Genomic DNA, 56326 nt, shown 5'->3' on the forward strand with positions numbered 1-56326 from the left:
TACGGGGACTCTCGCATATCGGGCAGCCGGGGAGCCGATCGTCGGTGTGCCGGGCATCAGGCTTACCCTGACGGGGTGGGGAAGCGATACCGGATAGGCGCGGGCTCGGTGACGGGCTCCGCGTTTTCGAGCTTGGTTGCCGCTGTCCTCGTCGTCGTATCCACAGTGTTGGCGCCGACCGCGTCGGCTGATGTGAACGTGGTCCTGCCGCCGCAGAAGCAGACCATGAAAATGGGCGACGGCACCGTCGTCACCATTTCGCGCACCGGCGAGCGGGCCACGATCAACCCGTCGATGGGCGGCACGCCGCTGCACCGCAACGCCTGGGTATCGGCCAAATACCGGGTGGACATCTCCAAGCCGACCCGCTATCTCCTGGTGCGGCCGGGCTATCTCGTGGGGTGCCAGGTCAACCTCGGTGGCGGCCGCGTGGGCGGCCGTGACGGTTCGCTTCGACTGAGCGACGGGACCATCGACGACTATGACCTCTACGGTGGCGCCCGCAACACGCTGTCGCTGGGCCCGGGCGAGGTGGCCCGGTTCTTCGTCTACGACGAGGAGATGCCCGACCTCTTCGGTGCCGATAGCCATCAGCGGGGTCTCATCTCCGCCGGCGAGAAGTCGGTTCGCGCGAGCTACGTGAACTCGCAGATCGGCCTGCGGGGTTGTGCCGGATATGCGCAGGCGCGTTCGTGGCTGCTCGTTATCGTCGAGACGGAGTTCGCGCAGGAGTCGTTCAACTTCTATGGCCGGCCGTTCTCCCTGGGCTGACCGTTAGCCGCTGGGTGCGCGGCGGGTACCTGGTGCCTGGCCGGGCATCCGATTCGGCGGCACCGGGAACGGGGCGCCCATCTCTACGGTGCCCAACGCCATGTTGGGCCCGCACTGGGCGATCGCCGCCTCCATCTTGGGGCGCGGATCGGGCAGTTTCGGCCAGCCCGCCCGCGGCCGTCGGGCAAAGTCGAAGGTCGATGTCATGTCACCCGTCGTCGCACGCCGCCAAGCAGTCAGGTTCGGTACCTCCACGCCGAAGCGTCGCTCGATGAGTTGCAACTGCGAGGTGTGGTCGAAGACCTCCGACGCGACAAGGCCGCCGCGGCTGTACGGCGAGATCACCAACCCCGGAACCCGGTATCCCAGGCCGATGGGCCCACGAATGCCCTTCGCCTCTTTGACCTTCGACAGATGCGGCGCGTCCACGTATTCGCCCGGGGTACCCGGCGGCGGGGTCGGCGGCACGACGTGGTCGAAGAAGCCGCCGTTCTCGTCGTAGCTGACGATGAGGGCTGTGCGTTCCCAGACCGCCCGATTCGACGTCAAGATGCGGAGCAGGTCGATCAGGCCTGCAGCGCCGAATGCAGCGGGCAGTGCCGGGTGTTCGCATTGCACCAGTGGCGGGATCACCCACGACACACTCGGCAGCCGACCGGCGCGCACATCGGCGGCCAGATCCTGCGGATAGGTCGGCGCCATGCCGCGCCGGGCGAGCTGCGAGTCCGGATCCTGCGACTGCTTGAAGCAGCCGATCATCCCGTCGAGCAGCGCCGTGGAGATCGGTCCGGCGTCGCGGTTGTTGTACACCTTCCACGAGACGCCCGCCTCGGTGAGGTTCTCCGGCATCGTGCGCCACGAATAGACGTGGCGGGGCAGGATCGTCGGGGTGTGCAGGTTCGGGCCGCCGCGGACTCCCGACGGATCGAGGTGCGCACTGATCCAGTACAGCCGGTTGGGGCTGGTCGGGCCCAGCACCGAGCAGTGGTAGTTGTCGCACACGGTGAACGCGTCGGCGAGCGCCCGGTGGACGGGGATGTCTGCCTGCTCGTAGTAGCCCATCAGCGCGGGGGCGTTCGCCGCACCGACCGAACTGATCGACATCGGCAGCCAGCCGTCGTTGCGGCCGCCGTTCCACGCATGGTGCATCCCCGCCCACGAATGGTCGGGGTCGTTGATGCACTCACCGTCGAGCGTCGGCCCCCGCGTCGTATCGAGGCGGAACGGCATTGTGTAACCGTGGCGGGTGGGCCCCACGCCGGGTGCCCAGCCGTACTGTTTCCACGCCGACGACGGTTCGCCGAAGCCTCGAACCCCCGACATGGTGCCGAAGTAGTGGTCGAAGGAACGGTTCTCCTGCATGAAGAACACGAAGTGATCGATGTCGGACAGCGATCCGGTCCCTGCCGGATCGGCTGCGTACGCCTCCTCGATCACTGGGCCGGCGAGCGACGTCAATGCCGCGGCGCTGCCGACGGCTGACGCGGCGGCGAACAGTTCGCGCCGCGTCAGCCCGGAAAAGCTACTCAGATGCACCAACCGGTGCTGAGCGATCCAATGCTGGGTCCGCGGATGCAGAAGTAGAACCCGGTGGTCTGCGCGTCGGCCGGCTTCTGGGGTGTCGCTGCCAATGCCGGGGCGACGGCCAGCGTGCCGAGGGTCAAACCGGCGGCCGTCGTGACGAATGCGATCGAGAGTCGTCGCTTCATCGAACTCCTCCTAAGAACGGGGGCGAATCGGTTGATCTGCCACCACACCACGACTGTAGCCCCGCGCGAGCGGCCCTGTGGCGCACTCGGACGGGTCCTCAGCTAACGCGGAGGTTCGGCCGGCCTATGTGACGGTCAGACCGCCGTCGACGGCGATCGTTTGCCCGGTGACGTATCCGGCGGCGGCCGATGCCAACCAGATCGCGGTCGCGGCCAGCTCGGCCGGATCGCCCGTTCGCCCGACGATCATCCGGTGGGCCTGCGAGTCGAGGTACCCCTCCGGGTACTCGTCGGTCATCTCTGACTTGAAGAACCCGGGCGCGAGCGCATTGACGCGGATGCCCTTGCGGCCGGTCCACTGCTGCGCGAGGTCGCGGGTCATGCCGATGATGCCGGCCTTGCTGGCCGAGTACGCGGCCTGGGGGAGGAAAGCCGTCGTGATCCCGAGGATCGACGCGATGTTGATGACCGCACTGCCCGGCTTCATCACGCGACCGCACGCCTGCGCCATCCAGTACGAGCCGTTGAGGTTGATGTCGATGACCTGCCGGAACTGTTCGGGAGTTTCGTGGGTGGCCGGAACGGCGGTCCCGATACCGGCGTTGTTGATCAGCACGTCTACGCGGCCGAACTTCGCCATCGCCTCGTCGACGACGTTCTGACATGCGGCCGGGTCGGCGACGTCACACGCGACGGCGAGCGTGGCGCGCCCGGTCGGCGCGATCGCTTCGGCCGTCTGCGCGAGCCGGTCGACGCGGCGGGCGGCGAGAACCACGTCGGCGCCCGCCTCGGCGAAAGCGGTGGCGAACGCGACGCCCAATCCTGACGAGGCGCCGGTGACGATGACGACCTTGTCTTCAACAGAGAACAAATCGGTGATGGTCATGCGTCGCCTTTCGGGAGAGGAGGTTTACGAGGCTCACTCTACGACGCCGAGCGTCCGCTCGGTCGCTACTCTTTGAGCATGAACAGCGATCCCGTCATCCGCGTGGTCATCGCTGGCGTGGTGGGCGCCGCCGGGATCATCGTCGCGGCCGTGTCGGGCAATCCGGCGGTTCGGATCCTGGCCATCGTGGTGGCCGTCGTCATCGTGTTCGCGTGCCTGTTGTCGCTGCGCAAGGACCACCGTTCGGAGACTCTCGCGGCATTGGTCGCTGTGCCGATCCTCGCAGTCGGTCTCGGCATTCCCGCCGTCGTTTTCTTCGAGGCGATGGATGCGACGATCGCACCCGGCGTCGGCGATGCCGGATTCAAGCCGGGCCCCCGACTGGATTCGAGTGGCAACGAGCTGCGCAATTCCGACGAACTCATGCGCGCGGCATTCGACCATGCCGACAAGATCGTGACCAACGGGTCGGCCACCGTTTTGCGGATGTCGATTCGGGAGAACTCCGTCTCGCTCGGCGTCTTCGATCCGAGCAACGGCGACGACGTGTCGTCGAACTACTCCTCCGGCAAGTGGTACGACGCGAATCGCCGCCGTGCTTCCGATCGTCGGACCTTTGCGCGTGCACAGGTGGCCGGGCTGAACCTGCAGAAGGCCGGCGCGGACGCCCTGGCGGTGGCGAAGAAGCTCAAGGTCGACATGACCCACGCCTACGCGTCAGACGGCATCACCATTGCGCGGCGCCACCCGGATGAGAAGCTGCTCGCCACCTTCTCGTTCTCCGGACAGGACATCCAGGTCGACGAGAACGGGCACCTCCCAGACACCGTGGGTGCCGGTTCGGTCGAGACGGTGATGCCGGTGGCACAGCGCGTAATGGTGGAGAGCGGACTCGACCCGGGTGCGCCGATCGTCGGCCGACTCGACTTCCGTGCATTCGGCGACGGGGTGGCGCCGCTCTCGGCGTCGTCGATCCAGAACTCCGGTGGCATCGCGATCCGCTTCGGCGGTGGGCCGATCAGCGACATCGTCGTCGTTCCGGGTCAGTTCCCGGTGGTCCGACGGTTCGAACGGTCTTATCCCGCCTCGGGGTTTCCGCTGACCGCGGTGACCACGGCCGCACTGGTCAAGGTCCGCGACGACATCATGGCCCGCGCCAAGTCGCCGGCCTACGACGCCGATCTGGTCGCGTTCCAAGTGGGCGAGGCATCTGGTCACCGAGTCGACGGTGTCGTGATCCGGATGAGGGTCGGCCCGGTGTCGGAGCGTCCCGGCGGCACGTACAGCCTCGACGGGAAGCGGATCGGCGAGGTGTAGTGACCGCGGTTATTGCTCGATGGCCTTGCGGACCTGCGTGGAGAGCTCGTCGTGGATGCGCGCGGGCGGGGCGATGACACCGCGGTCGCCGAGCGATTCGACTGTCGTCAGGACCTGCTCCAAGTAGGCCGCGCGCTCCTTGCCCTGCGTGCCATTGGCGTGGCGCAGCAGTTTGAGCGCTTTGTCGCAGGCGGCGGCGTCGGTATCGGGAAGGTTCCCCGTGCCCGTCGAACGGGCGTAGCGGTCGGCCTTGGCCCAGGCGGTGCGCAGCATCGCGACGGCGTCGATGTACTCCGGAGCGATCTTCTCGCCCGGGAAGTCGTCGGTCGCCACGCTGTTGGTCAGTTCGAGGGTGTCCTGGAAGTCGATGACATCGGGGGCGGTCAGGTCCCACATCGCCGGATAGCGCAGCAACATCTCCGGATCCAGCTCGTATGCGGCATAGGCGCTGAGCACGTTCTTGTGCTGCTCGACGGCCCGCTCCCACTGGCGCCGGATGACCTCGCCCTGGGGGACGCGCGGCGCCTCGGGCATGGCGGCACGTGGGGCGATCGACGCCGACGCCTCGACGGGCACCGTCGCCATCAACAGCCCCAGCATCGCGCCGGTGAACAGCGCGGTACCGGCGATCAGCGTCGGGATGGCACCCCAGGGGCGCCAGCCGAACAGGGCGACGAGCAGCACGAGGTCGACGACCATCGCGATGCGTCCCGCAGACTTCATGCGCTCAGTTCTACCCGCCCGGGCCCCGGTCGGTGAAGTGGGAGGGGGCCAGTGATCAGAACCAGGCCGGGTCGGTCTCCGCGGTGGTCTGGTCCAACGACTTGCACAGCGCCAACTGCGGCCCGACGGTCGGCAGTTCGAACCGGAAGAAATAGCGCGCCGCCGCCCGCTTCCCGTCGTAGAAGTCGCCGGTCTTGTCCCCGACGGCCAGCAGCTGGTCCAGCCACATCCACGCGAGCACGATATGACCGGCCGCCTGCAAGTACACCGACGAATTGGTCAGTGCGACAGCGGGATTCGCGTCGGCCCACAGCGTCGCGGTGGTGGCGACCAGGTCGTCGAGGGCGGCGCGCAACGCTGCCGCGTAGTCGGCGGTCTCGCCGTCGGAGGGTGCCCGGTCGATCGTCGCGACGATGGTTTCGTACAACAGCGTCAGGCCGGCGCCGCCGTCCATGACCACCTTGCGGCCTAGCAGGTCGATGCCCTGGATCCCGTTGGTGCCCTCGTGGATGGGGTTGAGTCGGTTGTCGCGGTAGCACTGCTCCACGTCGAACTCGGTGGTGTAGCCGTATCCGCCGTGCACCTGGATGGCCAGGTTGTTGGCCTCCGGGCACCACTGCGACGGCCACGCCTTCGCGATCGGGGTGAGTACTTCGAGCAGCAGGTGCGCCTGATCGCGTTCTGCGCGATCGGAGGTGGCCTCGATGTCGACGAGCCGCGAACAGTACAGCCCCAGCGCCAACGCTCCCTCGACGTAGGACTTCTGCGCCAGCAGCATCCGCTTCACGTCGGCGTGCTCGATGATCGGGACCGGTGCCGACGCCGCGTCCTTCGACCAGGGCGGCCGCCCCTGCGTCCGGACCTTGGCGTAGTCCAGTGAGGCGAGATAGCCGGCGTAGCCGATGGCCGTCGCGAGGAAGCCGACACCGATCCGTGCCTCATTCATCATGTGGAACATGTAGAACAGGCCGCGATGCTCCTGCCCGACCAGGTAGCCGACGGCACCGGATCCGCCGGGGACGGGATGGCTGCCGTCGCCGAAGTTGAGCAGGGTGTTGGTGGTGCCGCGGTTGCCCATCTTGTGGTTGAGGCCGACCAGCGCCACGTCGTTGCGTGTCCCGTCGGGCAGGAACTTCGGCACGATGAACAGCGAGATCCCTTTGACGCCTGGGCCGCCGCCGGGTGCCTTGGCAAGTACCAGGTGGACGATGTTCTCGGTCAGCTCGTGCTCGCCGCCGGAGATCCACATCTTGGTGCCGCTGACCCGGTAGGTCCCGTCACCGGCGGGGACGGCCTTGGTGGTGATGTCGGCCAGCGACGACCCGGCCTGGGGTTCGGACAGGCACATGGTGCCCGAATACCGGCCGGCCAGCATGGGGCGCACCCACGTGTCGATCTGCTCCGGCGAACCGTGCGCGACGAGGAGGTTGGCATTGGCCGTGGTCAGCAGCGCGTACGACGAGGTGCCGGGGTTGGCCGCCTGGAACCACGCCATCGAGGCGCGGCTGATCGTCGAGGGCAGGTCCATCCCACCGAGAGCCTCGGGGAAGGGCGCGGCGATCAGGTCGGCGTCAGCGTAAGCGTCCGTGGCGGTCTTCACGTCGTCGATGAGCACGACCTTGCCGTCGTCGCCGACGTAGGGCGGATTCTGGTCGCCGGCCTTGTTGTGGGGTGCGAACAGCTTCTCGGCGAGGTCGGCCGACAGGTCGAGGACGCCGTCGAAGGTCTCGCGTGAATGTGCCGAGAACTTCTCCCGCTCGGTCAACGACGTGATGTCGAGCCATTCGTAGAGGAGGAAGTCGAGGTCGCGTCGGGAAAGGAGATGGGCCACGCAGTCACTCTATCGCCGGTGGACGCGCCCGATCAGCGGGAACGACTGCCTCTACATGGGGAAAGAAGGCCCTCAAAGGGGGTCGTCGGCCAGGCGCGGCGTGACGATTGCACTCGGTTTGAGCCCGATATCGCGAAGCTCGACGGCAGCGAGTGCACGGATCACCGGGAGGTTCCCGCTGCGCCAGTCGCCGGCCGGGTCGTCGGTGATGTCGTCGAGCACGGTGAGGGGTTGCCCGGTGATGGCGCGAAGCGCGAGCAGGTCGATACCTGCCTCGGTGTCGCGCAGGCGCGCGTGGGTGCTGGCCCGGCGGATGAACCGCATGCGCAGCGGGATGTACATCGACAGCACCATCACGATGGGGACGATCGCGACCGCGATGGCCAGCCACCACGCGAAGGTATGCACAGCCTCGGCCTGCGAGCGCCCGGCATCGGCGAGCGAGTCCGCGGCCCCGCCCGCACCGGAGATCGGCTTGGCGAGCTTGTCGCCGACCATGGGCACGTTGTCGACGCTGTTGCCGGCGTCGCGCAGCTTCTCGCCCATCGTCGTCGCAGCACTTTCCATTTTGCGTCCCGGCACGGCGAGTTTCATCGTCACGTCGAAGACCATGGTGGCCAGCCACACCGAGAAGACCGCCCAGGCGACGACCCAGAGGTCGCCGAATATTTGGCGCGAGCGTCGGGCTGGGGTGTCAGCGTAGAGCTTCATTCGGCCATGATGCCCCGGCCGCTCGGGCGGCACCGATGAAGGCGCGGATCGCGTCGTGGTCCTTGATGCCCGGCGCCGACTCGACACCGCTGGAGGTGTCCACACCCCACGGGTTGGCCGCGGCGATGGCCTCGCCGACGTTGTCCGGGGTCAGCCCACCGGCAAGGATCCACCGGTCGCCCGGAGCCAGGCGCGACACGACGGCGTCGGTGTCCCAACGGCGGCCCGAGCCCGGGACTGCGGCATCGAGGAGCAGTGCCTCCTCGCCATATGCGCCGACGGTGAGGTCCGGGTCGTGCGCCAGCGACGTCGCGCGCCACACGCGGGGAATGCCCACGAGTGCCGTGGCGAAGTCGTCGGGGGAGTAGCGGCCGTGCAGTTGGAGGACGTCGACGCCGAGGTCGCCGGCAAGCGCGGCGGCCTCGGTGGCGGTCTTGTCGTTGACGACGAGCACCGTGTCTGCGTCGTCGCCGACGGCCGTGATGATCGCCGCGGCGGTGGCGGCGTCGATCGCACGCGGGGAGGTCTTGTTCATCACGACGCCGATCGCGTCGGCACCCGCGTCGACGGCGACGCGCGCCGCGTCGACGGTCGTCAGTCCGCACACCTTCACGTACACGAGTCGCTAGCGTAATCGTGTTGTGGGGACAGGCGGTGCCCCGGCGCGTGATAATCCACTTCATGGCAGATCGTGAAACCGGCAAAGAAGCGCCGCGGACGGGTCGGGAACGGCTGCGCAAGCTGACCCAGGCGGCGCTGACGGCTGACGAGACCGTCGATCAGGTGCAGGAGATCCTCGCCGACATGGGGCAGACAATGGCGTCGATGGACACGACGCTTGGATCCTTCGACTACTCGCTGGGCCGCGTCACTCAGGCGATGGACCGCGTAGATGGCATGGCTGATCAGCTCGAGAGTCTGATGGCCCGGCTCGAGGGGGTCGTCTCCCGTGTCGAGAAGCTGGTCGGGATAGCCGAAACCGCGCTCGCACCGGTCAACGCCGTCGAATCAGTCGGCCGCAACGTTGCTGGGATGCTCGGGCTGCGCCGGGACTGAACGTCACGGGTCCACGCTAGCGCTGGAGCCGCTTGATGCTGTCCCACAGAACTGCCCGTGGAGTGTCATTCATTTATAGTGCGCGCATGCAATCGCTGAGGCGGTGTGGGCTGCAAGCCCAGCGCCTCGGCGGCGTTCATGAGCGCCCCGACGGTTACCGCCGGGGATCCGGCCTCGATGCGGTGCAGCGCGACGCGTGACATTCCGGCCGCTTCAGCTGTGGTCACAGCACTGATTCCGAGCGCGCGTCGACGATTGCGGAGGGTCTGGCCGATACCGATCAGAGCCTCCTGAGCGTAGATGCTGATCGCAGGATTCCGCGCAGGCATGTATCTCATTTACAGAACGAAACGGACAAGCGCCGTTCGCCGGGGGTTCACCTTGCCGAAGGGGACCGGCCACCCTCGGCCCATACCGTCGCCGTTGACGAGCCCGAAGTGGGGCCAACACGACGAAGGATCGATGGTGACGATCGAGCGAAACAGTGTCCGTGCCGCGACGGCAGTGACCGGAATGGCCGCCCTGCTGGCGGTCGCAGGATGTAGTGGATCGGGGTCGGCGACGATCACCGGCGAGGGATCGACGGCACAGCAGAAGGCGATGGCGCACTTCAGTGAGGTGCTCACCGAGGCCGGCGGCGCGGTCCTCGACTACACCGGCAGCGGATCGGGCGACGGGATCAAGAAATTCCTTGCGGGCGACGTCGACTTCGCCGGTACCGATTCGCCGCTCAAGGACGACGAGGCGGCCAAGGCCAACGCGCGCTGCAACGGCAACGACGCCTGGCACATCCCGCTCGTCGCCGGGCCGGTCGCGCTGGCCTACAACCTCCCCGGTGTCGAGAAGCTGACGCTCTCGCCGACGGTCCTCGCGAAGATCTTCGACTCGAAGATCACCACGTGGAACGACAAGGAGATCGCCGCGTTGAACCCGGGCGTCACGCTGCCGTCGACGAGGATCGTGCCCGTCCACCGCAGCGACAGCTCCGGCACCACCGACAATTTCCAGAAGTTCCTGCAGCTCAGTGCCCCGCAGGCCTGGCCGTACGAGCACTCCAAGGAGTTCAAGGGCACGGGCGGGTCGGCCGCGGCCAAGTCGACCGGCGTCGGCGACACCGTCAAGAAGACCGCCGGATCCATCACCTATGTCGAGTGGGGCTTCGCCACCGAGAACGACCTCGGTGTGGCCGCCATCGACTTCGGAGCGGGCCCCGTCGCGCTCACCGCGGAGTCGGCAGCCAAGGCCTTGGACGCGGTCACCTTCACCGAGCCCGACTCGAAGAACCTCGTCGTCGACGCCGACGTCCTCTTCTCGTCGAAAGCTCCCGGTGCGTACCCGCTGATCCTCACGCCATACTCGGTCGTCTGCAGTGCCGGCTACCCCGACGCGCAGACCGCGCCAGCGCTGCGCGAGGCGTTCACGACGATCCTCGCCGACGGTCAGAAGGGCCTCGCCGACATCGGCTACGTGCCGCTCCCGGCGGGCTACCGCGCGCGGCTATCGCCGACGATCGACGCCCTGAAGTAGATCGTGGCAGCGACGAATCAGATGACACCGGAGACGGGGAGCCACGCCGTTCCCGATGACGCCGACACGGCACCGTCGTCGTCGGGAGGACTCTCGACGCGGGTGCCGACACCAGGATCGTCGGGGGCATCGACGTTGGCCGGCTCGACCGCGAGCCGCCTCGGCGATGTGGTCTTCCGCCGCCTCGCCACCGGCTCGGGGATCCTGGTGACCGTCGTCATCGCGCTAATCGCGGCCTTTCTGGTAATCACTGCCGCACCTTCGCTGATCGACAATGAGGCCAACTTCTTCACCTACTCCGGCGACTGGGTCGTCGATGGCGGGGCCCTGAAGTTCGGTATCCCCAAGCTCGCCTACGCAACGCTGCTGGTGTCGCTCATCGCGTTGTTGATCGCCATGCCGATAGCCCTGGGGATCGCGGTCTTCCTCACCGAGTACGCGTCCAAGCGGGTCGTCGGGCCGGTGACCTACCTCGTCGACCTGCTCGCTGCCGTGCCGTCGATCGTCTACGGCCTGTGGGGGATCCTGGTGCTCGGCCCGGCGATGGTGCCGGTCAACAACTGGCTCGTGGCCAACGCCGGCTTCCTCCCGTTCTTCGCCGAACCGGCCGACAACGTGACCAACATGTCGACCGGCGGCACGCTGCTCACCGCGGGGATCGTGCTGGCGGTGATGATCCTGCCGATCATCACCGCCGTCACCCGGGAGGTGTTCGTCCAGACGCCCGTCGCCCACCGCGAGGCGGCGCTGGCGCTGGGCGCCACCAAGTGGGAGGTCGTGCGGACCGCGGTCCTGCCGTTCGGGTTCTCCGGCTACATCAGCGGCTCGATGCTCGGTCTGGGCCGCGCGCTCGGCGAGACGATGGCGCTCTACCTCATCATCTCCAACACCGGGCCGATGAACTTCAACCTCATGGAGAGCGGCGAGACCTTCGCGACGAAGATCGCGAACAACGCCGCCGAATTCGATTCGCCCGCCAAGACCGGGGCGTTCATCTCCGCCGGACTGGCCCTGTTCGTGCTGACGTTCCTCGTCAACGCGGCCGCTCGGGGCATCGTCGGCAGAAGGCAGGCCTGACATGACGCTTGGTATCGACACACCCGCCTCGCCCAGCGGCTCGTCGGGCACCCAACCACCGACGTCGAGCTTCAAACAACTGGCGGCCCGACGCCGGATGGTGAATTCCGGCGCCCGCGCAGCCGTGGTACTCGCCGTCGGCATCGCCATGATCCCGCTGGTGTGGCTGCTCGCCACCCTGGTCGTCAAGGGGATCGGGCCGATCACCGACCCAGATTGGTGGCTGCGCTCGGAGCGGTATGGCGGCGCGGCCAACGCCGTCGTCGGCACCCTGGTCCAGACGGCGCTCGCGACGGTGATCTCGGTGCCCCTGGGCATCCTCGTCGCGGTCTACCTCGTCGAGTACTCCGACGGACGCTCGGTCCTCTCCCGTGCGACGACGTTCATGGTCGACATCCTCTCCGGCGTCCCGTCGATCGTCGCGGCACTGTTCGTCTACGCGGTGTGGCGCACGACGCTGGGCCTACCGCGGATGGGGTTCCTCGTCGCAGTCGCGCTGGTGCTGTTGATGATGCCGCTGGTGGTCCGCAGCACCGAGGAGATGTTGAAGATCGTGCCGCAGGACCTGCGTGAGGCGTCCTACGCCTTGGGTGTGCCGAAGTGGAAGACGATCCTGCGGGTCGTGTTGCCGACGGCCCTGTCGGGCATCGTGACCGGCGTGATGTTGGCGATCGCCCGCGTCATGGGGGAGTCCGCGCCGGTCCTGATCCTCGTCGGCTCCACCAAGGCCATGAACTGGAATCCGTTCGACGGCAACCAGGAATCGCTGCCGCTGATGATGGTGCAGCAGTACGGCCAGGGGCCCAGTGGCTTCGACCGGGTGTGGGGCGCTGCCCTTTCGCTGGTCATCCTCGTTGCCATCGCCTACGTCGGTGCTCGGGTCGTCTCGACCGTTTTCGCGCCCAAGAAGAGCTAGTACAGAAGAGCTAAGGACTCGTTTCACCATGGCCAAGCGCCTCGATATCACTGACCTGAACGTCTACTACAGCAAGTTCCTCGCCGTGAAGGACGTGTCGTTGAAGGTGCCGCCGCGCAGCGTCACCGCCTTCATCGGCCCGTCCGGCTGCGGCAAGTCGACGGTACTGCGCACCCTCAACCGCATGCACGAGGTCACCCCGGGCGCTTACGCCACCGGGCGGGTGCTGCTCGACGGGGAGGACATCTACGGCAAGGCGGTCGACCCGGTGAGCGTGCGCTCCACCATCGGCATGGTCTTCCAGCGGCCCAACCCGTTTCCGACGATGTCGATCCGCGACAACGTCGTCGCCGGCCTCAAACTGCAGGGTGAGCGCAACGGCCGCGAGCTCGACGAGGTCGCCGAAGCAAGTCTGCGCGGGGCCAACCTGTGGGACGAGGTGAAGGACCGCCTCGACAAGCCGGGCGGCGGACTGTCGGGTGGACAGCAGCAGCGGCTGTGCATCGCCCGCGCGATCGCCGTGCAACCCGATGTGCTGCTCATGGACGAGCCCTGCTCGGCGCTCGATCCCATTTCCACGTTGGCGATCGAGGAGTTGATCACCGAGCTCAAGAAGGACTTCACCATCGTCATCGTCACGCACAACATGCAGCAGGCCGCGCGGGTCAGCGACCAGACCGCGTTCTTCAACCTCGAGGGCGTGGGACAGCCGGGTCAGCTGGTGGAGTTCAACGACACCGCGACCATCTTCTCCAACCCGGACAGGCGCGAGACCGAGGACTACATCTCCGGTCGGTTCGGCTGACCGTGCCCACTCGACTCCCAGGAAGGCATCACCCCATGCGCACCGCGTATCACGACGAATTGGCAGAGCTGAGGGCGGCGCTCGGCGCCATGTGCGAGCTCTCCGGCGTCACCATGGAACACGCGACGAGAGCTCTACTGCAGGCCGACGTCGACGTTGCCGACCGACTCCTCGAGGACCGTCGGCAGATGGAGCACTACTCGGCCGAGGCCGAGGAGAAGGCGTTCAAACTGCTCGCGCTGCAGGCTCCCGTCGCCGGCGAACTCCGCGAGGTCCTCACCGGACTGCAGATCGTCGCCGACATCGACCGCATGTACGCGCTCGCGCTGCACGTCGCCAAGGTCGCCCGGTTGCGCCATCCGGCCCCGGCACTGCCCGAGGAGGTCCGCGGCTACTTCGCGGAGATGGGCCGGCTCGCCGTCCGCCTCGCCGACGGTGCACGCGAGGTGCTCCAGACCCTCGACCCGCAGGCTGCGTTGGAACTCGACGCCGACGACGACGCGATGGACGACCTGCACCGCCACCTGTTCAGCGTGTTGATGGACCGCGAGTGGCCGCACGGCGTCGCCGCTGCCGTCGACGTCACACTGCTGGGCCGCTACTACGAGCGGTTCGCCGACCATGCTGTCGCCGTCGGGCGCCGCGTCGTGTTCCAGGCGACGGGCAAGACGCCCGAGCAGTTCGCCGAGTAGGCCGAGGCGTCAGCTCGTGTAAGCCGGTGCAAGCGCGACGACAGCGCCCACGTGCAGAGTCGTCGCCATGACAACATTCATCGATGCGGCACCCGCCGCACACACTGCGCCACCCAGTGGCGAACTGGCCATCGACGCCCGAGGTCTGGTGAAACGGTTCGGCGACACCCTGGCGGTCGACGGCGTCGACCTGGCCGTACCCATCGGATCGGTGTACGGCGTGCTCGGACCCAACGGCGCGGGCAAGACGACGACGGTCAGCATGCTGGCCACCCTGCTGCGCCCCGACGGTGGCGAGGGGAAGGTCTTCGGTTACGACGTCGTGCGCGACGCCGTAGCGGTCCGCTCGCTGGTCGGCGTGACCGGACAGTACGCCTCGGTCGACGAGGATCTGACGGCGAGCCAGAACCTGATGCTGTTCGCGCGACTGCTGGGCAAGTCCCGCGCCGCCGCACGCAACCGCACCGAGGAACTGCTGAACGACTTTGGCCTCGCCGAAGCGGCGAACCGCCCGCTCAAGCAATTCTCCGGTGGCATGCGTCGCCGTCTCGATCTGGCCGCCAGCCTGATCGACACCCCGCCGCTGCTGTTCCTCGACGAGCCGACGACCGGCCTCGACCCGCGCACCCGGGCCCAGATGTGGGAGACCATCCGCAAGCTGATCGCGGGCGGATCGACGGTGCTGCTCACCACGCAATACCTCGACGAGGCCGACCAGTTGGCCGACCGCATCGCGGTCATCGATCACGGCCGCGTGATCGCCGACGGCACGGCCGACGAGCTGAAGCAGTCCGTCGGTCTGTCCACCCTTCAGCTCACCCCGGCCGACCGTGCCGAGGCGCCGCGGGTGGCGCACATCGTGGAGTCCGTGTTGGGCGAGCCGGCTGCACTGAGCCCGGAGGCCGCGCGGATCACCGCGAGCCTGCACCGGCCGTCGCTGGTGCCCGACGTGCTGATCGCACTGCGGGAGAACGGGATCGAGATCGAGGAGATTTCGGTGCAAAAGCCCAGCCTCGACGAGGTGTTCTTCACCCTGACCGGCCGTCCCGAGGCCGATGAAACCACTGGTCCGGACGAGCCTGAATCCTGAGGAGACAACTAATGACAACCACAATCACCGGTGCGATGCCTGCGTCGTCGATCTCGACCGCGGCCGTGCGCACCAATGCCAAGACTTCGGTCAGCCTGGCCGAGACGATCCGTCAATCATTCACCATGGGCTACCGCGGACTGCTGAAGATCCGCCACAACCCGGAGCAGCTGTTCGACGTCGTGCTGCAGCCGATCATCTTCACCGTGATGTTCACCTACATCTTCGGCGGGGCGATCAGCGGCAACGTGCACGCCTACCTGCCGGTCATCATTCCCGGCATCCTCGTGCAGACGGTCATCGTCACTTCGGTGGTGACCGGTACCCAGTTGCGCGAGGACATGGACAAGGGGGTATTCGACCGGTTCCGATCACTGCCCATCGCTCGTATCTCACCGCTCGCCGGCGCGTTGCTGGCCGACGTCGTGCGCTACTTGCTGGCGACGCTGATCACCTTCGCCGTGGGCATTGCGATGGGATGGCGGCCCGATCCGGTCGGCGTCATCGGATCCACGTTGCTGGTGTTGGTCTGCAGCTTCGCCGTGTCGTGGATCTTCGCGCTGATGGGCTGCCTGATGAGTAAGGCCTCGACGGTGCAGGGCGTGTCGATGCTCATCATGTTCCCGCTGACGTTCATGTCGAACGCCTTCGTGCCGGTGGACACGATGCCCGGTTGGCTCCAGGGGTTCGTCAAAGTGAACCCGATCAGCCACCTGGTGACGGCGGTCCGCGAACTCTGCACCAACGGCCACGTCGGCGTGCACGTCGTGTGGAGCCTGGTCGGCGCGGCAATCATCACCGCCGTGTTCGCACCGTTGGCCGTGGGGGCCTATATCCGCAATGCGAAGTAGTCCGGTTCATCGCGCAGTAGGCGCGTGAACTCGGCTATGGCGTCGCGTCGAGACATCGACGCGACGCCATCGGCCTCCTCGGTCCAGTTCGGTACGGCGGCGGCGCCGACGTCGTCGATGCTGTGCAACACCTCGTCGACGAGCGGGAAGTCGCGTCGGGTGCCGATCCGCCGGGCTAGCGACATGAGGCGGCCGCCGGTGCGGCGAGCCGTCGCATCGGCGTCGGGATGGGTGGCCAGTGCGATCCCGGCGGCCAGCGCCATGGTCCCCGCCTGTGCCGCGTCGTGCCATCCGCGGGTGCCGAACATCTCGACCATGCCGCTGGCCAAGTTGTGCAGTATCCGCGCGGCGCGGTCGAAGTCACGGTGCAGGACCAGGCCCAGCGTGGCGACGCTGAGGATCATCGCCGCGCCCGGATCCCGCGTGACCCCGGGGTGCTCGCGGATCAACAGATCGCCGGCCCGGGCGTAGAGGTCGGCGGTATCGCGGCCGCGGGCCCGGGCGATTGCCGCGGCGGACAACAGCGTTGCGGCGACGACTTCCGGGTTGCCCTGCGGATCAGGATCGGCCGGGGTCCACCCGCCGGCGATAATCGCGAATTGCTCATCGGCTTCGTCGAGGCGCCCGAGTGCGACGAGGGTGATCAGCAGGTAGCTGCGCGCTTGCAGTTCGTCCTCGTCTGCGCCGATGGCCTGCAGGGTCTCGATCCCGCTCCGGTAGTGCTCGACCGCGAGCTCCCATTCGCCGAGCTGACCGTGGATGCTGCCGGTGGTGATGTTGATCGCCGATGACGCCCACAGGTCTCCCGGGCTGGTCCGGTCGCGGACCGCCGTGGCGTCGGCAAGTGCGCCGTGGAAGTTGCCCGCGTTCTCCCTCAGGTTCGCCCTCATCGTCAGTGAGGCGCGGGCGATCTCCGGGTTCGACGACCGGGTGCCAGCCAACGCCCGACGCACGCCGACGCGCGCCGCCGGCGCCAGCAGCAGCGAACTTCCGAACTCCATGGGCAGGTCGTCGGCGAGGTTGGGTCGGCGCAGAGCCCGCAAATCGGCACGGGCACGCGCAAGTTCCCGCAGATCGGGATTGATGTACTGGTGCACGGCGCAGATCAGCAGCGTCGCCTGCCAGAGCTCACGGGTATCGTCGTCGAGGGATGTGCCATCGATCCCGTCGGATACACGGGGCAACGCGGCGAGAATGCGGGGCGACCAGGCCAACACTTCGGCATGGAGGCCGCGCATCGACCAGAATGCGGCGACCGCTGGGAAGACGGTGATAATCGTCGGTGCGTCACCACGGCCGATGGCCCGGCGCAACACCCACACCAGGTTTTCCACCTCGACGCTGATCGACGCGACGATGGTGCGATCTGCGTTCGTCTCATAGTCGCGGCGCAGCTGGATCGCAAACCCCCTAGCCCACGCGGCCATCGCCGCGTCGACCCCGGCCTCCTCGCCCGAACCGACGAGGCGTTCCTCACCGAATTCGCGGACCATCTCCAACATGCGGTAGCGCGTGACGCCGGCGACTTCGGCGACCGTCAACAGTGACTGGTTCGCCAGTGCGTCGAGCACGTCGTCGCAAGCAGTTCCGGAGCGCCCCAGGACGGTGGCGGCCGCGGTGGAGGAGAAACCCGCGGGAAACCGGCAGAGCCGCCGCAGAGCCTGGCGGGCCTCGTCGTCGAGCAGGTCCCAACTCCAATCGATGACCGCGCGCAGGGTCCGGTGGCGGTCGGGCGCGGTGCGCGACGCGGAGCGCAAGAACTCGAACCGCTGCGCGAGGCGTGCGGAGATCTCGTCGATACTCATCGTCCGCATCCGCGCGGCCGCCAACTCGATGGCCAGCGGTAGCCCGTCGAGGTCGTGGCACAGCCGCGCGACCTTCTCGAGGGGCAGGTCGGCGTCGGGCCGTACCGCCCGCGCGCGCACGGTGAACAACTCGACCGCGGGCGGCGCCTCACCGTCGGAGTCCAGCACCGGCAACGGGTAGACCTGCTCGGCGGCGATCTGCAACGGTGCGCGGCTGGTGGTGATCACCCGCAAGCGCGGCTCGGCAGCGATCAGGTTGTCGACGATCCGGGCGCACGCGTCGATCACCTGCTCGCAGTTGTCCAGGATCAACACCGACTCGCGACCGCGCACCGCGTCGGCCAGGCGATCGGCGAGGTCGCCGACGGTCAGGCGGGGACGGCCCGCGGCGTTGAGGTCGGCTTCACCGACCTCCAGTGCTTGGGCCAGCGCGGCCACGACGTCGTCGTTGTCGCGCACCGAAGCGAGCGGTACGAAGAACACCGGGAGACCCCGCTGGGCAAGGACGTTCCCGACGGCGTTGGCGACCCGGGTCTTACCGACGCCTCCCGGTCCGAGAATCGTGACCAGACGGTGGGCCTCGACGCCCGAAGCGATGGCGGCCAAGTCGTCCTCGCGGCCGATGAGTGGTGTCGGGTCGGCGCGGAGGCCGACCGTCTTCGGTGACGACCGCCGCGCAGTGTCGTTGGGGGTGGGCGCATCCTCGAGGAGTAGTTCGGCGTTGACCGCGGTCGCCTCTCCGCCGGGCGCGACGCCGAGGTCGGACGCCAGACGTCGGCGCAACCGTGCGAAGACGGCCAGCGCATCGGCGCGGCGCCCCTCGCCGGTCAAGGCGCGCATCAGCAGGACGTGGGCGGACTCGTCGAGCGGATCGGTCGCGCACCGTACCTGGGCGAGATCGCGGGCGGTTGCGAAGTCGCCGGTGGCCAAGGCGTGGGCGGCGTGTGCATCGTCGAGTTGTCGCCGCACCGCGTTGGCACGCCGAGCCACGTCGGTGGCCAACGGGGATCCCGCGCCGAGGTCGTCACCGGGTTCGCCGCGCCACAGCGCGATTGCGTCGGCGATGCTCGTCGGCGTGCCTTCGGAGCCGAGTCGTTGCGCAACGGCGATGTCGGTGTGGACTCCGGTAAGGCGGTAAGCGGTGCCGACCCCGTCGATCGTGGCTTCGCTCAACAGCGGGCGCAACCGGGAGATCTGCGTTTGCAGCGCCGGTCCGGGAGAGCGGGGCGGATCGTCCTCCCAGACGTCGTCGATGAGTCGCTGCGCCGAGCGCGGCCGGCCGTCGGCGAGGACCAGCGACACGAGGAGGCGCCTGGCACGCAGGCCGCTGACCGGCCGGCCGTTGATGGTGACCGGCCCCAGCAGGCCCACCATCACGTCGGGTCGTTGTGGCACTTGGCCAGCCTAGTGCGATCAGCGGGAGATCGAATCGGCGACGACGATGCCGCCGCGGGCGGGGATCATCGTCACGTTGCGGTTGCGCGGTGTTTCGGGCGGACCGTCGTGGGTGCGCAGCTCGACGCGGCGCAGGATCGTCCCGACGACGGTGCGCAGCTCGGCCATCGCCAGCGGGGCACCCAGGCAGCGTCGGATCCCGCCGCCGAACGGCATCAACTCGTACGGGTTGATGCGCACGCCGAGGAAGCGCTCCGGTTCAAAGGCGAACGGCTGCGGGTAGAGGTCGTCGCGGTGGTGCAGCAGCAGGATGCTCATCAGCGCGGTGACGTCGGGCCCGACGGTCGTCCCGCCGAAGTCGAACGGCGCCAACAGGTGGCGTGCGACGTTCGGCACCACCGGTCGCACCCGCATCGACTCGTTGAGCAGTGCCTCGAGGTACTCCTCGTCATCGCGCATCGCCGCGCGGCGGGCCAGTCGGTAGACGCCCGGCGTGCGGGTCAACCGCTCAAAGGTCCACGCGATCGTGTTGGCCGTCGTTTCGTGGCCGGCCAGCAGGAGGGTCATCAGCTCATCGCGGATCTCGGTGTCCGACAACGGATTTCCGTCGGTATCGGTCGCGGTCAACAGCAGCGACAGGATGTCGTCGCCGGTGGCGCCGCTGGACCGGCGCTCGTCGAGAACGCGGTACACCGTCTTGTCGACGTAGGAGAGCCCCAGCTTGAGCAGTCCGACCGGGTCCTCGCGCCGCGCGTTGGCCAACTGTGTCACCGTGGCCAGGGGCGTGGTCGAGAGCCGCAGCATCCGCAGAATCGCGGTGCGCATGCCGTCCTCGGCGGGGGAGACGTCACGCGGATCGGGGAGCCCGAACACCGCCGACATGATGATGTCGAGCGTGATCTGCTGGGCGACGTCGGCCAGGGGCACTGGCTTTCCGACGGGCCAACCCGTCAGTCCGCGCTCGGTGGCCCGGTCGATAGCGGCCTGGTAGTTGGCGACGGCCTTGCCGTGGAAGCGGGGCAGGAGCAGTGCCCGCTGTTGGCGATGGCGTTCACCGAGAGAGGTGAGAACCGATTCGCTCCCAACGATCGGGGCCAGCGGCGACTGATGGGTCGCCGACGGGGCGATCGACTCGTCGGCGGTCATGATCGCCTTGATGTAGGTGGGGTCGTGGACCACGACCACCGGTCCCGGACCGCCTCGCAACCGGTAGTGCAGGAGGTCTCCGCCGGGTGTGCCGGCGGCGCGCGCGGCGTCGCCGAACAGGACGTCGCCCTGGCGGGTGACGAACTCCAGCGATGTCGCGAATTCGCCCAGCGGGAGCCACCGCTTGACGGGCGCGACGAGTGCGATCGGTGCCCCGTCACCGTCGGGCGTGCCGATCCCGGATCGGGCGCCCGGCGGGGCGAGGTACCAGTGCGCGACGTCGGTCCGCGCAGACGTGATTGTCGTGGTCATCGATTTGAGCCTATTACGCGACGCGGTGCTGCTGCCGTCCTTCAACGGCTCGGCGGGCCAACTTGGCATCGTGTTCGCGGCGGACCTCGCGGTCGTGCAGCGCATCAGAGAACTCGCGCGCCCGGTAGTCCATGCCATGCGAGTCGCGAAGGGTCAAGAACAGGGCTTCACCGACGACGGCGATGATGAGCAAATAGATCATGGTGTGCTCCCTGGTTCGGGTTGTCCCGGGCCGGTAATCCGGTCCTGACCATCACGTTATGGCGGGGATCACGCCAGGTCAGCGGCCCGGGGAACCATCTTCGTGACCGCCCGCGGGGGGAGGTCGAATCCGCCCGTGGACGGAGGAAACCTCGGCCAGGCCCGACTAGGATCGGCAGGATGGGTTGGCTGTTCGACCGGTACCGCGCCAAGTTTGCCGCCATGGGTTACAACTATCCGCCGTACTACATGATGGTGGTCGACCTCGGGCAGGCGCTGATCATCGCCGTTGCCGTCATCCAGCGCCTCGTCGTCGGGGTGTCCGGGTGGCAGTGGCTGGCGGTGATCGGCGCGGTCTGCGTCGGCCTAGCTCCGCACGTCGCGATTCTGATCTGGAACTCCCGCCCGATTCTCCCCGTGGTGCCGCTGAGCTACATAGGCGCCGTGGCCCTGCTCTGGCTGGTCCCGGTACACGGCGACGTCGCCCCGTTGATCCTGGTGCTGGGCGCCACGATCACCGCCGCGGTGACCGGGCTGCGCCGCGCCGTCGTCTACGTCACGGTCTTCGCACTCGCCGCGGTGGGCGGGGTGATCGCCGGCGCCTTCGACCAGGGCTGGCTGATTGTTCTCATGGTCGGATTCGGCGGGTTCACCGGGCAACTGCTACAGCAGCAGTTGCGCTTGGTGGAGGTCGAGCACCGTGAGCACGCTCGCCAACAGGTCCTCGAGCGGGCGCGGATCGCCGGGGAGGTCCACGACGTCGTCGCGCATTCACTGAGCATCGTCCTGCTGAACGTGACCGCTGCCCGGCGGGCTCTTGAGTTTGGACGCGGGGCAGACGGCGTGGTCGATCCCGACGACGTCGACGAGGCGCTCGAGGCCCTGCGCGACGCGGAGACCCAGGGTCGTGGCGCGATGGACGATGTCCGTCATGCGATCGAGCTGCTGCGCAGCGAGGCAGCCGTCGACACCGCACAGCCCGGTCTCGATGACCTCGACGTCCTCGTCGACGGCTTCCGGCGCGCAGGGACCGAGGTCGACTGGCGGTTCCGGCCGCCGGTCGAGCCCCTGTCGCAGGCCACCGAACTCGCCGTGTACCGAGTGGTCCAGGAGTCGCTGACCAATGCGAGCAAACACGCGCCCGGCGCGCCGATCACCGTCGACGTCGGGCCGGGTGACGACGGGTATCGCGTACGGGTCACCAATCTCGTCGTCGTGCCGACGCGGTCGACAACACCGGGGCTCGGACTGGTCGGCATGGCCTCGCGCGTGGAGAACCTCGGCGGATCGCTGCGCGCCCGTGCCGACGACGGCCGTTGGCTGGTCGACGCGCGATTCGGTGCAGCTCCGGCGACGTCGAGCCGGTGCGTGATCGATGAGGCGCTCAGTGGACGGTGAGCCGATCCGCGTCCTCCTCGTCGACGATCAGGAGCTGGTTCGATCGGGACTGCGGCGGATTCTGCGTCGGCGCGACGGGTTCGAGATCGTGGCCGAGTGCGGCGACGGCGATGAGGTGCCCGCCGCCGTCTCCTCGTCGGCCCCCGACGTCGTGGTGATGGACTTGCGGATGAAACGGGTCAGCGGCATGGCGGCGACGAGGGTGCTGCGGTCCGCCGACACTGCCGACGCGGTGGGCCCGCCGGTGCTTGTCCTCACCACTTTCCGCGACGAGGAGTTGCTGTCGGAGGCACTGCGGGCCGGGGCCGCGGGTTTCGTGTTGAAGGATTCGCCCGCCGAGGAGTTGATCCGCGCGGTGCGGCTCGTGGCGGCCGGTGAGGCGGTCCTCGATCCGGCTGTCACCGGACGCGTGCTCGACGCCTACCGGTCCTCGAGCCCTCCGCCGAGCCGCGATGGCGCGGCCGCGCTGGATCGGCTCACCGCCCGCGAGCGGACGGTACTGGAGCTGATCGGGCGCGGCCTGACCAACGATGAGATTGCCGCCGAACTCGTCATCTCGGTGGTGACGGTGAAGAGCCACGTCGGGAAGATCTTCCGCGCGCTCGGCGTGCGCGACCGGGCCGCAGCGGTGGTCTTCGCCTTCGACCACGGGGTTGTCGCGCCGCGCGGTGCATAGCGGCGGCACGTAGCCGGGCAGCGCGATCTGTCGTTCCGGGACCGGGGCAGAGAGGTTGGGGTAGTTTCGCCTGACCCACGTTGCGAGGAGCCATCCCATGAAAATTCAAACCACTGTCGGTGCCCTGGCGCTCGCGTCGATCATCGCGCTGGCGGGGTGTTCGACCGATGGATCGGACAAATCCGGTACGACCTCGAGTGGATCGGCCCCGATGACGTCGGCACCGGTGGAATCCCAGACGACAACCTCGACGGCGCCGGCCTCGCCGTCGGCGGAAGCTTCCCCGGTCGATCCTGAGGCAGTCGACGGCGAGCAGGGTGCACTTCGAATCGACTCGGCTACCAACACGGTCGACGGCACGCCGTTGGCTAAGTCGATTTCACGGTTGTGGGCCGAGAGAGGCGGCCCGAAGCTGGACTCGGTGACGTGTCCCGACTTGTCGGCGACGGTCGGGGCATCGGTCACGTGCAAGCTGGTCAGTGGAGCGGACACTCTGATGCTCACTGTGGTGGTCACCGCGGTCAACGGTTCGTCGCTCGAGTACGAGGTGAAGTCGGGCGAGTGATCGTCCTGGTTCAGAACGCCCGGTAGTCCCGCACTGACATGCGTGGGCCGCGCCGCGCCGGGCGTGAGCCGTAGAGCTCGCACAGCCGTACCACGCGGCCGCGCTGGCCGGCGAAGGGTTCGAGCAACTCCAGCATTCCGGCGTCGTCGACCGGTTCGCCGATCAGCGTGTGGCCGACGACTTTTGGCAGGTGATAGTCGCCGACGGGAACGGCGTCGGGGTCGCCCAGCGCCCGTCGCCGCACCTCGGCCGCGGTCCAGGGACCGATGCCGCGCAGCGACGTGAGGTGGTCGGCGCCCCGCTCGACGTCCATCGCGGCTGCCCGGGTAATCGTCCGCATCCGGACTGGTTCGGCACCGCTGCGGTGCCAATCCCACGATGGGATCGCAGCCCAATCCTCGCGACGCGGCGGTACGCGCAGGCCGGTGTCAGGTCCGGGTGCCGGCTCGCCGTGTGTGCGCAGCAGATAGCGCCACGCGCGCCACGCCTCGGTGCCCACGACCTTCTGCTCCAGCACCGCGGGAACCAGTGCCTCCCACACCCGGTCGGTCCGACCCAGACGCATGCCGTGGGCCTGTCGTTGGAGGCGCTGCACGACGGGGTCGTCGGTGATCAGCGCGTCCGGGTCGTCGGCGGCGCCGAGCAGATCGGGGAATTGCTCGATCAACCACGCGCCGCCGGAGCCCCACGCCTGGGCGTCGACTTCGCCGGCATGTGCCCGCAGGCGCAGCGTCCCCGGACCGTCGGGGGTGTGCGACGCCCGCCAGACCGACCCGTCGGGGTCGTAACGCATCGCCGGGTCCCCGGTGCCGCGCCGATGCTGTCCCACCGTCGCCCTGATGTCGACCGGGAACGGAGGAGTCCAGGTTCGGGTGAGGGTCACGTGGATCGAGGCCTCACCCGAGTTGCGGAACGACCTGTTCGGCGACGAGGTCGAGGTGGTCGAGATCGGCCAGATCAAGGACCTGCAGGTACATACGCTGCGCTCCCGCGTCGCGGTACTTCGCGATCGCCGCCACCACCTCGTCGACCGTTCCGGCCGCACCGTTCTCGCGGAGCTCCTCGGGTTCGCGGCCGATCGCGGCGGCTCGTCGTCGAAACTCGTCTTCGGTCGCGCCGCAGCAGAGAACGAGACCGGTGGACCACACCATTCCCGACGGGTCGCGGCCGATGGTCTCGCACGCGTCGGCCACCCGACGGAACTGGCGCGTCATGACGTCGACCGGTTGGAACACCACGTTGAACTCGGTGGCGAAGCGGGCCGCCAGTGCAGGCGTGCGCTTCTTGCCCTGGCCGCCGATGATGATCGGCGGCGGTGACTGCACGGGTTTGGGAAGCGCGGGGGAGCCGGTCAGGGTGTAGTGCTCGCCGCCGAAGGAGAACGTCTCGTTCACGGGCGTCGACCAGAGCCCGGTGATGATCGCCAACTGTTCCTCGAACCGGTCGAAGCGCTGCACCGTCGACGGGAAGGGGATGCCGTAGGCCGCGTGCTCCTTCTCGAACCACCCGGCGCCCAAGCCCAGCTCGACACGGCCGCCGCTCATCTGGTCGACCTGCGCCACAGAGATCGCGAGCGGGCCCGGCAGGCGGAACGTGGCGGAGGTGACCAGCGTCCCCAGGCGGACGCGCGACGTGTCGCGAGCGAGCGCCGCCAGCGTCAGCCACGCGTCGGTCGGCCCGGGCAGGCCCGAGACGCCGCCCATCTTGACGTAGTGGTCGGAGCGGAAGAAGGCGTCGAAGCCGAGGCTTTCGGTGCGCTGCGCGACCGCAAGAAGATCGTCGTAGCTGGCGCCTTGTTGGGGTTCGGTGAAGATGCGGAAGTCCACGACTCCACGGTAGCCACTCGGCCACTTGCGCGGGTCGAACCCACCCCGCTGGCTGGGGTTGCGGTTAGTGTCATCAGGCATGACGCAAACGATCAGCTCCCACGCCCGCAAGCGCCGCCGCACCCTGTGGGTGATGACCGTCGTCGGCTTCTTCGTGCCGACGGCCATGTTCGGGAAGTTCTTCAAGGACAACGGCTTTGGCAAGGACAGTTGGAAGAAGTTCGGAGAGCAGGCGGCCGGCAATCTGCCCGCTGCGGCGATCCTCGCCGATGCCGGATTGACGGCGAATGCGTTCATCACCTGGGCCGCATGGGACGCCCACCAGAACAAGATCCGCGGGTGGTGGGTGGTCTACCCGGCCACCTTCGGCGTCGGCATCTGCTTCGGCGCGCCGCTCTACCTGCTCATGCGCGAGTACAAACTCGGCGACGCAGCTTTTCTGCCTCGAGAAGCCGGGTAGTCCGTGCGCTAGGTGGTCGAGGCCAGTCCTTCGTCGTTATCGCGCGGACAACTCGTCGGCCTTGAAGGCGACGATGCGCTCGATCAGATCCCAGGGCATCTCCTGGTTGAGTGGGAACTGCACTGATCCCTTCCCCTGCTTGTAGTGCGACAACTCCTCGGCGAAGGCCGCGTGGCCCGACGGCGTCGCGTAAAGGCCGATGTGCTTGGCGTATCCCGCGAAGTAGATGAGCGGTTTGCCGTTCAGCTTGTACGCCGGCATGTCGTAAGCGATCGACTCCTGCGCCTCGGGGGCGGCCGTGGTGATCAGTGCGCGCAGGCGCTCGAGGCGCTGGCGAGTCTCACCGTCGAATCCCGTGAGGTAGGCGTCGACGGTCGTCGGTTTGGTCATGGCTCCGATCGTGACACCGACAGACGCGCTCGTGGTGGTGCTATGCCCGATCCGGTGGGCATCAGGCGTCGGCGGGACGCAGCATGGGCCAGATCAGCGGGCCGTCCATCGGAAGCTTGATCTCGTCGACGACGGCGAATCCGAACCGCTCGTACAGCGGGATGTTGTCGCGGTGCGAGCTCTCCAGGTAGGCGGGGACGCCGTTGACCTGGGAGAGACGGTGCTCCAGCAGCGCGCTGCCGATGCCGCGGCCCTGAATCGTGGCACCGATCGCCGGCAGGTACCAGTGCGGCTCCTTGGGGTGCAGTTTGGGGAAGATGCTCTCGACGACGGCAGAGCGACGGAACCCGCCGCGGAACACTGCGAGCGCCTGGAGCGGTACCAGCCACTTGTTGACCTTCTCGGTGTACCCGGGCGGATTCCACATGGCCGCGCCGACGGGCGTGCCGTCGTCGTCGACGTAGAGGTCAGACGCGCCTGGTGCCCGGTGGAAGCGGCTGAGGAACGCGAACACCTTCTCGTCGCGAGCGGTGCTGGGGCCCATCATCCAGCGGATCATCGGGTCATCGCGGAATGCGTGGGCCAGTACGCGGTTGGAGTCGGCGCGGTTCGTGTCGTCGATGGGCACAATCGGCATGGTCTTACGTTAGCGCCGACGCTGGTGACCACATAGTGGTCATCAGCGTCGGCGGAAACCTCCTTGACCGTGTGGATACGGTCGAATCATGACGGTGACGCTACGGCCCGCGACGCTCCACGATGTTCCGCTCCTACAAGCGTGGGATCTCCTGCCGCATGTCATCGCGTGCACCACCGACGACCCGACCGCCACCACGGCTTTCGAGGGCACCGACTGGGCGGAGGAGATCGCAGCGGCCAGCGGGGTGAGTTACCACCTGATCGCCGAGGTCGACGGCCGCCCGATCGGTGCGATGCAGATCATCGACCCCCAGCTCGAGCCCACCCACTACTGGGGCGACGTCGAGCCCAACCTGCGTGCTCTCGACATCTGGATTGGTGAGACCGACGCGCTGGGCCACGGCTACGGAACTCAGATGATGACGCAGGTCATCGACGACGCCTTCGCCGATCCATCGGTCACTGCGATCATCATCGACCCGCTGAACTCCAACACCGATGCGCACCGCTTCTACCAACGGCTCGGGTTCCGTGTCATCGGGCGACGGACCTTCGACGACGACGATTGCCTCGTGCACCGTCTCGACCGTGCGGACTGGGAAGCGTCGAGACGCTAGTACGGGCCGACGTCGCAGACGCTACTGTTCGCGTGTGCCGGTCTTGCGGATAGGCGCACTTGACGTCGCATACCAGCGGACCGGACAGGGCCCGCCGATCGTGCTGGTGCACGGCGGGGGCGACGACTCGAAAGGCTGGCAACCACAGATCACCGGGCTTGCCGACGAGTTCACCGTCGTCGCGTGGGACGAACCCGGGGCGGGTTTGTCGTCCGATGTGCCAGAAGGATTCGGACTCGCCGAATACGCGGATTGTCTTGCCGCGCTGATTGTTTCGCTCGGATTGGATTGCGTGCATGCCGCCGGGATCTCGTGGGGCGGGACGGTCGTGCTGGAGCTGTGGCGGCGTCACCCGGCGCTCATCGCGTCGCTCATCCTGCTGGACACCTACGCGGGCTGGAAGGGATCACTTCCCGGCGACGAGCTGCGTTCCCGCGTCGAGAGTGTCCGTGTGCAGATCGACGTCGGAGATCTGCCCAAAGGTGTCCGCCCGCAGACGATGGCGAATCAGCTCACAGTGATGGCCGACGCCGATCTGCGCGAGGTGCTCCCGACGATCAGCGTGCCGGTCCTGCTGGTGTGGGGTGAGAACGATGCGCGGTCACCGTTGACGATCGCGCGCGAGTTCGCGGCCGCGATTCCGCACGCCGAACTCGTCGTCGTCGCCGGCGCGGGTCACCTCAGCAATCTGCACCGGCCGCAGGAGGTGAACGACGCCATCCGACGATTCGTGCGTCAGACGTCGGCGAGTGCGTAGACGTGGACGGGTTCAGCCTAGCCAGGATAGAAGGCATTTTCCGGTCCTAGGAGCTACGCGGGCGATCGTTACCTTCTTCGCGTAAAGATCGACCGCACAACTCGGGGTCAGCGTGCAGCAGTGAGGACGATGAGGTCGGGGCTCTGGAACTGGGTGAAGAACACGGTGCCGGTGCGAGCGTCGACGGCCGGGGTGTGCGGTTCGCCCGCGGTCCGAATCGTCGTGAGCACCGTCGCGCTATTGAGGTCGACGACGGTGATTGACTTGGAGAACAGGTTCGACGTATAACCCAGGCCGCGACGCGAATCGACGGCCAGAGTCACCGGCGTTGAGTTGGTCTGGATGCGCTTACCGACGGTCAGCGTCGTCGGGTCGAGGACGCCGATCTCACCCGTCTTGAAGCTCGTCAGGTACACCAACCCCGTCGAGGGGTCGACGCTCGGGCGCGTGTTCTGCGGGGTCGCGATCTTCTTGACCACACGCTTGGTCGTGAGGTCCACGACGGCGACGTAGTGCTCGCCGCGGCTGTTCTTGGTGTCGGCGTTGCCGACGTAGAGGCGTCGGCGCTGCGCGTCGACTGCCGGTACCGAGGCCTTGTACAGCCCGGGGATCTGTCCGACCTGCTGGCGCGTTCCAGGGTTGATGACAGCCACGAGGTCACGGCTGAACACCGCAATGTAGGCCAGCCCGGTGACCGGGTCGACGGTCGTGCCCATCGGGTGGGCGAGCGGTCCGTCGCTGCCCCGCACGATGTCCGACGGTCGGGCGGCGCGCGCAGTCATCGGCACGATCGCCGCGCCGTTGGACTGGGCGTTCGTCGTGACGATCAGGCCGCGCCGGGTGTCGAGCGCAAGACCGGCAGGCACCTGCGGCGACGGGATCTTCACCCCGTAGGCGTTCATCGACCCGGCCGGCAGCGGCAGGTAGTCGATCGTGCGGGTCACCCGCCGGGTGTCGGCATTGAGCACCGCGATCTTGGGGTTCAGCGGCCGCGGCACCGGCCATACGCGGCCGTTGATCTTCTTGCTCCAGCTGTCCCCGTCGGCGACGAACACCGCGCGCCGCTGCGAGTCGACGGCGAGTTGGCCGCCCGAGGTGATCCCACCGCTGATCGTCGTCGTCGTGAAACCCGATGCCGGAGCGGCCGACGCCGGGGAGGCGAGAATGAACGGAAGAGCGACGGCGACGGCGAGGAGCGGCGTGCAGGCACGACGGAAATGTCGGTTTCGCGAAGTCATTACCGCACCTTAGCAAGGTACTTAGGGCAACCTAAAAGACCGTACTGGAATCATCGCCGCCCGCCGTCGCCTAGATTCAGACATGGTCTGAACATGGCCGTTGGCAGATGGAGTGCGACATGGATATGGCGTGGTCGGACGAGGACGTGGCGTTTCGCGACGAAATCGTGGCGTTCCTCGACGAGAAGCTGACCCCGGAGCTGCGCGCTGCGGGCACACTGCGGACCAGCGTGTACGCCGATCACGAAGCGTCGATGGAGTGGCAAGCGATCCTGCACGAGCGAGGGTGGGCGGCCCCCGCGTGGCCGGTCGAGTACGGCGGATGCGATTGGTCGCTGACCCAGCACTACATCTTCGCGCGCGAGTCGATCCTTGCCGGCGCGCCGGCGCTCTCGCCGATGGGGTTGCGCATGGTTGCCTACGCCATCGTCGCGTTCGGCACCGACGAGCAGAAGGACTTCTTCCTGTCCGGCATCCTCGACGGCAGCGTCTTCTTCTGTCAGGGGTACTCCGAGCCGGAGTCAGGATCGGACTTGGCGTCGCTGTCGATGGCGGCGGTCGAGGACGGCGACGACCTCGTGCTCACCGGCAGCAAGATCTGGACCACCCACGCCGCCGAGGCCAACTGGATGTTCGTCCTCGTGCGGACGTCGCGCACCGGTCGCAAGCAGGAGGGCATCACCTTCATCCTCGTCGACATGACGTCGCCCGGCATCGAGGTCCAGCCGCTGGTGATGGCCTCCGGTGAGCAGATCCAGGCCCAGGTCTTCTTCGACGGTGTGCGCGTTCCCAAGGCCAACGTGCTGGGCAAGATCGACGACGGGTGGACGGTCGCGAAGTACCTGCTCGTGTTCGAGCGTGGTGGCGGGGCGGCGGCACCGGCGTTGCAGGTGATGGCGCAGCGCCTCGGTGAGCACGCCGCCGGTGTCGTCGGCCCGGACGGCGGGCCGCTGGCGGATTTTCCGCCGTTCGCGGCCAAGCTCGCCGACATCAAGGTGCGTACCCGGGTGTTGGAGGTGCTCGAGTACCGCGCCTTGGCGGCGATGAGCACCGGGAAGGATCCCGGGTCGGTGGCGTCGATGCTCAAGGTTCTGGCGACGGAACTCTCGCAGCGGATTACCACCCTGGGTGTCGAGGCAGCCGGTCCGCACGGCCGCGTCTTCCAACCACATGCGACTAAGCCGGGCGGCCCGATCTCGCAGTACGTGCCACCGACCGACGGCTACGTGAGCGGTGAGCCCTGGCAGGCCGTCGCACCACTCCACTATTTCAACGACCGTGCCGGATCGATCTATGCGGGCAGCAACGAGATCCAGCGCAACATTCTGGCCAAGGCCGCACTCGGTCTGTGACGAAGCGGAACACCGATGGACTTCACCCTCACCCCTGAACAGCAATTGCTCTCTGACGGCATCGCCAGGTTCCTCGATGCCCGCTACGACCTCGAGACCAGCCGGACCGCAGTCAAGACCGGTCCAGGCTGGCAGCCCGACGTGTGGCGTGCCCTGCATTCCGAGTTGGGCGTCATCGGTGCCGTCGTTCCCGAGGAGATCGGCGGCGACGGCGGCGGCGCCGAGGAACTGATGGTGATCACCGAGGCGCTGGGCCGCTCGCTGGTCGTCGAACCGTATGTCGACTCGGTGGTGCTCGGCGCACGTCTGCTGCATGCGACGGGTGCGCCGGCCGCTCTCGAGGCGGCGCGGCGGATCGTCGACGACGGTGCGGTGTCCGCGCTGGCCGCACTGGAGGATTGTTCCGGCGGCGACGTGGCACGGATCGCCACCTCAGCGGTCTCCGACGGTTCCTCGTGGGTCCTGAACGGGACTAAGGCCGTCGTCACGTCGGCGCCCATCGCCGAGTACCTCATCGTGAGTGCGATGCTCGACGGGAAGGTAGCCCTGTTCCTGCTGTCGCTGCGCGACGCACATGCCGGGTTGTCGTCGCACGTGGTACGCACGATCGACGACCGTCCCGCCGCGGATCTGACGCTCGACGGGGTTGCCCTGCCAGCCGACGCGTTGGTCGCCCGAGACGGACTCGCGCTGCTCGAGCGGGCGTGGGACGAGGCGACCGCCGCCGTTATATCCGAAGCGGTCGGGCTGATGCGCAAGGTCCTCGACGACACCGTCGCCTACACGAAGGCGCGTGAACAGTTCGGGCAGCCGATCGGCAGTTTCCAGGTCCTACAGCACCGCATGGTCGACATGTTGATCGAGCTCGAGCAGTCGGTGGCCGCGCAGTACCTGGCGATCCTGTCCCTCGACGATCCGCCCGTGCAGCGTGCCGCTGCGGTGTCGGCGGCCAAGGTGACCATCGCCCGTGCGGCCCGGTTCATCGGGCAGAACGCCGTGCAGCTGCACGGCGGCATGGGCATGACCGAGGAACTGGCGATCGGCCACTACTTCAAGCGCCTCACCGCGATCGAGTACGAATTCGGCACGTCCGACGCGCATCTCGACAGGTTTGCCCGGGTGACGGCAGCTGAGCAGTAGATCGTTACGTTCCTCGAGTCGGGATCGACCGCGCAACTCGTCGGTGCCCCCACTGGGACTCGAACCCAGACCGGTACCGGTTTTAAGCCGGTTGCCTCTGCCAATTGGGCTATGGGGGCGCGGGTCAAGAATGCCACGCGCTATCGCGCGGCTGTCCAGTAGTAGTGGCGACGGTCAGCAGCGCCCTGCGCCGACGGGCAGTCCACTCCGCAGCGGCAAGTCGCGCGAGGAGAACCCGACCTTGACCGCGGCGCACCCGTCCGACACCCGCCAGCCCGACGCTGAGGTACTCCAGTACGACAGGGCGCGGCGGTCCAGCGGGAAATTCACCGTCATCGATTCGCCCGGCTGGAGGTACACCTTGGTGAAGCCCTTGAGCGCCGACGGCGGCTGCGGCACACCTTGTGACGAGGGCAGACCCAGGTAGAGCTGCGGGACCGCAAAGCCGGCACGCGATCCGGTGTTTGTAACTATGGCGCGCACCGTCGCCTGGTCGCCGCCACCGGTCACCGACAGTCCGGACAGCCGGAATGTCGTGTAGGACAGGCCGTAGCCGAACGGGTACGCCGGGCGCAGGTTCTTCTCGTCGTACCAGCGGTAGCCGACGAACACGCCCTCGCTGTAGTGGGTGTCGAATCCGGCGTTGCTGCCCGGATACCGGTCCCGACGGCCCGCCGTCGGCAGCTGGCCCTCATTCGCCGCGTAGGTGATGGGGAGACGCCCACTCGGGTCGACGTCGCCGAACAGTACGCGGGCCACTGCCGGGCCACCGTGCGCACCGGGGTACCAGGCCTGCAGGATCGCCGGCACCTTCGTGCGCCACGGCATGAGGCTGACACCGCCGGACTCGAGGACGACGACCGTCTTGCCCTGGGCGCGTGCCACCGTGTCGATCAAGGCATCCTGGTTGCCCAACAGCGACGGGCACTGCAGCGATAGACAGCCTCGGTCGGCGCCCTCGCCGTAGGCATCGCGGGCGACGACGATTGCCACGTCGGCGCGGCGCGCGAGTGACGCTGCGCGCGCATGGTCGCGACCGTCGTCGTAGGTCACCGTCACCTTCGAACCGGCCCGTGCGCGGATGCCGTCGAGGATCGAATGGTTCGTGAACGGCTTCACCGCACCCGATCCGCCGCCGACGGCGAATTCGGTGGCCGGCGATCCGATGACCGCGATCGAGCGGGTCGTCGTCGAGATGGGCAGCATCGAGCGCTCGTTGCGCAGCAGGGTGGCTGCGGCTTCGGCGATCTTCTGCGACGCCTTCCCGTCGGCCTGCTTGTCGATCTGCGCATCGTTGTTTCGGTAAGCGGGCCTATCGAACACCCCGAACCGGAACCAGGTCACCAGCATGTGGCGGACGGCCCGGTCCACGGTGCTCGCCGGCGCCGCTCCACTGGCCAACGCGGCCTTGATGAACGCGGGTTGGTAGGCCAGCGGTGGCCACGGCTCGAAGTCGAGGCCGTTGTTCAGGTTGCCCGGGGTGTTGTGGGCGGCCAGGTAGTCGGCCAGTGTGTAGCCCTTGAACCCCCACTCGGTGCGCAGGATCTTCTGCAGCAGCTCCTTGTTCTCACACGCGTACGGGCCGTTGACCCGGTTGTAGGCGCACATGATGGTGCCGACGCCGGCGTCTTTGACCGCCGCCTCGAACGCGGGCAGGTAGATCTCCCGCAGCGCGCGGCTGTCGACGATCGAGTTCTGCACCATGCGGCTGCCCTCTAGGCCGAAGCCGAACGGCGATCGGGCCACCAATTCGCCGCCGGCCAGGTCGACACCCTCCTGGTTGTTGGCCGCGTAGTGCTTGACGTTGGCGATGACGCCGGTGTTCTGGGCCGCCTTGATCCAGGCAACGGCGATGCGCGAGGTCAGCAGCGGATCCTCGCCGTAGCCTTCGAAGGTCCGGCCACCGAGCGGGGTGCGCGCGATGTTGACGGTCGGGGCGAACACGACGTCGTTGCCCTTGAACTTGGCTTCGGTCGCCACCACGCGACCGTGCGTGCGGGCCAGGTCGGGATCGAATGTTGCGGCCAGCGCGAGCGGGGCGGGCAGGCCGATCGATTTGCCCTGGCGCGGACCCACCGGGCCGTCGCTGTAGTAGATCGTGGGAACGCCCAACCGTGGGATCCCGTTCTGTACGCCGGTGTGCTCGCCCTCGACCGCGACGGAGGTGATGCGGTCGCCGCCGAGCAGGTCGATCTTCTCGTCGGGAGTCATAGCGGCGAACAGCAGATCAGCGCGGCGTTCGGGGCTCAAGGTGGTGTTACACCACGCGTGGTTGCCGCAGCGACCGCTGGCTTGAGCCGATGCCGGGGGCAGGACCAGAGAGAACAGGACCGTGGCCGCCACGGCGAGGGTCGTGAAGTAGGCGCGCATGAGTCTTCCGGATCGAGGCTGTGCATCAGCACACGATCACAGCGCCGCGTGCATCTCCCAGTAGAGCATTTCAGATGCTTCGATCGCGGCTACCTCGGTGGTGGCTTCGGCGGTCAGTCGCAGTGCGTCGCCGGCTTCCAACTCAGCGTCGATGCCGGCGACGGTCATCCGGCCGGTGGGCAGGTAGAGGTGGCCGAAGGGCGCGGCGGGCAGCGTGACGCGCTGCCCGGGTGTCAGGCGCGCGACGTGCAGCGTCGCGAAGCGGTTCGCCAGTGTGACGGCGGCGTCGACGCCCGGACGTCCCGACGCGGCGGCGACCAGCGCACCGTCGACGAGAAGGTCGGTGATATCGGCTTCCGCATAGCCGGGAGAGAGTCCTGATGTGTCGGGGGCGACCCACATCTGCACGGTCGAGACCCTCGCCGGGGTCGATGGTGTCGTCGTTGTTGACCATCAGGACGCCGTGCGCGTTGCCGGCGAGGTCGTAGTTCCCGGTCGCGGGAAACGACTGCCACGAGTCGAGCCACTCGTTGTTCCAATGGTGGCGCTGGGCGCCGCGATGGACGGTGATCACTGTGCACCGCCGCCGCCGGAGAGTCGGCTCAGAATGGCGAGTAGGGCCCGCCCGTCGTCGGGGGAGAGCTTCTCGACGAACAACGTCTGCACCAGCGCGAGGTGGTCGTCGGCGGCAGCGCTCAGCGCCGTCATGCCAACGTCGGTGAGGCAGGCGAAGTTGCCGCGCCGATCGGCGTCGGCACGCTCGCGCCGCACCAGTCCGGCGCGGCCCAGCTTGTCGATCTGATACGACAGCCGCGACGACGAGAAGACCATCGCGTCGGCGATCTCGCCCATCCGCAGCCGATGCTGCGGGGCGTGAGAGAGGAGTAGCAGCACCTGGTAGTCGGCCAGTGCGAGGCCGTGACGCCGGCGCAGATCCTCGTCGAGAAGGGTTTGGATCTGCACCGACGTCTCGATGAACGGCTGCCATGCCGCCCAGCGCGGATCGGGACTCATCGTCGGGCTATCCGACGACGTGCGGCATCAGCGCGTCCGGTGGGATCTGGCCCAGGCGTCCGGCCTGGTAGTCCTCGATCGCCTCGACGAGCTGCTGGCGGGTGTTCATCACGAACGGGCCGTACGCGACGACGGGCTCGCGGATGGGCTGACCGCCCAGCAACAGCACCTCCATCGCAGGCCGGTGGGAATCCTGACTCGACTCCGCGGCGACGGTGATCGTGTCGCCCTTGCCCAACACGGCGAGCTGGCCCTGATGGATCGGGCGGCGATCCGCGCCTACCGTGCCGCGCCCGGACAGCACGTAGACCAGTCCGTTGAAGTCGGGCCGCCACGGCACGGTGACGCTTGCGCCGGGCTCGATCGTGGCGTGGGCGAAGGTGATCGGCGTGTGCGTCGACCCCGGGCCCTGATGACCGTCGATCTCACCGGCGATGACGCGGATCAGCGCCCCGCCGTCGGGGGAGGACACCAGCGCCAGGCCGGCGCCCTCGAGGTTCTGGTACTTCGGTGCCAGGAACTTGTCGCTGGCGGGCAGGTTGACCCACAGTTGGATGCCGTGGAACAAGCCGCCGGACTCGACGAGCTCGGCCGGGGGTGTCTCGATGTGCAGGATTCCTGCACCGGCGGTCATCCACTGGGTGGCGCCGTTCTCGATGAGGCCGCCGCCACCGGTGGAGTCCTGGTGCTGGAAGCGGCCGTCGATCATGTACGTGACCGTCTCGAATCCGCGGTGCGGGTGCCACGACGTGCCGCGGGGCTCGCCGGGCTCGTAATCGACCTCGCCCATCTGGTCCATGTGGATGAACGGGTCGAGGGCGGCGCTGCTCACGCCGGCGAACGCGCGCACGACGGGGAAGCCCTCGCCCTCGTGGCCGCGTGGACCGGTGGTGATCGAGGTGACGGTGCGGTCGACGGCGCCCGGGCCCGGCTCGGTCAAGCGGGCCAGCGTCAACGTATCTGCGGTGATAGCAGGCATTGTGGTCTCCCTTCGGGGTTCCAGAATAGCTCAAATTTGAACTATCTGACCGTTGCAACGAACGGTGGGCGCGTGCTATTCCCGACGTGTCAGACGGAGGAGATCGGCAGATGACAAAGGTCCACTACTACGCGGCGACGACGCTGGACGGGTTCCTCGCCGACCCGAACGATTCGCTCGAATGGCTTCTTCGCCAGGAGATCGACGCGGAGGGATACGGCTCGTACCCCGGGTTCATCGCCGGCATCGGCGCCATCGTGATGGGCTCGACGACCTATGAGTGGATCGTCGAGTACCTCAAGAGCTCGGGTGAGAAGTGGTTGTACGAGATGCCCGCCTGGGTGATGACGTCCCGCGACCTCGAACCGTTCCCCGACGCCGATATCCGCTTCGCGTTGGGCAGCGTGCGCCCGGTTTACGACGAGATGGTGACCGCGGCGGGTGGAAAGGACTTGTGGGTGGTCGGCGGTGGCGACCTCGTGGGGCAGTTCGCCGACGAAGGGCTGCTAGACGAGATGTTCGTGTGCATTGCCCCGGTTGTCCTCGGCACGGGACGACCGTTGTTGCCGCGGCGCTACGACTTCGAGCTCCTCGAGACCGGGCGCAACAAGGCGTTCGTCTGTGCGCGCTATCGCTTCGTCGGCCCGCTCGCCGAGGGCCAATAGCGCTGCGTCGAGGTTCTGCTCGGCATCTATTCGGTGGATTGTTACCAGGAGAAGGTAACGATCGACCGAATAAGTGCCGGCCTAGCCCGACCAGATCACAGGCACGTCGTAGCGCACCACCTGCTCATCGCCGGACACCAGTACGAGGTTCTCGTGCACCGCCTGTGCGACGAGCATCCGGTCGACCGGGTCGCGGTGGTGCGGTGGCAGGTCGGCCGCGGCAGCGGCGTGATCGTGCGTAATCGGCAGGGGGTCGAAGCCCTCGTCGTTGGCGATCTCGGCGAGTGGAACGTCGGTTGCCAAGTCGAGTTTTCCCAGGGCCCGCTTGATCCCTGCCTCCCAGATCGACGCGGAACTGACGAATACTCGACTCATGGGGTTGGCGATGACTTCCCTCGCGGTTGCCGGCAACCGTGCATCGTCGGCCAGCCACCACACCAACGCATGCGTGTCCAGGAGGTAACCGCTCACCGGTAGAAGGCCTCGATGACTTCGTCGGGCGTGGCGTCGAAGTCGTCGGTGATGGTGATCTTCCCGGCCAACCGGCCGGGGGTGCGCGGTGCGACGAGGGGTTCGTAGCGGATCAGCCGCGCAACCGGCTGTCCCGACCTGGTGATCACGATGTCGACGTGGTCATCCTCGTGAAGCTTTTTGATCAACTCGGACAGCGTCGTCTTTGCCTGGTGCATCCCGACTTCCATCGGCGCCTCCGTCCATCAGCAGGTGACTTAGTCCAGCTTAGCTAACATGAGGAGAGTGGCAACTGAAAGACGTCGGACGTCGAAGTGCCGAGCCCCACGGTCGGTATTTGACAGTACGGCTCGGCACTTTGCTGATGTCAGGGCGCGACGTCACCCCAGTCGTTGAAGCCCGACGGACGGTGCAGGCCGAAGCTGCCGTGCTCGAACATGCCCCAACCCTCGTGCTCGGTGCCGTCGGCCTCGCGGCACACCGCGTGTCCGACCTGGTCGATGACGCCGAATGCAGCGCGCCCGTTGACCGCGGGATCGGTCAGGTCGTAGGTGACGCGCTCGACGAAGTTCTCGCCCTTCCACTGCCCGTGGCCCCAGTCGGGGTCGCCGCCGTAGCCGCCGCCGATGTGCAGCGGGGTGGCGCACTGGGCGTCGGCCTCGATGACCACCGGCGAGCCGTCGGCCGCGGTGGCCTCGATCGTCGCGCCGACGGGCAGTCGGGTGCCCGAGCGGTAGTGGATCTTCACCCGCGGCCAGCCGAGCTGCTCGACGCGGCCGTCGCGCCACACGCGCGTGCAGTCGTTGAGCGTGCGGTAGCCGTCGGGGTCCTCCTGGATGATCATCACGAGGCCGAAGTCGTCGAAGGCCATCGGCAGGTAGAACCACCACATGCCCTGGAACGGCGGATCGGCGGGACGGCCGGGGTTCTCGGGTTCGCCGACGGGGCGGATGCCCCACGAGCGGTCGCGGGTGCCGATCCACGTCGCCGGGTCGACGATGAATTCCTCACCGTCGACGACGAGCCGGCCCGACCACGATCCGACCTGCGCGAACCGCTGTGCGTCGAGGGTGACGCGGGTGCCCTGGCGCATGAGGTGACGCTGTTCCTGCACGACGTCGAACAGTCCGTTCCACGTCATGTCCAGCTCGATGCCCTCGGTCTCCTCGAGGGTCAGCCGCAGCGTCTTCAACGGCTCGACGACCTCGATCGCGAACGGGCCCACGCGCGGGTTCAAGCGGTCGCCGTCGATCGCGTCGCACAGGTGGACGGCGGTGTTCGTGTCACTGTCGCCGACCTTGCGGTGCACCAGGACGAACGCGTCCTTCACCCCGAGGTTCGGGTAGTGGCCGAGGCCGAACACGACGAAGATCTCGCCGCTGCGGTCGTGCGCGCACAGGTAGGACCGGTCGTAGAAGTTGCGGTCCGACTGCGTCGGCCACGCGATGGGCAGCGCAGCCTGGTGGATGGGGTACTCGTCACCGGCAGTGATCATTTGTTTCCTCCGACCCCGTCCCAGTACGTGCCGTCGAGCATGGCTCGCAGCGTCGCCTGGTTGAGGATCTTGTCGTCGGGGTTGGCGGGTTCTTCGGCTTGGCCGAACTCGACGGCGCGGCACTGCACGCGGAACAGGACCATCGAGTAGTACAGCGTCGCGTAGGTGATGTAGAAGTCCATATCGTGCAGCGGCACTCCGCTGGCCTCCGCATAGGCCGCTTCGACGTCGTAGCGGTCCCAGAACTCCGGCATGCCCTCCAGGTTGGCCATGCCGGCGATGTCCTGGAAGAAGCGGTGCAGGGCGATGCCCCAGGCGACGTCGAGCTCACGCGGCGCGCGTGTGGCCATCTCCCAGTCGAGGACGGCGACGGGGCTGAAATCGCGGTAGATGACGTTGCCGATGCGCGCATCGCCCCAGCTGAACACGGAGTCGTGGGTGGCGGGCATGTTGTCGCGCACCCAGATCAGGGCGCGCTCGATGAGGGGCGAGCCGGGCCGGTCGCGGGTGGTCCATGCGTAGAACTCGTTGGCCCGGCGGATGTGCGCCGCCAGGGCGGTCTCGCCCTCGTAGGGCGCCTCGAGTAGATCCGCGGGCAGGGGGGCGGCATGGATATCGGCGAGGACCTGCACCGTCTCCTGCTGCAGCTTTCGACGGTCCTCCTGGGTGCCTTCCGACATCCATGAGCCGAAGGTGTAGGGGAGGACATCGGGGGGCACGAGTCCGTCGACCCGTCCCATCACGATGAATGGGGCGCCGATGACCTCTTCCGACGGCTCGCTCCAGTACAGCGGGGGCACTGGGACGTCGGTCGTCTTCGCGACGTAGTCCATCAGTCGGAACTGGTTGTCGAGGTCGTACTCGGGGAAGACGGGATCGCTCTCCGGGGACGGTGCCACGCGCACGACGAGGGGGTGTTCTTGTCCGTCCCACTCGGCGTCGACGATGACGGTCTCGCTCGACATGCCGTTGCCGTCGGGCGGGCTGACCTTGGTGATGGTGGCCGGCGAACCGGCCTTGCTGGTGAGCCACTCGGCGAGCGCCGGAGCGATCGTCTCCGGGGCCAGTCGAGACGCGGAGGGACGGGCCATCTCCGCGGAGTTACCGGGGAGGGGCCCGTCGGTGTTGTCGGTATCTGTCGCCATACGTGAAGTAGAACACGTTCCACTTGCTTGTGGACGGCGTTTGACCAATTCCGAAGCAAGTTGCACCGAAATGATTGACGCCCTGGGTTAATGGCGATAACTTAACGTCGATAACCGACTGGGGAGGCTACTCGTGGAACGACTGACCAACGCCGTGCTTGCTGCACCGAAAGCCGTCCTCGTGGGCGCCCTCGCACTGCTGGTGCTCTTCGGGATCTACGGTGGCGGCGTTGCCAGCCACCTGCTGTCGGGCGGGTTCGAGGACCCCCACACCGAGTCGGCGCAGGCCGGCAAGGTCTTGGAGAAGGAGTACGAGCGTAGCGCGATCGAACTCATCCTCAAGATCGATGCCCCCGACCGCGACGTCACCACCGACCCGGTCGTCGCCCGGATCGGTCAAGAGCTCGTCAAAGACCTCAATGAGTACGACTTCGTGCTCGACCCACTGCTATCGATCTGGACCGAGCCAGCGGCTGCGAAGAACCTCATCAGCAAGGACAAGCAGTCGACGCTGATCATCATCCCGCTCGCCGGTGGTGAGAACGAGGCGCCGCTGCACGCCGAGGACCTCGCCGCCCGGTACGCGGGGGAGCGCGACGGTGTGCGGATCACCGCCACCGGCCAGGGCATGGTGTACACCGACATCAACGCTCAGGTGTCCAAGGACCTCGCCATCGCCGAGGGCATCGCCATCCCGATCAGCTTCTTGGTCCTGATCTTCGTGTTTGGCGGTGTGATCGCCGCGTCGCTGCCGATCGTCGTCGGGGTCTTCGCCATCATCGGCACACTGGCCATCCTGCGACTCTTCGCCCTGTTCGCCGACGTCTCGATCTTCACGATGAACCTCGCGACGGCGATGGGCCTGGCCCTGGCGATCGACTACACGCTCCTGCTCGTCACGCGCTATCGAGAAGAAGTGGCCGGAGGGTTGTCGAGACCGGAGGCCATCCACCGCGCGATGGCGACCGCGGGACGCACAGTGACGTTCTCGGCCATCATCGTCGGACTGTCGCTCTCGGGGCTGATGATCTTCCCGATGTACTTCCTGCGCTCGTTCGCCTACGCCGGGCTGGCCGTCGTCGCTATCGCCTTGCTGGGCTCACTGGTCATCACCCCGGCGTTGCTCGCGGTCCTCGGTGACCGGATCGATTCGTTGGACCTGCGCAAACCGGTGCGCCGCCTGTTCGGCCGACCGGTGCGATCCTTTGTCCCGGTCGAGGAGTCATGGTGGTACCGCTTCGTGCAGTGGGTGCTCAAACGCGCCGCGCCGGTCGCCGTTCTCACCACACTGGTCTTGCTGATCCTGGGTGCTCCGTTCCTGTCGATCAAGATGGGCTTCCCCGACGACCGGGTCCTGCCCTCGTCGTCGTCAGCACGCGCGGCGATGAACGAGATTCGCGACGACTACGCCCACAAGCTCGGCAACGAGGTCACTGTCGTCGTCACCGGGTCGTCGCGCGAGGCCGTCGACGCCTACGCCGAGCGGCTTTCCGCGGTCGCCGGCGTCGGGGCGGTCACCAGCCCCGACGCGGTGTTCTCCAACGGGCGCGCAGTAGCGCCCCGCCAGTCCACGGACTACCGCGGTGACAATCGCGTGCTCACCGTCGCCAACGATGCCGATCCACTCGCATCGTCGGGCAAGGACCTGCTGAGCAGTCTGCGCGACGTCGAGAAACCCGCCGGTGCCGACGCCAAGTTCGCGGGAATCGCCGCGTCGACCGAGGACGCGGTGAGCTCGATGCTCAAGCACATCCCGTGGGTGCTGCTGTGGATCGCGGTCACCACGTTCATTCTGTTGTTCCTCTTCACCGGCAGCATCGTGCTGCCACTCAAGGCGCTGGTGCTTAATCTGCTGTCGCTCTCGGCAGCGTTCGGCGCGCTGGTCTGGATCTTCCAGTGGGGCCACTTCGGCGCATTGGGGACGACATCGACCGGGTTCATTGTCGCGTCCATCCCGATGCTCATGTTCTGCGTCGCGTTCGGACTCTCGATGGACTACGAGGTGTTCCTCCTTGGCCGCATCCGCGAGGAATGGCTCAAGTCCGGGCGGACGCGCGCCGACAGCGACCACGCCGTCGCGTTCGGCCTCGCGAGCACGGGTCGGGTGATCACCGCCGCGGCACTGCTGATGGCAATCGTGTTCGGCGCGATGATCTCCTCGCAGGTCTCGTTCATGCGCATGTTCGGCCTCGGCCTGACCATTGCGGTGCTGATGGATGCGACGATGATCCGCATGCTGCTGGTACCGGCGTTCATGCGGCTGGCGGGGAGGTTCAACTGGTGGGCGCCGGCACCGCTGCGAAAGCTGCACGACAAGATCGGGCTGTCGGAATCGTGAGGGTCCGGGCATGATGGCGCCGCGCCCCCGGTCCTCGCGCGGATCGGGAGAGCAGCTGCGGGGCGAGATCATCGACGCCGCGATGGTGCTGTTGGCGGAGCACGACAGTGCCGACGCGGTGTCGGTGCGCGCCGTCGCCGAGGCCGTCGGGGTGACGCCGCCGGCGATCTACCTGCACTTCGCCGACAAGGAAGCGCTACTCGACTCGGTTTGCGGCCGATACTTCGAGCGGCTCGATGTTGCGCTCGGCGACGCGGAGGACCAGCATGAGCACCCGTTGGACCGGACCCTGGCCATGGGGATGACCTACGTGCGGTTCGCGCTGGACAACCCGGCGGTGTACCGGTTCGCCTTCGGCAACCCCGGTGACGACGGGACGCCGATGGTCGACGAGGCCCTGCAGACCACGGCGTTCGGACGGCTCGCCGGTGCCGTCGGATCACTCGTCGACCTCGGCTGGTTCCCGCCGGGCCCGCCCGGTCACGACGACGTGAGCGTCCTACAGATGGCGATGCAGATGTGGACGGTCGCGCACGGCGTCGCGTCGCTGATGATCGCCAAACCGGCATTGCCGTGGGGCGACGATCTTCAGGTCGCCGAATCTGTCCTGCGTGCGGCGTGTCTCGGCAACGCGCTGCTGCCAGCCGTCGGCGAGAAGGCCGACGGCGCGGACTTCGTGGCGTTTGTCCGCGACACCCGCGCTGCCCACCGTGAACACGCGGAATAGTCAAGAAAAGGTAAAGTTGGAACTGTCCGGCGCCCTCAAGCGTTGCACGTAATGATGGAGCCACCGAGCTTCCCGACAACCTACTAAGGAGCCTGCTGTGCGAGAGTCCAGCAACCCCGTGATGCGCGGCGTGGTCCGCGATAACGAGAAAGCCGCGCCGTATGCCGGCTTCGGCCAGATGGCGGCCGGCGCGCAGAGCGTCATCCTCGATGCGAACGGACAGCCGACCTACGCACCGGCGCCCGCCGGTCGCGCACTCACCATTGATGACGTCGTCACCAAGACCGGCATCACGCTGGGCGTGCTGACGGCCGTCGCGATCGCGGCCTACGCCCTCATCCAGACCAACGAGGCGCTGGCGATGCCGCTGTGGCTCGTCGGCATGATCGGCGGTCTCGTCCTGGTCCTCGTCGCCTCCTTCGGGCGCAAGCAGGACAACCCGGCGATCGTGCTCGGCTACGCCGCCTTCGAGGGCCTGTTCGTCGGCGCGATCTCCCACATCTTCGCCAACGTCGTCGTCGGCGGCGAGGATGCCGGACTTCTGATCGGCCAGGCGGTCCTCGCCACGTTCGGCGTGTTCTTCGGCATGCTCATCGTGTACAAGACCGGCGCGATCCGGGTCACGCCGCGGTTCACCCGCATGCTGATCGCCGGCATCATCGGCGTCGTCGTCCTGATGCTCGGCAACTTCGTGATCAGCCTGTTCACCGGTGAGCCGGGTGCGCTGCGCGACGGCGGCACGGTCGCGATCATCTTCTCGCTCGTCTGCATCGGCCTGGCGGCCTTCAGCTTCCTGATCGACTTCGACCAGGCCGACCGCCTCATCCACGCCGGCGCTCCGTCGAAGGCGGCGTGGGGCGTGGCCCTGGGCCTGACCGTCACCCTGGTCTGGCTCTACGTCGAGATCCTGCGCCTGCTGAGCTACTTCCAGAGCGACTAGCAATTGGCAAGAGAGCGGCCCCGAGGAGAAATCCTCGGGGCCGCTCTCGTAGGTCGAGCAGATCAGCTCAGGCGCTCGAGCACCATTGCCATGCCCTGGCCACCGCCGACGCACATCGTCTCGATGCCGAATGTGCCGTCGTGGGTCTGCAGGTTGTTCAGCAGCGTCGTGGTGATACGAGCGCCGGTCATGCCGAACGGGTGGCCGATCGCGATCGCGCCGCCGGAGACGTTCAGCTTGTCGTGGTCGATGCCGAGCTCCGCCGCGGACCCGAGTACCTGGACGGCGAACGCCTCGTTGATCTCGAACAGGTCGATGTCGGAGATCGACATCCCGGCGGTCCGCAGAACCTTGCGCACGGCCTGGATCGGGCCGAGACCCATGATCTCCGGCGAGAGTCCGGTGGCCGCGGTCGCGACGATGCGCGCGAGCGGAGTCAGGCCCAGCTCCTTGGCCTTGGTATCGCTCATGATGACCAGTGCGGCGGCACCGTCGTTGAGCGGGCAGGCGTTACCGGCGGTGACGGTGCCGTCGGGGCGGAACACCGGCTGCAACTGCGAGATCTTCTCGTAGGTGGTGCCGGCGCGAGGGCCGTCGTCGGCGGTCACCTTGGTGCCGTCGGCCAGCGTGATGGGGTCGATCTCGCGGGCGAAGAAGCCGTTGGCGATGGCCTCTTCGGTGCGGTTCTGGCTACGCACGCCCCAACGGTCCTGGTCTTCGCGGGAGATACCGGTGTAGGTGACGACGTTCTCGGCGGTCTGGCCCATCGCGATATACACGTCGGGCAACAGGCCGTCTTCGCGCGGGTCGTGCCACTTGGTGCCGCCCTGCGCGTCCTTCTCCGTGCGGGCCTGCGCCTCGTCGAACGCGGGGTTCTTCGAGTTGGGCGCGCCGTCGGCGCCGCCGGAGATCCCGAAGGAGGAGACGCTCTCACAACCACCGGAGATGAACACGTCACCCTCGCCGGCCTTGATGGCGTGCAACGCCATGCGCGTGGTCTGCAGCGACGACGAGCAGTAGCGGTTGACGGTCACGCCGGGCACGTGGTCGAGGCCGAGCTCGACGCCGATGACGCGGGCGATGTTGTATCCGCCCTGGCCGCCGGGCTGGCCGATGCCCCAGTGGATGTCGTCGATGTCGGCGACGTCGAGCTGGGGGACCTTTCCGAGCGCGGTGGCGACCATCTGGCGGCTCAGCTCGTCGGGACGGACGTCTTTGAGGGACCCCTTCCCGGCACGGCCGATGGGGGAGCGGGCATGGGCGACGATGACTGCTTCAGGCATGTCGGTCACCCTACTCCGGCGGCTTCAGTGCGCGGCAGGAGACGGCAGCAATCGGCGGATGCGGTTGATGAGGCGGCGCGACTCGACCGCTTCGGACACCTCGGGTGGGGTCGGCAGTGGGCCGCCCCACTCGCCGACGGCGTCGAGCACCTCGGGCAACAGGATGCTCGCGGCAAGCGCGTACCCGGCCGCGGACGGGTGGTAGTTGTCGGGGGAGAACATGTGCTCGGGACGGGCCAGGAACTCCTTGGCGAGCACGTCGGCCATCGGGACCGCTCGACCGCCGTGCGCGCGCACCGCAGAGCGCTGGGCTGCGGCGAGTCGCAGGCTGTACTGCCGGATCACCCAGCGCAGTGGCTGCGGAATCGCTGTCACCACGCCGAGGTCGGGACACGTTCCGACGACGACTTTCGAGCCGGCGTCGACGAGGAGTTGCACGGCGTCGCCGAGGCGTCGCGCCGACAACCGGATCCGGTTCACCGCGGTGACGTCGTTACCTCCGACGAGGATGACGGCCACGTCGGGACGCGACCGTGTGATCAGCGACGCGTGGATCTGGGCGGCCAGACCCTTCGACGTCGCGCCGACCATGGCCTTGTTGCTGTAGCGCACCGCCTTGCCGGTTTCGCGGACCAGGTTGCGCACGATCTGCACGCCCGGCGTCTCTTCGGCGGTGTCGACGCCGAGCCCGGCGGCCGTCGAATCCCCGTACATCGCCAGGTGCAGGTCGACGTCGATCTCGCGCGAGTACGGCACCGGCCCGCGGCCGTCGGGGTAGTAGACGCCGTCGCCGTTGGGCGGGCTGTCAGTTCGGCGCGGGATGATTCTTCGGGCGTGGGCGGCCTGCGAATTCAAGTAGCGGTACGCGGCGTACGAGGCGGCGGCACTCGCGCCCGCGGCGACGACGGTGGCCTCCACGTCGCGCAGGATCCGATCGGCCTTCTCGTCGGGGTTCGCGGACGGCACGAGACCAACTCTACTGGGTTGGACCCAGCGTGACCGGCAACCACGGGGCCCGTGCGTCACCAGGCGGATCGAGTGCGACCATAGAGGTATGCGCATCGCCAATCATGTGATCGACCTGGTCGGCAACACGCCGCTGGTGAAGCTCAACTCGGTTACCGAACCGGGTTCGGGAACCGTGGCCGCCAAGATCGAGTACCTCAACCCGGGCGGCAGTTCCAAGGACCGGATTGCGGTCAAGATGGTCGACGCCGCCGAGGAGGCGGGGCTGCTCAAGCCGGGCGGGACCATCGTCGAGCCGACGTCGGGCAACACCGGCATCGGCCTGGCGCTGGTGGCCCAGCAGCGCGGCTACAAGTGTGTGTTCGTCTGTCCGGACAAGGTCGGCGAGGACAAGCGCAATGTGCTGCGCGCCTACGGCGCCGAGGTAGTCGTATGCCCGACCGCCGTCGCACCCGAGCACCCCGACAGCTACTACAACGTCTCCGACCGCCTCACCCGCGAGATTCCCGGCGCGTGGAAGCCCAACCAGTACTCCAACCCGGCCGGCCCGGCGAGCCATTACGAGACCACCGGCCCGGAGATCTGGCGCGACACCGACGGCAAGATCACCCACTTCGTCGCCGGCGTCGGCACGGGCGGCACGATCACCGGCACCGGCCGCTACCTCAAGGACGTTTCGGGCGGCGCAGTCAAGGTCGTGGGCGTCGACCCGGAGGGCTCGGTCTACTCCGGCGGGACGGGCCGCCCGTACCTCGTCGAGGGCGTCGGCGAGGACTTCTGGCCCGAGGCCTACGACCCGACGGTGCCCGACGAGATCATTGCCGTATCCGACGCCGACTCCTTCGAGATGACACGACGCCTGGCCCGCGAGGAGGGCCTGCTCGTCGGCGGATCGTGCGGCATGGCCGTCGTCGCGGCACTGGAGGTCGCCAAGCGCGAGGGCCCTGACTCGCTGGTCGTCGTGCTGCTGCCCGACGGCGGACGCGGATACCTGGGCAAGATCTTCAACGACGAGTGGATGAGCAGCTACGGCTTCTTGCGCTCGTCGCTCGACGGCGCCGACGCGGCCGAGCCCACCGTCGGCGATGTGCTGCGCGGCAAGAGCGGCGGCCTTCCCGACCTCGTGCACACGCACCCGCAGGAGACGCTGCGCGACGCCATCGAGATCCTGCGTGAATACGGGGTCTCCCAGATGCCCGTCGTCGGCGCCGAGCCGCCCATCATGGCCGGCGAGATCGCCGGTGCGGTGACCGAACGAGACCTGCTCTCGGCCGTGTTCTCCGGGCGGGCCGGCCTGGCCGACCCGGTGTCGAAGTTCATGGGCGAGGCCTTCCCGCTGATCGGCGCCGGTGAACCGGTGTCCGCGGCGACCAACGAGCTCAGCAAAGTCGACGCACTGATGGTCGTCGAGGACGGCAAGCCCATCGGCGTCATCACCCGCCACGACCTGTTGGCGTTTGTGAGCCTGCACCCCAACGTCGGAGGAAAAGAATGAGTGACGATCCCAACCAGGGATTCTCCACGCGCGCGATCCACGCCGGGTACGAGCCCGACCCGCTGACCGGTGCGGTCAACGTCCCGATCTACGCCAGCTCGACATTCGCCCAGGACGGGGTCGGCGGGTTGCGCGACGGTTTCGAGTACGCCCGCACCGGCAACCCGACGCGCCGCGCGCTGGAAGCCAACATGGCCGCGCTCGAAGGTGGGCGGTACGGCCGCGCGTTCTCGTCGGGCATGGCCGCCACCGATGCGCTGCTGCGCGCGACACTGCGCCCAGGCGACCACCTGGTGATCCCCAACGACGCCTACGGCGGCACGTTCCGGCTCATCGACAAGGTGTTCTCGCAATGGGGGATCACCTACTCGGTGGCCGCGGTCAACGACGTCGACGCGGTGCGCGCCGCGATCACGCCGCAGACCAAGCTGGTGTGGGTCGAGACGCCGACCAACCCGCTGCTCAACATCGGCGACATCGAGGCGATCGCTGCGGTCGCCCACGACGCGGGCACCAAGCTCGTCGTCGACAACACGTTTGCGTCGTCGTATCTGCAGCAGCCGTTGGCGCTGGGCGCCGACGTCGTCCTGCATTCGACGACCAAGTACCTCGGCGGGCACTCCGACGTCGTCGGCGGGATCCTGGTCACCGACTCCGCCGAGCTCGACGAGGCGATCGCTTTCCTGCAGAACGGTGCGGGTGCGGTGCCCGGCCCGTTCGACGTCTATCTAACGCTGCGCGGCATCAAGACGCTGGCGGTGCGGATGGACCGCCACTCCGACAACGCCGAGGCGGTCGTCGAGTTCCTCTCGGCGCACCCGGGCATCGAGAAAGTCCTGTACCCGGGCTTGGACGGCCATCCTGGCCATGCCGCGGCGGCCAAGCAGATGCGGCGCTACGGCGGCATGGTGTCGGTGCTCGTCGCCGGCGGGCGCCAGGGGGCGTTGGACCTGTGCGCCGGGACCAAGGTGTTCACCCTGGCCGAGTCCCTGGGCGGCATCGAATCGCTGATCGAGCACCCCGGCGCGATGACACACGCGTCGACGGCGGGTTCGCTGCTGGAGGTGCCCGACAACCTGGTGCGCCTGTCGGTCGGGATCGAGGACGCCGACGACCTCATCGCCGACTTGAAGCAGGCGTTGGGCTAGCGACCTCTGGTGGTCGAGGAGTCTGCCTTCTCGGTCGGGCGCGGTCGACGGGACCGGCGCGCAATAGTCGGCGTGGGCCTTTGGCTGATCGCGATGACCTATTGGTTCCTTCGGCCGAATCTGTGGGTCCTCGACCTAATCGTCATCCCGTTGGTGTGGCTTGTGTCCTTGGCGGGAATCGCGCTGCTCGGGTCCAGCACGATCCGTGCGCGCTCGGCGGCCGGGGCAGTGGTGGTTGCGCTCGTCGTCGCGATCACCGTCGTCGTCGGGAGCTGGTGGCAGGTGTCATCGCGCGGGTGGTTCGCCGTCAATCGGTTGATGTTCGAGAAGGCAGCAACGGTGGATCCGGGTACCGACTACTACGGAAATCGGCTGCCACTGCCACTGCGGTATCTCAGCGTCGGCGGCCGGGTGTCGTCGGGCGTTGGTCCGCTCCGCGACACCCGATTCTTCCCGCAGTGGGTGGGCGTCCCCGACGACGCCGGCGGCTATCTGTATCGGCCGTCGGGCTCACCGGAGGGCTTCGACATGTACGGGCAACTGTGCGAGGACCCGGCGTCCCTCGGTGGCGGTTGGTGGACGTGCGGGCTCAAGTGAGGACCTGTCAGGTCAGCTGAAGTGCTTGACCGTGTCGCGCTTGACGCTGCCGAACGCGGCCGCGGAGATCGGCGTCGAGAGAAACGACGGCAGTGCGACGCCACTGGTCCGCATGGCGAACTTCCACACGATGCGGCTGCGGCCACCGGGCGAAGGCGTCACCTCGGTGAACTCGCCGAACTGCTTGAGTCCGGGACGCGAGGAGATCTTGGCGTAGAAGGCGTGTCGATAGACGTGCTTGGCGGGGTCTTCGTCCCAGATGAAGAACTGCTCGTTGAGCGTTATCGCTCCGGCGGCGAGGACGGCGGTGCGCGTCGTCTTCTCGTCGTAGGGCTCGGGGCTGGTGTAGGTGACCTTCTTCAGTGCGCGGCACCAGTCCAGCGTGTTCTGCCGGGTGAACTCCGACCAGACGTAGTCCGGTTCGGCGGGGACCTCGACGTCGATGGTGTAGTTCAACGGCGCGGTGTCGAAGAAGGATTCGTCGGTGATCGGTTGCAGTGAGTACGGCATGGCGACGAGTGTATCGGTGCCGCGCGTTTTGATTGCGCGTTAGAGTCTGCTCGAACCGGCGGGTCGGACGGATGGAGACGATGTCATGTGGGTACCTCTTCGGGCGGCGGGAATCCTCTCGGCCGCAACGCTTCTCGCCGTCACAGTCGGGTGCGGCGGTGCGCGGAAGGACGACGCGGACGTATCGACCGTGTACATCGGAACGATCCTCACCGTCGACGCGAAGAACTCCGTCGCGCAGGCAGTCTCGGTGAGCCCGTCCGGGCACATCGTCGCGGTCGGATCGGAGAAGCATGTCCGCGAGGGGCTGCCCGCGGATGTGAAGACTGTCAAGCTGGCCCCGGGCCAGGTGATGGCGCCGGGGTTCGTCGATCCGCACATGCACTTGGGACCGACGATCGTCCAGGACCTGATGGGTACGCACAACATCGCGCCCTGCCTGCCGCCGCCCTATGAGAGCCGGAACCCGCAGCAGTGCGCCCGGGTCGCCGACGTCACGTCGGCGCTCCAATCGATGACGGTGAAGCCGACCGGTGCGCAGAACGCGAGCGAATTCATCCTCGGTATGAACTTGGATCCGTCGCGCCAACCGTTCGTGGCGGGCAGGTGCGGGACGACCGGGACGGCGACGTTCACCCAGCGCCCCAAAGTCTTCCTCGACGCCTGCGTGAGCAAGGAGCGACCCGTGCTGGTGCTTGACCAGTCCGGCCACCTTGCCTACGCCAACGACAAGGCGTTCGCCGCTGTCTGCGGTGGTCAGCCCAAGTGTGCGGTCCCCAACACGGTGACCGAGGCTGGCGGTGGATGGGTGACCGACGACAAGGGCGAGTTCACCGGTGTCCTGCAGGAGGCCGCCGGCTATGCGCCGTTCATGGCGGCGATGGGGAAGAGCAACCTGGCGGTGTTGGGACAGATCGATCCGAAGAAGTTCGTTGCCGAGAACATGCCGGTCGTCGCGAAATCCATCGACAAGTTGCGGGCGGCAGGGCTGACGACCATCGTCGACGGCGGTGTGCAGGGACGCAAGCAACTCGAGGCCGACGAACTGCTGACGCAGAACCCGGACACCCCGCTGCGCGTGACCGCGGCCGTCACTTTCGACACCGCTTCGCGGGACGGCATCACCGCCACCGGGCCGGGATGCGATCCGAGCGCCGATGCCGACTGCGTACTGCCCAAGTGGCTGGGAGCCCGTGGGATCAAGCTGTGGGTTGACGGCTCGACGCAGGGCTGCACGGCCAAGCTCGCCCCGCCGATTTCCTACCGCCCCGGCGGGCACTGCGACGGCGCCGGCGAGGGGCGCGCGGACGTCACCGGACCCGACGAGGTCGTCAAGGATCTGCAGCCGTACTGGACGCAGGGGGACTGGCAGATCCAGGCCCACGCCAACGGCAACGAGGCGAACCGGTGGATCGTGGCGGCGTTGGCGAAGATGCAGTTGCGGAAGAAGGCGACCCAGCCGGTGCTGATCATCCACCACACCGTCGTCGACGAGTCACTCTCCGCCGACGTGGCAAAGCTGCGACGGGGCGACTACGAGGTCGACGGGAAGAAGGTGCCCGCGCTCGACGTGCGCGTCACCCACTTGATCGGCCATGTTGCCTATTGGGGTGCCGCGTTCGACCAGATGCTGAGTCCCGGTGCGGGCGCGAACATCGACCCGATCGGTTGGGACCGCAAGTACGGCATCCCGTGGTCGATGCACAGCGATTCGATGGTGACGCCGTCGCATCCGCTGTGGTTCATTCAGCAGGCGGTCACCCGCCAGACGTGGGCGTACCCGGATTTCACGAAGTCCTACGTCCTCGGACCGCAGCACCGCGCACCGGTGCAGGAGGCATTGCGGGCGGTCACGATCGAGCCGGCTACCCAGCACGGCCTGCAGAAATGGGTGGGATCGCTCGAGCCCGGAAAGGTGGCCGATTTCGTCGTCCTCGGGGCCAACCCGCTGACGGTGGCGCCGGACAGGATCGGCGCGATCCCCGTCGTGAACACCTATCTCGGCGGTAAGTCGACGGCGAAGTAGGCGGGGTCGACCGCGGTGCAGCAGGCTCAGTCGCGCAGCGGGAGGCCTGCTTCGAGCAGATTCAGCGCTGTGATGAGCCGGTCCCGGGCCATCTCGTGGGTGATCTGTTCGGTGGACTGGGCGATGTGGAACATCACGCCGCTGACCGCTGCGACGAACGTTTGCAGCCGCAAATCGTCGGCCGGGATCCCGACGTAGTCGGCGATGAACTCGGTACCCTCGGAGATCGCCCGCTCGGTCTCCACCTGATGGGCGAAGCGCAGTTCGGGATCGCCGTTGATCAGTTCGAGGCGCTCATAGTTCGACGCCCATTCGTCTTCGAGGACGACGGTGAACAGGTCGTCGATCATGTGGCGCACGAGGTCGAAATGCGAGAGGCCGGGGGGAATGGCGGCGAAGGTGGCCTCGCGCACCTCGGCGAGATCGTCGCCGATGATCACCTGCTCCTTCGACGAGAAGTAGCGAAAGAAGGTCGTGTGTGAGACACCGGCGGTCTTGGCGATCTGCTCGACCGTCGTCGTCGAATATCCCTGCTTGGCGAACAGCTCCATCGCCGCCGCGCGGATGGCGGCGCGGGTGCGGGCCTTGTTCTGGGCCCGCACCCCGCCGCCGACCGTGACACTCATCGTCGGCGCTGGGCCTACGCGTTGGCGGGTTCGGCCTCGAGGCCGCGGTCGCGGACCGCTTCACCCTCGATGTCGAAGTTGAAGACCAACTTGTCCAGCCACTTGGGTAGACCCCAGGCACGGTCGCCGAGCAGCGCGATCACTGCGGGCACGACGGCCATCCGGATGATGAAGGCATCGAAGATGATTGCGATCGCGAGCGCGAAGCCCATCATCTTGGCCAGCGTGTCCGGCGACAACATGAACGCGGAGAAGACCGAGATCATGATGATCGCCGCGGACACCACGACGCGGGCGCCGTGCCGGTAGCCGGCAACGATCGCTTCCTTGGCCGGCATGCCGTGGATGTACTCCTCGCGCATTCGGCTGACCAGGAAGACCTGGTAGTCCATCGCGAGGCCGAACACCACGCCGATCAGGAAGATCGGCAGGAACGACAGGATCGGCTTCGGGTTGGCGATGAGCCCGAGCGCGCCCTCCTGGAAGATCAGGACCGTCACACCGAATGTGGCCAGCACCGAGAAGATGAAGCCGACCGTGCCGATCAGCGGCACCCACAGCGATCGGAAGACGCCGATCATGATGAGGAACGCCAACCCGACGACCACCGCCAGGTACGGGATCAGGGCCTTGGACAGTTTCTCCGACAGGTCGGACAGGATTGCGGTCTGACCGCCGACGTGGATCTCCGCGCCCTGCTTGGCAATGCTCGGGCTGAGCGCTCGGATCTTCTCGACCAGTTCGTGCGTCGCGGGGGCGCTCGGACCGGACTTCGGGGTGACCAAGAGCAGCGCGGTGTTTGCGTTGGTGTGCTTGAGCTGGTCGTCGGGGCCGGCGGGCGTTCCGTTGCCCAGCCACATCAGCGACTCCGGCGACTGGACGTCGGGCAGTGCGGCGATCTCCTTGATCGCGGCTGTCGCGGCGGCGTCGATCGTGCCGTTGTCGGTGTGCAGGACGACGAAGAGTTCGCCGCCCACGCCCTCGCCGAAGCCCTTGCTCATCAACTTCTGGGCGGCGACGGTGTCCTCGCCCTGGACGTCCATGCCCAACTTCATGTTGGTGGCAGGGATGGCGGCGATGACGAGGATCGCCAATCCGACGATTGTGACGACGATGGGGTGCTTCACCACGAAGCGCCCCCACCGGACGCCGTTGGTCACGGAGGTTTCCGAGCCCTCCGCCTGGCGGATCCACGGGATCTTCGGGCTGAAGGTCCGCTTGCCCGCCGCGCCGAGCAGCGCCGGGATCAGGGTGAGCGCGGTGAGGACGGCGACAAGAACACCGATGGCCGCGCCGAAGCCCATCTGGGTGATGACGGGGATGCCGATGACCATGAGTGCGGCGACGGCGATGATCACCGTCAGGCCGGCGAAGACGACTGCCGAACCGGCGGTACCAACGGCTCGACCGGCGGCGTCAGCGGGCGCGCCGCCGCGTTTGAGCTCGGACCGGAAGCGCGACACGATGAACAGCGCGTAGTCGATCGAGACGGCGATGCCGAGCATCGTCACGATGCCGGTGGCGGCCTGGTTCACGCTCATGAACTCGGTGGACAGGGTCAGCGCGAGGACGGTGATCCCGACGCCGACGATGCCGGTGATCAACGGGATGAAGGCGGCGACGACCGCGCCGAAGGCGACGATCATCACGACGAATGCGATGGCGAAGCCGAGCACCTCGGCGAGGCCCTGCTCGGGTTGCGCCTGCATGATGCCGCCGGTGGCCTCGACCTGCAGGCCGTTCACGCGGTTGCGTTCGAGGATCTTGGTGAGCTCCTCTTTGTCCTTCGCGGTGGCATCGATCATGTTGATCGACTGGTGGGTCTTGATCAGCCCAACGGTCTGGTCTGCGTTCAACACCTGCTTGGTCTGCGTGGCGATCATGGCCTCGGCCTGATCAGCGGGCAGCTTTCCGGCGGCCACGGCGGCGTCGATCTGGGCACGGATCAGCTTGGCGGCGTCGACGGGACCCACGACGGTCTGCGGCGCGACGATGCTGGGCAGCGTGCGCAGTTCCTCGACGAGCTTGTTGATCTGCTCGGTGTGCTTGGTCAGGTTGTCGCCCGGCTTGAGTGCGGCGACGACGATCGTCGTGTTGGCCTCTTCCTGGGCTTTGGTGATCTCCGGGAAGTTCTCGGTCATCTGCTCCATCGCGACACCGCCATCGGTGCCGGGCAGGTCGAAGTCCTTCGCGAACTTCGGCTGGAGCACGCCGACCAGCGTGATCAGGATCGCGAGTAGCGCGGTCCACGCCGCGATTACCCACCATTTGCGGTTGAAACAGAAGCGTCCGAGACGGAACAGTGCTGACGACATGCCGACAAGTGTTACTGACTAACACTTTTTCGGCAAGCGCAGGGGCGTGTGGAGTGGCCAGGCTCACCCGAAACGGTCGTGCGCCACCGCGAGTTCACATCTCTGTGTGCTGACAATCAGGTGTGCCGCGACGACTGTGGAAGATGTGCCGGAACGAGTGCGTGGGTCCCTGGATTGGGGCTCCTACGCAAACTCGTTCGCTCACCGACTGGTCCACGTCAGGCGCCTGCGCGGCCTCTCCCAAGAAGCCCTCGCGCACGAAGCCGGCCTGCATCGCAACCAGGTCTCCAACCTCGAGCGCGCCCGCAGCAACCGTGAGCCGTTCATTTCCGACCCGCAACTGTCGACGGTCTACCGGTTGGCCGTCGCACTCAACGTACCGCCCGCCTACTTGCTTCCCGACATCAACACTTTGCTTCCGAAGCAGTCGCCGGAGTTGACCGATGGATCCCGGGTGGAGAGGGAACTACGCGAGCGCCTCGGTAAAGACGCGGACGGGTAGGCCTACTCGAATTCGTTCGTCGTGAAGCGCAGAGTGCTGCCGTTCTCCCGCACGGTCCGGACGACGTTCTCGGTGAAGCCGTCGGGGGTGGATGCCTCGATCTCCAAGGTGATACGGACGGTTCCGCCAGACATTGACAAGTGCTGCAGCACTTCGGCGTGGATCTCGTTGAATGCCTTTGCCGGCAGATCGGGGTTGAGTGTCACGGAGCCGAAGTACTGGGTTTTCGGTGCTGGTGGTGCGGGGTGTTTGGGACCGGGTGGCGTAGGAGGCGGGTCGGGTTCGTCCTCGTCGGGGTGATCGTCGCGATAGTCCTTTATCTCTTCCTCGCGCTGGGCTTGGGCGACCGGCGGCTTGACGATTAGCGTTGAATCGACGATGTGCGCTGCCACGTCGTCGGTGGGCAGTCGCAGTCCGATAAAGCGGTTCTCGCCGTCGTCATAGCCGTCGGCGAAGGCGAATCCGTCTCTCTCCCAAAACATCTCGTCGTCGACGGAGCGCAGCCCGTCGAACAAGGTCTCGCGGTCGCGAAGACGGGTGAGGTAGGGATACGTCGCGTAGAAGGAATGAAGTTGCCCAGCCGAGAGGGCACCGGATTCCCATGCCGCAGTGAGTGGCCCGTCCAGGTCCATGCGGATGAGGGCGGCACTGCGGGCCGTCGCGATCTGGTCCTCGAGCTTGGCCGCGGTGCGCCCGATGAGGTCGGTGGTGGACCCGCTCGTGGACGAGGTGCCGACCGTGTACGTTGGCTCGCCCGAGGACTGCTTTGGGTAGAGGCCCCAGACAAAGGTGTCGAGTAAGCGCGTATCCACTATCTCGCTGGCGCGTTCCATCC

General features: G+C 67.3%; 56 protein-coding genes, 1 tRNA gene and 1 pseudogene (1 of these 58 cut by a window edge). 27 read left to right on the forward strand and 31 right to left on the reverse strand.

Annotated elements, in window-relative coordinates; translation table 11 throughout:
• The first annotated feature begins 75 nt into the window (after window positions 1-75).
• Window positions 76-771, forward strand: coding sequence for an MspA family porin (locus B4L26_RS04925; RefSeq protein WP_290716531.1), 696 nt, complete (start codon window positions 76-78; stop codon window positions 769-771).
• 3 nt (window positions 772-774) lie between these two features.
• Here the strand turns inward: B4L26_RS04925 and B4L26_RS04930 are convergent, their stop codons facing one another.
• From B4L26_RS04930 to B4L26_RS04940, 3 genes are all read right to left on the reverse strand, one after another.
• Window positions 775-2307, reverse strand: coding sequence for a phospholipase C (locus B4L26_RS04930; protein ID WP_290716535.1), 1533 nt, complete (start codon window positions 2305-2307; stop codon window positions 775-777).
• Window positions 2298-2480 (reverse strand): hypothetical protein, encoded by a 183-nt coding sequence (locus tag B4L26_RS04935; protein ID WP_290716537.1) that lies wholly within the window; start codon window positions 2478-2480, stop codon window positions 2298-2300. The genes B4L26_RS04930 and B4L26_RS04935 overlap by 10 nt, the downstream gene beginning before the upstream one ends.
• A gap of 124 nt (window positions 2481-2604) precedes the next feature.
• Window positions 2605-3366, reverse strand: coding sequence for an SDR family NAD(P)-dependent oxidoreductase (locus B4L26_RS04940; protein WP_290716540.1), 762 nt, complete (start codon window positions 3364-3366; stop codon window positions 2605-2607).
• Window positions 3367-3444: 78 nt separating this feature from the next.
• Here B4L26_RS04940 and B4L26_RS04945 point away from each other — a divergent pair, with 78 nt between their 5' ends.
• Window positions 3445-4683, forward strand: coding sequence for a hypothetical protein (locus tag B4L26_RS04945; RefSeq protein WP_290716542.1), 1239 nt, complete (start codon window positions 3445-3447; stop codon window positions 4681-4683).
• 9 nt (window positions 4684-4692) lie between these two features.
• Here B4L26_RS04945 and B4L26_RS04950 read toward each other — a convergent pair whose 3' ends face one another.
• The 4 genes from B4L26_RS04950 to B4L26_RS04965 all read right to left on the reverse strand — a co-directional run bounded on the left by B4L26_RS04950 (window position 4693) and on the right by B4L26_RS04965 (window position 8567).
• A complete protein-coding gene (locus B4L26_RS04950; RefSeq protein WP_290716545.1) occupies window positions 4693-5406 on the reverse strand; it encodes a hypothetical protein in 714 nt (237 codons plus the stop codon).
• Window positions 5407-5461: 55 nt separating this feature from the next.
• Window positions 5462-7237 carry an acyl-CoA dehydrogenase gene (locus B4L26_RS04955; RefSeq protein WP_290716547.1) on the reverse strand — a complete coding sequence of 592 codons (1776 nt, stop codon included), beginning with the start codon at window positions 7235-7237 and terminating at the stop codon, window positions 5462-5464.
• Between the two features lie 72 nt (window positions 7238-7309).
• The gene (locus tag B4L26_RS04960; protein WP_290716549.1) at window positions 7310-7948 is read right to left on the reverse strand and encodes a hypothetical protein; all 639 of its coding nucleotides are present in this window, start codon (window positions 7946-7948) and stop codon (window positions 7310-7312) included.
• Window positions 7932-8567 (reverse strand): phosphoribosylanthranilate isomerase, encoded by a 636-nt coding sequence (locus B4L26_RS04965; protein WP_290716551.1) that lies wholly within the window; start codon window positions 8565-8567, stop codon window positions 7932-7934. Before B4L26_RS04965 ends, B4L26_RS04960 begins: the two co-directional genes overlap by 17 nt.
• A 62-nt stretch (window positions 8568-8629) precedes the next feature.
• On the opposite strand from B4L26_RS04965, the gene B4L26_RS04970 reads away from it, so the two are divergent.
• A complete protein-coding gene (locus B4L26_RS04970) occupies window positions 8630-9004 on the forward strand; it encodes a hypothetical protein (protein WP_290716553.1) in 375 nt (124 codons plus the stop codon).
• 65 nt (window positions 9005-9069) lie between these two features.
• Here B4L26_RS04970 and B4L26_RS04975 read toward each other — a convergent pair whose 3' ends face one another.
• Window positions 9070-9342, reverse strand: coding sequence for a helix-turn-helix domain-containing protein (locus B4L26_RS04975; protein WP_349680475.1), 273 nt, complete (start codon window positions 9340-9342; stop codon window positions 9070-9072).
• A 127-nt stretch (window positions 9343-9469) separates the two neighbouring features.
• Here B4L26_RS04975 and pstS point away from each other — a divergent pair, with 127 nt between their 5' ends.
• The 7 genes from pstS to B4L26_RS05010 all read left to right on the forward strand — a co-directional run bounded on the left by pstS (window position 9470) and on the right by B4L26_RS05010 (window position 15962).
• A complete protein-coding gene (pstS, locus tag B4L26_RS04980) occupies window positions 9470-10531 on the forward strand; it encodes a phosphate ABC transporter substrate-binding protein PstS (protein ID WP_409563487.1) in 1062 nt (353 codons plus the stop codon).
• Window positions 10532-10552: 21 nt separating this feature from the next.
• Complete coding sequence (gene pstC / locus B4L26_RS04985) at window positions 10553-11608, forward strand: phosphate ABC transporter permease subunit PstC (RefSeq protein WP_409563544.1); 1056 nt, start codon at window positions 10553-10555, stop codon at window positions 11606-11608.
• Window position 11609: 1 nt separating this feature from the next.
• On the forward strand, window positions 11610-12524 hold the full coding sequence (pstA, locus tag B4L26_RS04990; protein ID WP_409563486.1) for a phosphate ABC transporter permease PstA: 915 nt from the start codon (window positions 11610-11612) through the stop codon (window positions 12522-12524).
• Between the two features lie 28 nt (window positions 12525-12552).
• The gene (pstB, locus tag B4L26_RS04995) at window positions 12553-13329 is read left to right on the forward strand and encodes a phosphate ABC transporter ATP-binding protein PstB (protein ID WP_290716561.1); all 777 of its coding nucleotides are present in this window, start codon (window positions 12553-12555) and stop codon (window positions 13327-13329) included.
• A 35-nt stretch (window positions 13330-13364) separates the two neighbouring features.
• A complete protein-coding gene (phoU, locus tag B4L26_RS05000) occupies window positions 13365-14021 on the forward strand; it encodes a phosphate signaling complex protein PhoU (protein ID WP_290716563.1) in 657 nt (218 codons plus the stop codon).
• A gap of 67 nt (window positions 14022-14088) precedes the next feature.
• Window positions 14089-15111: an ATP-binding cassette domain-containing protein gene (locus B4L26_RS05005; protein ID WP_290716565.1), complete on the forward strand. Its 1023-nt coding sequence runs from the start codon at window positions 14089-14091 to the stop codon at window positions 15109-15111.
• Between the two features lie 11 nt (window positions 15112-15122).
• Window positions 15123-15962 carry an ABC transporter permease gene (locus B4L26_RS05010; RefSeq protein ID WP_290716567.1) on the forward strand — a complete coding sequence of 280 codons (840 nt, stop codon included), beginning with the start codon at window positions 15123-15125 and terminating at the stop codon, window positions 15960-15962.
• Here the strand turns inward: B4L26_RS05010 and B4L26_RS05015 are convergent.
• Genes B4L26_RS05015 through B4L26_RS05025 form a run of 3 tightly spaced genes read right to left on the reverse strand, consistent with a single transcriptional unit; the run spans window position 15941 to window position 20822 of the window.
• Window positions 15941-19162 (reverse strand): BTAD domain-containing putative transcriptional regulator, encoded by a 3222-nt coding sequence (locus tag B4L26_RS05015; protein ID WP_290716569.1) that lies wholly within the window; start codon window positions 19160-19162, stop codon window positions 15941-15943. The genes B4L26_RS05010 and B4L26_RS05015 overlap by 22 nt on opposite strands.
• Before the next feature lie 18 nt (window positions 19163-19180).
• Entirely contained in the window at window positions 19181-20620 is a 1440-nt protein-coding gene (locus B4L26_RS05020) for a cytochrome P450 (RefSeq protein WP_290716571.1), read from the reverse strand.
• A 13-nt stretch (window positions 20621-20633) separates the two neighbouring features.
• Window positions 20634-20822 carry a hypothetical protein gene (locus tag B4L26_RS05025; RefSeq protein WP_290716573.1) on the reverse strand — a complete coding sequence of 63 codons (189 nt, stop codon included), beginning with the start codon at window positions 20820-20822 and terminating at the stop codon, window positions 20634-20636.
• A 179-nt stretch (window positions 20823-21001) separates the two neighbouring features.
• Between B4L26_RS05025 and B4L26_RS05030 the strand changes: the two genes are divergently transcribed.
• From B4L26_RS05030 to B4L26_RS05040, 3 genes are all read left to right on the forward strand, one after another.
• Window positions 21002-22219, forward strand: coding sequence for a sensor histidine kinase (locus B4L26_RS05030; protein WP_290716575.1), 1218 nt, complete (start codon window positions 21002-21004; stop codon window positions 22217-22219).
• Window positions 22209-22895, forward strand: coding sequence for a response regulator (locus B4L26_RS05035; protein ID WP_290716577.1), 687 nt, complete (start codon window positions 22209-22211; stop codon window positions 22893-22895). Before B4L26_RS05030 ends, B4L26_RS05035 begins: the two co-directional genes overlap by 11 nt.
• 97 nt (window positions 22896-22992) lie before the next feature.
• Window positions 22993-23460 carry a DUF4333 domain-containing protein gene (locus B4L26_RS05040; protein WP_290716579.1) on the forward strand — a complete coding sequence of 156 codons (468 nt, stop codon included), beginning with the start codon at window positions 22993-22995 and terminating at the stop codon, window positions 23458-23460.
• A 10-nt stretch (window positions 23461-23470) separates the two neighbouring features.
• Here B4L26_RS05040 and B4L26_RS05045 read toward each other — a convergent pair whose 3' ends face one another.
• Complete coding sequence (locus B4L26_RS05045; RefSeq protein ID WP_290716582.1) at window positions 23471-24289, reverse strand: DNA-3-methyladenine glycosylase family protein; 819 nt, start codon at window positions 24287-24289, stop codon at window positions 23471-23473.
• Between the two features lie 67 nt (window positions 24290-24356).
• The gene (locus B4L26_RS05050) at window positions 24357-25286 is read right to left on the reverse strand and encodes an LLM class F420-dependent oxidoreductase (protein ID WP_290716697.1); all 930 of its coding nucleotides are present in this window, start codon (window positions 25284-25286) and stop codon (window positions 24357-24359) included.
• A gap of 79 nt (window positions 25287-25365) precedes the next feature.
• Here B4L26_RS05050 and B4L26_RS05055 point away from each other — a divergent pair, with 79 nt between their 5' ends.
• Window positions 25366-25746: a DUF2834 domain-containing protein gene (locus tag B4L26_RS05055; protein WP_290716585.1), complete on the forward strand. Its 381-nt coding sequence runs from the start codon at window positions 25366-25368 to the stop codon at window positions 25744-25746.
• 36 nt (window positions 25747-25782) lie between these two features.
• On the opposite strand, the gene B4L26_RS05060 is transcribed toward B4L26_RS05055, so the two are convergent.
• Entirely contained in the window at window positions 25783-26136 is a 354-nt protein-coding gene (locus B4L26_RS05060) for an iron chaperone (protein WP_290716588.1), read from the reverse strand.
• A 61-nt stretch (window positions 26137-26197) separates the two neighbouring features.
• The gene (locus B4L26_RS05065; protein WP_290716590.1) at window positions 26198-26773 is read right to left on the reverse strand and encodes a GNAT family N-acetyltransferase; all 576 of its coding nucleotides are present in this window, start codon (window positions 26771-26773) and stop codon (window positions 26198-26200) included.
• 88 nt (window positions 26774-26861) lie between these two features.
• Here B4L26_RS05065 and B4L26_RS05070 point away from each other — a divergent pair, with 88 nt between their 5' ends.
• Entirely contained in the window at window positions 26862-27392 is a 531-nt protein-coding gene (locus tag B4L26_RS05070; RefSeq protein ID WP_290716593.1) for a GNAT family N-acetyltransferase, read from the forward strand.
• 34 nt (window positions 27393-27426) lie between these two features.
• On the forward strand, window positions 27427-28149 hold the full coding sequence (locus B4L26_RS05075; RefSeq protein WP_290716595.1) for an alpha/beta fold hydrolase: 723 nt from the start codon (window positions 27427-27429) through the stop codon (window positions 28147-28149).
• Window positions 28150-28256: 107 nt separating this feature from the next.
• On the opposite strand, the gene B4L26_RS05080 is transcribed toward B4L26_RS05075, so the two are convergent.
• Window positions 28257-29387: a YncE family protein gene (locus B4L26_RS05080; protein ID WP_290716597.1), complete on the reverse strand. Its 1131-nt coding sequence runs from the start codon at window positions 29385-29387 to the stop codon at window positions 28257-28259.
• Between the two features lie 119 nt (window positions 29388-29506).
• Here B4L26_RS05080 and B4L26_RS05085 point away from each other — a divergent pair, with 119 nt between their 5' ends.
• Both B4L26_RS05085 and B4L26_RS05090 read left to right on the forward strand, forming a co-directional pair.
• Entirely contained in the window at window positions 29507-30739 is a 1233-nt protein-coding gene (locus tag B4L26_RS05085) for an acyl-CoA dehydrogenase family protein (protein WP_290716599.1), read from the forward strand.
• Window positions 30740-30754: 15 nt separating this feature from the next.
• A complete protein-coding gene (locus B4L26_RS05090) occupies window positions 30755-31879 on the forward strand; it encodes an acyl-CoA dehydrogenase family protein (protein WP_290716601.1) in 1125 nt (374 codons plus the stop codon).
• Window positions 31880-31923: 44 nt separating this feature from the next.
• Here the strand turns inward: B4L26_RS05090 and B4L26_RS05095 are convergent.
• The 5 genes and pseudogenes from B4L26_RS05095 to B4L26_RS05115 form a co-directional block, all read right to left on the reverse strand.
• Window positions 31924-31998, reverse strand: a tRNA-Leu gene (locus B4L26_RS05095).
• Window positions 31999-32053: 55 nt separating this feature from the next.
• Window positions 32054-34249 (reverse strand): beta-glucosidase family protein, encoded by a 2196-nt coding sequence (locus tag B4L26_RS05100; RefSeq protein WP_290716604.1) that lies wholly within the window; start codon window positions 34247-34249, stop codon window positions 32054-32056.
• A 36-nt stretch (window positions 34250-34285) separates the two neighbouring features.
• Window positions 34286-34823 (reverse strand): annotated as a pseudogene (locus B4L26_RS05105) (pirin family protein).
• On the reverse strand, window positions 34820-35263 hold the full coding sequence (locus tag B4L26_RS05110; RefSeq protein WP_290716607.1) for a MarR family winged helix-turn-helix transcriptional regulator: 444 nt from the start codon (window positions 35261-35263) through the stop codon (window positions 34820-34822). The pseudogene B4L26_RS05105 and the gene B4L26_RS05110 overlap by 4 nt, the downstream one beginning before the upstream one ends.
• A 7-nt stretch (window positions 35264-35270) precedes the next feature.
• On the reverse strand, window positions 35271-36242 hold the full coding sequence (locus tag B4L26_RS05115) for a pirin family protein (RefSeq protein ID WP_290716609.1): 972 nt from the start codon (window positions 36240-36242) through the stop codon (window positions 35271-35273).
• Between the two features lie 110 nt (window positions 36243-36352).
• On the opposite strand from B4L26_RS05115, the gene B4L26_RS05120 reads away from it, so the two are divergent.
• Window positions 36353-36907 carry a dihydrofolate reductase family protein gene (locus B4L26_RS05120; protein ID WP_290716611.1) on the forward strand — a complete coding sequence of 185 codons (555 nt, stop codon included), beginning with the start codon at window positions 36353-36355 and terminating at the stop codon, window positions 36905-36907.
• An 81-nt stretch (window positions 36908-36988) separates the two neighbouring features.
• Here the strand turns inward: B4L26_RS05120 and B4L26_RS05125 are convergent, their stop codons facing one another.
• The 4 genes from B4L26_RS05125 to B4L26_RS05140 all read right to left on the reverse strand — a co-directional run bounded on the left by B4L26_RS05125 (window position 36989) and on the right by B4L26_RS05140 (window position 40018).
• Window positions 36989-37378 (reverse strand): type II toxin-antitoxin system VapC family toxin, encoded by a 390-nt coding sequence (locus B4L26_RS05125; protein WP_290716613.1) that lies wholly within the window; start codon window positions 37376-37378, stop codon window positions 36989-36991.
• Entirely contained in the window at window positions 37375-37608 is a 234-nt protein-coding gene (locus B4L26_RS05130; protein WP_290716615.1) for a type II toxin-antitoxin system Phd/YefM family antitoxin, read from the reverse strand. Before B4L26_RS05130 ends, B4L26_RS05125 begins: the two co-directional genes overlap by 4 nt.
• Before the next feature lie 137 nt (window positions 37609-37745).
• Entirely contained in the window at window positions 37746-38873 is a 1128-nt protein-coding gene (locus B4L26_RS05135; protein WP_290716618.1) for a hypothetical protein, read from the reverse strand.
• Window positions 38870-40018 carry a phosphotransferase family protein gene (locus tag B4L26_RS05140; protein ID WP_290716620.1) on the reverse strand — a complete coding sequence of 383 codons (1149 nt, stop codon included), beginning with the start codon at window positions 40016-40018 and terminating at the stop codon, window positions 38870-38872. Before B4L26_RS05140 ends, B4L26_RS05135 begins: the two co-directional genes overlap by 4 nt.
• 133 nt (window positions 40019-40151) lie before the next feature.
• On the opposite strand from B4L26_RS05140, the gene B4L26_RS05145 reads away from it, so the two are divergent.
• From B4L26_RS05145 to B4L26_RS05155, 3 genes are all read left to right on the forward strand, one after another.
• Entirely contained in the window at window positions 40152-42356 is a 2205-nt protein-coding gene (locus B4L26_RS05145) for an MMPL family transporter (RefSeq protein WP_290716624.1), read from the forward strand.
• Between the two features lie 10 nt (window positions 42357-42366).
• Complete coding sequence (locus B4L26_RS05150) at window positions 42367-43083, forward strand: TetR/AcrR family transcriptional regulator (RefSeq protein ID WP_290716626.1); 717 nt, start codon at window positions 42367-42369, stop codon at window positions 43081-43083.
• A 97-nt stretch (window positions 43084-43180) separates the two neighbouring features.
• Window positions 43181-44023, forward strand: coding sequence for a Bax inhibitor-1/YccA family protein (locus tag B4L26_RS05155; protein WP_290716629.1), 843 nt, complete (start codon window positions 43181-43183; stop codon window positions 44021-44023).
• A gap of 62 nt (window positions 44024-44085) precedes the next feature.
• On the opposite strand, the gene B4L26_RS05160 is transcribed toward B4L26_RS05155, so the two are convergent.
• The gene (locus B4L26_RS05160) at window positions 44086-45306 is read right to left on the reverse strand and encodes an acetyl-CoA C-acetyltransferase (protein ID WP_290716631.1); all 1221 of its coding nucleotides are present in this window, start codon (window positions 45304-45306) and stop codon (window positions 44086-44088) included.
• A gap of 24 nt (window positions 45307-45330) precedes the next feature.
• Window positions 45331-46272 (reverse strand): SGNH/GDSL hydrolase family protein, encoded by a 942-nt coding sequence (locus B4L26_RS05165; RefSeq protein ID WP_290716633.1) that lies wholly within the window; start codon window positions 46270-46272, stop codon window positions 45331-45333.
• 88 nt (window positions 46273-46360) lie between these two features.
• On the opposite strand from B4L26_RS05165, the gene B4L26_RS05170 reads away from it, so the two are divergent.
• The 3 genes from B4L26_RS05170 to B4L26_RS05180 all read left to right on the forward strand — a co-directional run bounded on the left by B4L26_RS05170 (window position 46361) and on the right by B4L26_RS05180 (window position 49512).
• The gene (locus tag B4L26_RS05170; RefSeq protein ID WP_290716635.1) at window positions 46361-47767 is read left to right on the forward strand and encodes a cystathionine beta-synthase; all 1407 of its coding nucleotides are present in this window, start codon (window positions 46361-46363) and stop codon (window positions 47765-47767) included.
• Window positions 47764-48915: a cystathionine gamma-synthase gene (locus B4L26_RS05175; RefSeq protein WP_290716637.1), complete on the forward strand. Its 1152-nt coding sequence runs from the start codon at window positions 47764-47766 to the stop codon at window positions 48913-48915. Before B4L26_RS05170 ends, B4L26_RS05175 begins: the two co-directional genes overlap by 4 nt.
• 93 nt (window positions 48916-49008) lie before the next feature.
• Window positions 49009-49512 (forward strand): hypothetical protein, encoded by a 504-nt coding sequence (locus B4L26_RS05180; RefSeq protein WP_290716639.1) that lies wholly within the window; start codon window positions 49009-49011, stop codon window positions 49510-49512.
• Between the two features lie 12 nt (window positions 49513-49524).
• Here B4L26_RS05180 and B4L26_RS05185 read toward each other — a convergent pair whose 3' ends face one another.
• A complete protein-coding gene (locus B4L26_RS05185; RefSeq protein ID WP_290716640.1) occupies window positions 49525-50022 on the reverse strand; it encodes an SRPBCC family protein in 498 nt (165 codons plus the stop codon).
• Window positions 50023-50107: 85 nt separating this feature from the next.
• Between B4L26_RS05185 and B4L26_RS05190 the strand changes: the two genes are divergently transcribed.
• Window positions 50108-52048 carry an amidohydrolase gene (locus B4L26_RS05190; RefSeq protein WP_290716642.1) on the forward strand — a complete coding sequence of 647 codons (1941 nt, stop codon included), beginning with the start codon at window positions 50108-50110 and terminating at the stop codon, window positions 52046-52048.
• 26 nt (window positions 52049-52074) lie between these two features.
• Here the strand turns inward: B4L26_RS05190 and B4L26_RS05195 are convergent, their stop codons facing one another.
• Window positions 52075-52674, reverse strand: coding sequence for a TetR family transcriptional regulator (locus B4L26_RS05195; protein WP_290716645.1), 600 nt, complete (start codon window positions 52672-52674; stop codon window positions 52075-52077).
• Window positions 52675-52688: 14 nt separating this feature from the next.
• Window positions 52689-54989, reverse strand: a complete 2301-nt coding sequence (locus tag B4L26_RS05200) for an MMPL family transporter (RefSeq protein WP_290716647.1) — start codon at window positions 54987-54989, stop codon at window positions 52689-52691.
• Between the two features lie 145 nt (window positions 54990-55134).
• On the opposite strand from B4L26_RS05200, the gene B4L26_RS05205 reads away from it, so the two are divergent.
• Window positions 55135-55491, forward strand: coding sequence for a helix-turn-helix domain-containing protein (locus B4L26_RS05205; protein ID WP_290716650.1), 357 nt, complete (start codon window positions 55135-55137; stop codon window positions 55489-55491).
• A 2-nt stretch (window positions 55492-55493) separates the two neighbouring features.
• Here B4L26_RS05205 and B4L26_RS05210 read toward each other — a convergent pair whose 3' ends face one another.
• Window positions 55494-56326, reverse strand: the 3' portion of a protein-coding gene (locus B4L26_RS05210) for a DUF499 domain-containing protein (protein WP_324548169.1). The gene runs 2506 nt beyond the window's last position; the window shows 833 of its 3339 coding nt (coding positions 2507-3339); the start codon falls outside the window, past its right edge; the stop codon is at window positions 55494-55496.

It is taken from the genome of Gordonia sp. UBA7599 (genome assembly GCA_002477755.1).
Taxonomy (GTDB): domain Bacteria; phylum Actinomycetota; class Actinomycetes; order Mycobacteriales; family Mycobacteriaceae; genus Gordonia.

Coding starts and splice junctions, on each gene's coding strand:
- B4L26_RS04970 (WP_290716553.1), top strand. CDS start 8,630: ATGGCAGATCGTGAAACCGGCAAAGAAGCGCCGCGGACGGGTCGGGAA.
- B4L26_RS05010 (WP_290716567.1), top strand. CDS start 15,123: ATGACAACCACAATCACCGGTGCGATGCCTGCGTCGTCGATCTCGACC.
- B4L26_RS05110 (WP_290716607.1), bottom strand. CDS start 35,263: ATGAGTCCCGATCCGCGCTGGGCGGCATGGCAGCCGTTCATCGAGACG.
- phoU (WP_290716563.1), top strand. CDS start 13,365: ATGCGCACCGCGTATCACGACGAATTGGCAGAGCTGAGGGCGGCGCTC.
- B4L26_RS05140 (WP_290716620.1), bottom strand. CDS start 40,018: ATGGCGACAGATACCGACAACACCGACGGGCCCCTCCCCGGTAACTCC.
- B4L26_RS05185 (WP_290716640.1), bottom strand. CDS start 50,022: ATGCCGTACTCACTGCAACCGATCACCGACGAATCCTTCTTCGACACC.
- B4L26_RS05085 (WP_290716599.1), top strand. CDS start 29,507: ATGGATATGGCGTGGTCGGACGAGGACGTGGCGTTTCGCGACGAAATC.
- B4L26_RS05115 (WP_290716609.1), bottom strand. CDS start 36,242: ATGCCTGCTATCACCGCAGATACGTTGACGCTGGCCCGCTTGACCGAG.
- B4L26_RS04975 (WP_349680475.1), bottom strand. CDS start 9,342: ATGAGATACATGCCTGCGCGGAATCCTGCGATCAGCATCTACGCTCAG.
- B4L26_RS05055 (WP_290716585.1), top strand. CDS start 25,366: ATGACGCAAACGATCAGCTCCCACGCCCGCAAGCGCCGCCGCACCCTG.
- B4L26_RS05040 (WP_290716579.1), top strand. CDS start 22,993: ATGAAAATTCAAACCACTGTCGGTGCCCTGGCGCTCGCGTCGATCATC.
- B4L26_RS04935 (WP_290716537.1), bottom strand. CDS start 2,480: ATGAAGCGACGACTCTCGATCGCATTCGTCACGACGGCCGCCGGTTTG.
- B4L26_RS05135 (WP_290716618.1), bottom strand. CDS start 38,873: ATGATCACTGCCGGTGACGAGTACCCCATCCACCAGGCTGCGCTGCCC.
- B4L26_RS05170 (WP_290716635.1), top strand. CDS start 46,361: ATGCGCATCGCCAATCATGTGATCGACCTGGTCGGCAACACGCCGCTG.
- B4L26_RS05080 (WP_290716597.1), bottom strand. CDS start 29,387: ATGACTTCGCGAAACCGACATTTCCGTCGTGCCTGCACGCCGCTCCTC.
- B4L26_RS05070 (WP_290716593.1), top strand. CDS start 26,862: ATGACGGTGACGCTACGGCCCGCGACGCTCCACGATGTTCCGCTCCTA.
- pstC (WP_409563544.1), top strand. CDS start 10,553: ATGACACCGGAGACGGGGAGCCACGCCGTTCCCGATGACGCCGACACG.
- B4L26_RS05195 (WP_290716645.1), bottom strand. CDS start 52,674: ATGAGTGTCACGGTCGGCGGCGGGGTGCGGGCCCAGAACAAGGCCCGC.
- B4L26_RS05090 (WP_290716601.1), top strand. CDS start 30,755: ATGGACTTCACCCTCACCCCTGAACAGCAATTGCTCTCTGACGGCATC.
- B4L26_RS05030 (WP_290716575.1), top strand. CDS start 21,002: ATGGGTTGGCTGTTCGACCGGTACCGCGCCAAGTTTGCCGCCATGGGT.
- B4L26_RS05100 (WP_290716604.1), bottom strand. CDS start 34,249: ATGCGCGCCTACTTCACGACCCTCGCCGTGGCGGCCACGGTCCTGTTC.
- B4L26_RS05120 (WP_290716611.1), top strand. CDS start 36,353: ATGACAAAGGTCCACTACTACGCGGCGACGACGCTGGACGGGTTCCTC.
- B4L26_RS04960 (WP_290716549.1), bottom strand. CDS start 7,948: ATGAAGCTCTACGCTGACACCCCAGCCCGACGCTCGCGCCAAATATTC.
- B4L26_RS05020 (WP_290716571.1), bottom strand. CDS start 20,620: ATGACCACGACAATCACGTCTGCGCGGACCGACGTCGCGCACTGGTAC.
- B4L26_RS05160 (WP_290716631.1), bottom strand. CDS start 45,306: ATGCCTGAAGCAGTCATCGTCGCCCATGCCCGCTCCCCCATCGGCCGT.
- B4L26_RS05025 (WP_290716573.1), bottom strand. CDS start 20,822: ATGATCTATTTGCTCATCATCGCCGTCGTCGGTGAAGCCCTGTTCTTG.
- B4L26_RS05150 (WP_290716626.1), top strand. CDS start 42,367: ATGATGGCGCCGCGCCCCCGGTCCTCGCGCGGATCGGGAGAGCAGCTG.
- B4L26_RS04945 (WP_290716542.1), top strand. CDS start 3,445: ATGAACAGCGATCCCGTCATCCGCGTGGTCATCGCTGGCGTGGTGGGC.
- B4L26_RS05065 (WP_290716590.1), bottom strand. CDS start 26,773: ATGCCGATTGTGCCCATCGACGACACGAACCGCGCCGACTCCAACCGC.
- B4L26_RS05190 (WP_290716642.1), top strand. CDS start 50,108: ATGTGGGTACCTCTTCGGGCGGCGGGAATCCTCTCGGCCGCAACGCTT.
- B4L26_RS05005 (WP_290716565.1), top strand. CDS start 14,089: ATGACAACATTCATCGATGCGGCACCCGCCGCACACACTGCGCCACCC.
- B4L26_RS05180 (WP_290716639.1), top strand. CDS start 49,009: ATGACCTATTGGTTCCTTCGGCCGAATCTGTGGGTCCTCGACCTAATC.
- pstB (WP_290716561.1), top strand. CDS start 12,553: ATGGCCAAGCGCCTCGATATCACTGACCTGAACGTCTACTACAGCAAG.
- B4L26_RS04940 (WP_290716540.1), bottom strand. CDS start 3,366: ATGACCATCACCGATTTGTTCTCTGTTGAAGACAAGGTCGTCATCGTC.
- B4L26_RS05175 (WP_290716637.1), top strand. CDS start 47,764: ATGAGTGACGATCCCAACCAGGGATTCTCCACGCGCGCGATCCACGCC.
- pstA (WP_409563486.1), top strand. CDS start 11,610: ATGACGCTTGGTATCGACACACCCGCCTCGCCCAGCGGCTCGTCGGGC.
- B4L26_RS05060 (WP_290716588.1), bottom strand. CDS start 26,136: ATGACCAAACCGACGACCGTCGACGCCTACCTCACGGGATTCGACGGT.
- B4L26_RS05130 (WP_290716615.1), bottom strand. CDS start 37,608: ATGGAAGTCGGGATGCACCAGGCAAAGACGACGCTGTCCGAGTTGATC.
- B4L26_RS04950 (WP_290716545.1), bottom strand. CDS start 5,406: ATGAAGTCTGCGGGACGCATCGCGATGGTCGTCGACCTCGTGCTGCTC.
- B4L26_RS05200 (WP_290716647.1), bottom strand. CDS start 54,989: ATGTCGTCAGCACTGTTCCGTCTCGGACGCTTCTGTTTCAACCGCAAA.